This window comes from Burkholderia sp. ABCPW 11 (assembly GCF_001523445.1).
Classification (GTDB): domain Bacteria; phylum Pseudomonadota; class Gammaproteobacteria; order Burkholderiales; family Burkholderiaceae; genus Burkholderia.
Map to the genome: position 1 here is coordinate 1 of NZ_LOVM01000021.1, position 57,671 is coordinate 57,671.

At 68.6% G+C, this 57,671-nt stretch carries 43 protein-coding genes and 1 pseudogene; 19 read left to right on the forward strand and 25 right to left on the reverse strand.

The window, feature by feature from the left end; all coding sequences use genetic code 11:
* A pseudogene (locus tag WS61_RS32885) lies at positions 1 to 662 on the reverse strand (hypothetical protein); the annotation flags it as partial.
* Between the two features lie 297 nt (positions 663 to 959).
* Positions 960 to 13,685: an autotransporter-associated beta strand repeat-containing protein gene (locus WS61_RS08195; RefSeq protein ID WP_059500014.1), complete on the reverse strand. Its 12,726-nt coding sequence runs from the start codon at positions 13,683 to 13,685 to the stop codon at positions 960 to 962.
* Positions 13,686 to 14,421: 736 nt separating this feature from the next.
* On the opposite strand from WS61_RS08195, the gene WS61_RS08200 reads away from it, so the two are divergent.
* Both WS61_RS08200 and WS61_RS08205 read left to right on the forward strand, forming a co-directional pair.
* Positions 14,422 to 14,880, forward strand: coding sequence for a (2Fe-2S)-binding protein (locus tag WS61_RS08200; protein ID WP_059500015.1), 459 nt, complete (start codon positions 14,422 to 14,424; stop codon positions 14,878 to 14,880).
* 21 nt (positions 14,881 to 14,901) lie between these two features.
* On the forward strand, positions 14,902 to 17,394 hold the full coding sequence (locus WS61_RS08205; RefSeq protein ID WP_059500016.1) for a xanthine dehydrogenase family protein molybdopterin-binding subunit: 2,493 nt from the start codon (positions 14,902 to 14,904) through the stop codon (positions 17,392 to 17,394).
* A 314-nt stretch (positions 17,395 to 17,708) separates the two neighbouring features.
* Here WS61_RS08205 and WS61_RS08210 read toward each other — a convergent pair whose 3' ends face one another.
* The 15 genes from WS61_RS08210 to WS61_RS08280 all read right to left on the reverse strand — a co-directional run bounded on the left by WS61_RS08210 (position 17,709) and on the right by WS61_RS08280 (position 30,699).
* Positions 17,709 to 18,683, reverse strand: a complete 975-nt coding sequence (locus WS61_RS08210; RefSeq protein WP_059500017.1) for a type II secretion system F family protein — start codon at positions 18,681 to 18,683, stop codon at positions 17,709 to 17,711.
* Between the two features lie 36 nt (positions 18,684 to 18,719).
* The gene (locus WS61_RS08215; protein WP_059500018.1) at positions 18,720 to 19,697 is read right to left on the reverse strand and encodes a type II secretion system F family protein; all 978 of its coding nucleotides are present in this window, start codon (positions 19,695 to 19,697) and stop codon (positions 18,720 to 18,722) included.
* A gap of 33 nt (positions 19,698 to 19,730) precedes the next feature.
* Positions 19,731 to 21,098: a CpaF family protein gene (locus WS61_RS08220; RefSeq protein WP_059500019.1), complete on the reverse strand. Its 1,368-nt coding sequence runs from the start codon at positions 21,096 to 21,098 to the stop codon at positions 19,731 to 19,733.
* Between the two features lie 18 nt (positions 21,099 to 21,116).
* A complete protein-coding gene (locus WS61_RS08225; RefSeq protein ID WP_059500020.1) occupies positions 21,117 to 22,325 on the reverse strand; it encodes an AAA family ATPase in 1,209 nt (402 codons plus the stop codon).
* A gap of 22 nt (positions 22,326 to 22,347) precedes the next feature.
* The gene (locus tag WS61_RS08230; protein ID WP_059500021.1) at positions 22,348 to 22,791 is read right to left on the reverse strand and encodes a TadE/TadG family type IV pilus assembly protein; all 444 of its coding nucleotides are present in this window, start codon (positions 22,789 to 22,791) and stop codon (positions 22,348 to 22,350) included.
* Complete coding sequence (locus WS61_RS08235) at positions 22,788 to 23,324, reverse strand: TadE/TadG family type IV pilus assembly protein (RefSeq protein ID WP_059500022.1); 537 nt, start codon at positions 23,322 to 23,324, stop codon at positions 22,788 to 22,790. Before WS61_RS08235 ends, WS61_RS08230 begins: the two co-directional genes overlap by 4 nt.
* Positions 23,325 to 23,337: 13 nt before the next feature.
* Positions 23,338 to 24,609, reverse strand: a complete 1,272-nt coding sequence (locus WS61_RS08240) for a pilus assembly protein TadG-related protein (RefSeq protein WP_059500023.1) — start codon at positions 24,607 to 24,609, stop codon at positions 23,338 to 23,340.
* A gap of 25 nt (positions 24,610 to 24,634) precedes the next feature.
* On the reverse strand, positions 24,635 to 24,931 hold the full coding sequence (locus WS61_RS08245) for a hypothetical protein (protein WP_059500024.1): 297 nt from the start codon (positions 24,929 to 24,931) through the stop codon (positions 24,635 to 24,637).
* Between the two features lie 20 nt (positions 24,932 to 24,951).
* Positions 24,952 to 26,886, reverse strand: a complete 1,935-nt coding sequence (locus WS61_RS08250; protein ID WP_059500025.1) for a type II and III secretion system protein family protein — start codon at positions 26,884 to 26,886, stop codon at positions 24,952 to 24,954.
* Positions 26,887 to 26,989: 103 nt separating this feature from the next.
* On the reverse strand, positions 26,990 to 27,829 hold the full coding sequence (gene cpaB, locus WS61_RS08255; protein WP_059500026.1) for a Flp pilus assembly protein CpaB: 840 nt from the start codon (positions 27,827 to 27,829) through the stop codon (positions 26,990 to 26,992).
* A 35-nt stretch (positions 27,830 to 27,864) separates the two neighbouring features.
* On the reverse strand, positions 27,865 to 29,265 hold the full coding sequence (locus tag WS61_RS08260) for an ATP-binding protein (RefSeq protein ID WP_059500027.1): 1,401 nt from the start codon (positions 29,263 to 29,265) through the stop codon (positions 27,865 to 27,867).
* Positions 29,266 to 29,297: 32 nt separating this feature from the next.
* Positions 29,298 to 29,837, reverse strand: coding sequence for a prepilin peptidase (locus WS61_RS08265; RefSeq protein WP_059500028.1), 540 nt, complete (start codon positions 29,835 to 29,837; stop codon positions 29,298 to 29,300).
* Positions 29,838 to 29,865: 28 nt separating this feature from the next.
* Positions 29,866 to 30,084: a Flp family type IVb pilin gene (locus tag WS61_RS08270; protein ID WP_059500029.1), complete on the reverse strand. Its 219-nt coding sequence runs from the start codon at positions 30,082 to 30,084 to the stop codon at positions 29,866 to 29,868.
* An 82-nt stretch (positions 30,085 to 30,166) separates the two neighbouring features.
* A complete protein-coding gene (locus WS61_RS08275) occupies positions 30,167 to 30,358 on the reverse strand; it encodes a Flp family type IVb pilin (protein WP_059500030.1) in 192 nt (63 codons plus the stop codon).
* A 149-nt stretch (positions 30,359 to 30,507) separates the two neighbouring features.
* Positions 30,508 to 30,699, reverse strand: a complete 192-nt coding sequence (locus tag WS61_RS08280) for a Flp family type IVb pilin (RefSeq protein WP_059500031.1) — start codon at positions 30,697 to 30,699, stop codon at positions 30,508 to 30,510.
* Positions 30,700 to 31,748: 1,049 nt separating this feature from the next.
* Between WS61_RS08280 and WS61_RS08285 the strand changes: the two genes are divergently transcribed.
* Genes WS61_RS08285 through WS61_RS08300 form a run of 4 tightly spaced genes read left to right on the forward strand, consistent with a single transcriptional unit; the run spans position 31,749 to position 35,827 of the window.
* Positions 31,749 to 32,984, forward strand: a complete 1,236-nt coding sequence (locus tag WS61_RS08285) for a glycosyltransferase family 87 protein (RefSeq protein ID WP_059500032.1) — start codon at positions 31,749 to 31,751, stop codon at positions 32,982 to 32,984.
* The gene (locus WS61_RS08290; RefSeq protein ID WP_059500072.1) at positions 32,984 to 34,363 is read left to right on the forward strand and encodes a glycosyltransferase family 87 protein; all 1,380 of its coding nucleotides are present in this window, start codon (positions 32,984 to 32,986) and stop codon (positions 34,361 to 34,363) included. The genes WS61_RS08285 and WS61_RS08290 overlap by 1 nt, the downstream gene beginning before the upstream one ends.
* 24 nt (positions 34,364 to 34,387) lie before the next feature.
* Complete coding sequence (locus WS61_RS08295) at positions 34,388 to 35,431, forward strand: glycosyltransferase family 2 protein (RefSeq protein ID WP_059500033.1); 1,044 nt, start codon at positions 34,388 to 34,390, stop codon at positions 35,429 to 35,431.
* Positions 35,432 to 35,443: 12 nt separating this feature from the next.
* Positions 35,444 to 35,827 carry a GtrA family protein gene (locus WS61_RS08300; protein WP_059500034.1) on the forward strand — a complete coding sequence of 128 codons (384 nt, stop codon included), beginning with the start codon at positions 35,444 to 35,446 and terminating at the stop codon, positions 35,825 to 35,827.
* A gap of 121 nt (positions 35,828 to 35,948) precedes the next feature.
* Here the strand turns inward: WS61_RS08300 and WS61_RS08305 are convergent, their stop codons facing one another.
* Together WS61_RS08305 and WS61_RS08310 are read right to left on the reverse strand one after the other, a co-directional pair.
* On the reverse strand, positions 35,949 to 36,890 hold the full coding sequence (locus WS61_RS08305; RefSeq protein ID WP_059500035.1) for an ABC transporter substrate-binding protein: 942 nt from the start codon (positions 36,888 to 36,890) through the stop codon (positions 35,949 to 35,951).
* A 99-nt stretch (positions 36,891 to 36,989) separates the two neighbouring features.
* On the reverse strand, positions 36,990 to 38,111 hold the full coding sequence (locus WS61_RS08310; RefSeq protein WP_059500036.1) for a TauD/TfdA family dioxygenase: 1,122 nt from the start codon (positions 38,109 to 38,111) through the stop codon (positions 36,990 to 36,992).
* Positions 38,112 to 38,525: 414 nt separating this feature from the next.
* Between WS61_RS08310 and WS61_RS08315 the strand changes: the two genes are divergently transcribed.
* Positions 38,526 to 39,968 carry an MFS transporter gene (locus tag WS61_RS08315; protein WP_059500037.1) on the forward strand — a complete coding sequence of 481 codons (1,443 nt, stop codon included), beginning with the start codon at positions 38,526 to 38,528 and terminating at the stop codon, positions 39,966 to 39,968.
* Positions 39,969 to 40,021: 53 nt separating this feature from the next.
* Complete coding sequence (locus WS61_RS08320) at positions 40,022 to 41,290, forward strand: ATP-grasp domain-containing protein (protein ID WP_059500038.1); 1,269 nt, start codon at positions 40,022 to 40,024, stop codon at positions 41,288 to 41,290.
* 33 nt (positions 41,291 to 41,323) lie between these two features.
* Here the strand turns inward: WS61_RS08320 and WS61_RS08325 are convergent, their stop codons facing one another.
* Positions 41,324 to 42,199 carry a LysR substrate-binding domain-containing protein gene (locus tag WS61_RS08325; RefSeq protein ID WP_059500039.1) on the reverse strand — a complete coding sequence of 292 codons (876 nt, stop codon included), beginning with the start codon at positions 42,197 to 42,199 and terminating at the stop codon, positions 41,324 to 41,326.
* A 150-nt stretch (positions 42,200 to 42,349) separates the two neighbouring features.
* Here WS61_RS08325 and WS61_RS08330 point away from each other — a divergent pair, with 150 nt between their 5' ends.
* A complete protein-coding gene (locus tag WS61_RS08330) occupies positions 42,350 to 43,294 on the forward strand; it encodes a hypothetical protein (RefSeq protein WP_059500040.1) in 945 nt (314 codons plus the stop codon).
* Between the two features lie 36 nt (positions 43,295 to 43,330).
* Positions 43,331 to 44,593 carry an acetyl-CoA carboxylase biotin carboxylase subunit family protein gene (locus tag WS61_RS08335; protein ID WP_257127201.1) on the forward strand — a complete coding sequence of 421 codons (1,263 nt, stop codon included), beginning with the start codon at positions 43,331 to 43,333 and terminating at the stop codon, positions 44,591 to 44,593.
* On the opposite strand, the gene WS61_RS32895 is transcribed toward WS61_RS08335, so the two are convergent.
* Positions 44,494 to 45,108: an NIPSNAP family protein gene (locus WS61_RS32895; RefSeq protein ID WP_095211637.1), complete on the reverse strand. Its 615-nt coding sequence runs from the start codon at positions 45,106 to 45,108 to the stop codon at positions 44,494 to 44,496. The two genes, WS61_RS08335 and WS61_RS32895, sit on opposite strands and share 100 nt — an antisense overlap.
* 96 nt (positions 45,109 to 45,204) lie before the next feature.
* On the opposite strand from WS61_RS32895, the gene WS61_RS08340 reads away from it, so the two are divergent.
* On the forward strand, positions 45,205 to 46,125 hold the full coding sequence (locus WS61_RS08340) for a LysR family transcriptional regulator (RefSeq protein ID WP_059500041.1): 921 nt from the start codon (positions 45,205 to 45,207) through the stop codon (positions 46,123 to 46,125).
* Between the two features lie 186 nt (positions 46,126 to 46,311).
* On the opposite strand, the gene WS61_RS08345 is transcribed toward WS61_RS08340, so the two are convergent.
* Positions 46,312 to 47,232: a LysR family transcriptional regulator gene (locus WS61_RS08345; RefSeq protein WP_059500042.1), complete on the reverse strand. Its 921-nt coding sequence runs from the start codon at positions 47,230 to 47,232 to the stop codon at positions 46,312 to 46,314.
* Between the two features lie 81 nt (positions 47,233 to 47,313).
* On the opposite strand from WS61_RS08345, the gene WS61_RS08350 reads away from it, so the two are divergent.
* From WS61_RS08350 to WS61_RS08375, 6 genes are all read left to right on the forward strand, one after another.
* Positions 47,314 to 48,264: a ketopantoate reductase family protein gene (locus WS61_RS08350; protein ID WP_059500043.1), complete on the forward strand. Its 951-nt coding sequence runs from the start codon at positions 47,314 to 47,316 to the stop codon at positions 48,262 to 48,264.
* Positions 48,261 to 48,653: a VOC family protein gene (locus WS61_RS08355; protein ID WP_027786521.1), complete on the forward strand. Its 393-nt coding sequence runs from the start codon at positions 48,261 to 48,263 to the stop codon at positions 48,651 to 48,653. The genes WS61_RS08350 and WS61_RS08355 overlap by 4 nt, the downstream gene beginning before the upstream one ends.
* Before the next feature lie 2 nt (positions 48,654 to 48,655).
* The gene (locus WS61_RS08360) at positions 48,656 to 49,114 is read left to right on the forward strand and encodes a MaoC family dehydratase (RefSeq protein ID WP_059500044.1); all 459 of its coding nucleotides are present in this window, start codon (positions 48,656 to 48,658) and stop codon (positions 49,112 to 49,114) included.
* The gene (locus WS61_RS08365; protein ID WP_059500045.1) at positions 49,114 to 50,337 is read left to right on the forward strand and encodes a CaiB/BaiF CoA-transferase family protein; all 1,224 of its coding nucleotides are present in this window, start codon (positions 49,114 to 49,116) and stop codon (positions 50,335 to 50,337) included. The genes WS61_RS08360 and WS61_RS08365 overlap by 1 nt, the downstream gene beginning before the upstream one ends.
* Complete coding sequence (gene aroE, locus WS61_RS08370) at positions 50,334 to 51,167, forward strand: shikimate dehydrogenase (RefSeq protein ID WP_059500046.1); 834 nt, start codon at positions 50,334 to 50,336, stop codon at positions 51,165 to 51,167. Before WS61_RS08365 ends, aroE begins: the two co-directional genes overlap by 4 nt.
* 172 nt (positions 51,168 to 51,339) lie before the next feature.
* Positions 51,340 to 52,572 carry an MFS transporter gene (locus tag WS61_RS08375; RefSeq protein WP_059500047.1) on the forward strand — a complete coding sequence of 411 codons (1,233 nt, stop codon included), beginning with the start codon at positions 51,340 to 51,342 and terminating at the stop codon, positions 52,570 to 52,572.
* Between the two features lie 307 nt (positions 52,573 to 52,879).
* Here WS61_RS08375 and WS61_RS08380 read toward each other — a convergent pair whose 3' ends face one another.
* Complete coding sequence (locus tag WS61_RS08380; RefSeq protein WP_059500048.1) at positions 52,880 to 53,818, reverse strand: PLP-dependent cysteine synthase family protein; 939 nt, start codon at positions 53,816 to 53,818, stop codon at positions 52,880 to 52,882.
* A gap of 242 nt (positions 53,819 to 54,060) precedes the next feature.
* Complete coding sequence (locus tag WS61_RS08385) at positions 54,061 to 54,927, reverse strand: NmrA family NAD(P)-binding protein (protein ID WP_059500049.1); 867 nt, start codon at positions 54,925 to 54,927, stop codon at positions 54,061 to 54,063.
* 210 nt (positions 54,928 to 55,137) lie between these two features.
* On the opposite strand from WS61_RS08385, the gene WS61_RS08390 reads away from it, so the two are divergent.
* Positions 55,138 to 56,070 (forward strand): LysR family transcriptional regulator, encoded by a 933-nt coding sequence (locus tag WS61_RS08390; protein WP_059500073.1) that lies wholly within the window; start codon positions 55,138 to 55,140, stop codon positions 56,068 to 56,070.
* A 132-nt stretch (positions 56,071 to 56,202) separates the two neighbouring features.
* Here WS61_RS08390 and WS61_RS08395 read toward each other — a convergent pair whose 3' ends face one another.
* Positions 56,203 to 57,165 carry a GlxA family transcriptional regulator gene (locus WS61_RS08395; protein WP_059500050.1) on the reverse strand — a complete coding sequence of 321 codons (963 nt, stop codon included), beginning with the start codon at positions 57,163 to 57,165 and terminating at the stop codon, positions 56,203 to 56,205.
* Positions 57,166 to 57,317: 152 nt separating this feature from the next.
* On the opposite strand from WS61_RS08395, the gene WS61_RS08400 reads away from it, so the two are divergent.
* Positions 57,318 to 57,665, forward strand: coding sequence for an SDR family NAD(P)-dependent oxidoreductase (locus tag WS61_RS08400; protein ID WP_257127202.1), 348 nt, complete (start codon positions 57,318 to 57,320; stop codon positions 57,663 to 57,665).
* Positions 57,666 to 57,671 lie beyond the last annotated feature (6 nt).

The window sequence follows — 57,671 nt, forward strand, 5'->3', positions numbered from 1 at the left end:
CCAGTCAGCGTTCCGACCGCACCCGTCGCCGTGTTCGCTACCGTGCCGACAACACCACCGAGGCCGCCAGTCCCGCCACCGATACCACCCAGTGCACCGGTTACCGTACCGACCACACCACCAAGCCCGCCAGTCGGATTGCCGACACCACCCAACGCCCCCGTCACCGTACCGACTGCACCGCTTGCCGCATTGCCCACCGTTCCAACGACGCCACCGAGACCACCAGTCCCGCCACCCCCGATGCCGCCCAGCGCACCCGTCACCGTTCCAACCACACCACCGAGACCACCGGTCCCGCCGCCACCGCCGACACCACCCAAAGCCCCCGTCACCGTACCGGCCACGCCTGCGACCGGCTCGAGTAATCCGCTACCGATATCGATGGTCGCGCTTCCCGTCCCCGTCCCTGCCAGCCCGATCGAGATACCGCCTGCATTCGGGCTGCCGACCGTCACCGCCCCGTTCCCCCATCCCGTCACGGTGCCGACGAGTTCCCCGGGCGCGGGGGATCCGCCTGCGACGATGAGGCCGTCGGATTTGCTGACACTTCCCTGCGGGGAAGCCAGCACCCCCGCCTGAGACGCCGTGGCGGCCAGGCTGAACAAAACCCCGACCGACAAGGCGATGCCTGTCAATTTCGCGTTCATTTTCGTTTTCATGAATAACCTCATTTCGATTGGACAACCGCGGAGCAACTCGAGCGATGACGCTTGGACCCCATCGCCCGAAGGCGGCGCGAATCGTTCGCGGATTGCCCGATACGGTAAAGCGTTGAAACAGGTTTAAACAGGCCGATGCAACGGGACACCAGACATCAAGCGACGCACTTCATGAAAATTGATTCGCATCACGAAACTTATGCAATGCGAATCCGAAAAACGACCATCATCCAACCCTCGATCGACGATTGACCGCTCACGACGATACCTTCCGTCGCGAGCGGCCCCCGCCTCCCTTTAGAACTTCCACAACAGATTGCCGTACAGCGCGTGGTCGCTGATGCTGCCGCCGATCTGGCCGCTGTAGGACAACCCGAGCGACAGGTTCTTCGTGACGGCCGCGTCGACACCGACCTCGAGCACCGCGGCGTCACGCGCGACCGGCACACCGACCACGCTGAACGGCGAACCGCCGCTCGCGAACGACAGCTTCGACGCCGGCTGCGTATTGCCGAACGCGTGCCGCCAGCCGACCGTGCCGAACGCCGTGACCTTGCCCTTCGTCGTGACCGCGACGTCGGTCGAGGCCCGCACGCCGAGGGTCGAGAAGCCGAGGCCGGTCGTGTCGGAATCGCCCTGCAAGGCAGCCGCGCCACCGTTCTCCTTGAAGCCGCCGGTGTGCAGGCTCGCGAACGCGAGCCCGACGAACGGCTCGAGCGCGACGTTGCGAATGGCCGTCGAGTAGCCGATCTCCGTGAACACCTGCGTCGCGTTCGCGTCGTAGCTCGCGGTGTCGTGATCGGAGAAGCTGCCGAACGACGGATTGCGCTCGCTATGCACGCGGTACCACGACTGCGACACGCCACCGCGCACGTTCCACGCGTTGTATCGGCCGCTGGCGTACAGCGCGATCGTCTCGCCGTTGACCTTCGCCGACTCGTTCTGGTCGGTATTGAGCTGGCTGCGCGATGCGCCGCCCGCGATACCGACGCGCCAGTGGCTGCTGACTTCCACATCCGTGCCGACGACGAAGCCGTACAGGTTGCGATCGATCGAAGCGACGCCGTCGCCGTCGAACCGGCTATGCGAACCGTACAGCCGGCCCCACACCGCGGGCTTGAACGACTTGGCCGGCGTGCAGCCGTTCTCCGCGGCCATGCGCCGGTCGAGCGCGGCCGAGTGATCGTCCGCCGACACCGGCGCCTCGCATCCGCAGAGCGCCCCGCCCGGCTGCGAACCGAGCCGCGCACGATCGAGCACCGCGTCGCGCACGTAGCGGCTATCCGACAGCAGCACGCTGCGCGTGCTCGGATACAGGTCGCCGGCCAGTTGCGTGAACGCACGGTTGGCGGTCGGCGCATCCGTCGTCAGCACCGTATCGAACAGCGGGTTGCCGGCGCCGAGCGTGCCGACCGCACCCGCCACCGCTTGCCCGTCGGGCGTTGTCGCAACCGACGAGAACGGCGTGCCGTTCGGCGCCAGCGACATCAGCACCTGCGCCGGGTTGTACGTGAGCGTCGGCGTGAGGAACGCATACGTCGAGTTCACCGCGCTGAACTGCCCTTGCACGCCCGCGCCGGCATTCACGATCGTGTAGAGCTTGCCCGGCTGGTATTGGCCGGTCGCTGCGACGACCTGCACCGACCCGCCGTTGAGCGTGGCGGAGCCGGTCACGTCGAGGCCGCCGCTCTGTTGCGGCGTGGCGCCGACCTGCAGCGTCGAGCCCGGCTGGAAGGTCGCGTTGCCCGCGACCTTCAGCGGCTGCCCGAGCTGGAGGACCGATGCGGTACCGCCGCCCGACACGACCAGGCCGCCGATCGTGCCCGTCCCGGTGACGGTCGCGCCGTTGCCGACGGTCACCGGCGAGTTGGCCAGCGAACCGGTGACCGCGAGCGTGCCGCCCGCCACGGTGGTCGGCCCGGACAGCGTGTTGGTCCCGCTCAGCACCTGCGCACCCGTGCCGGCCAGCGTCAGCGGGCCGGTACCCGACAGCGTGCCCGCGAACGAGCTGGTGCCGGCGGTATTGACCGTCAGCGGCGTCGCGCCGAGGTTCACGTTCGAACCCGTCGTGCCGGACAGCGTGCCGATCGACTGCGGTGCGGCCGAACCCGTGAGGTCCAGCGTCGCGCCGCTGCCGGCGAGAGTCACCGGGCTCGTCGGCGCAAGGCTGCCTGCGCCGGCAAGCGCGAGCATGCTGCCGCTGCCGATCGTCGTGCCGCCGGTGTACGTGTTGGCGCCGGTCAGCGTCTGCGTGCCGCCGCCCTGCACCGCGAAGCCGCCGGTACCCGCGATCGTGCCGCCGAACGAACCGCCCGTCGGGCCGGCCACGGTCAGCGTGTTGCCGCCGAGATTCACGGTCGAACCCGCCGCGCCCGACAGCGCGCTGGCCGTCTGCGGTGTCGTCGTGCCGCTGACGTCGAGCGTCGCGCCGTTGCCGGCCAGCGTCAGTGCGCTGCCGGCCGACAGGCCGCCGTTGCCGCCGTTGCCGCCGACCGCCAGCGTGCTGCCGCTGCCGATCGTCGTGCCGCCCGTGTACGAGTTCGCGCCGCTCAGCGTCGTCGTCGACGGGCCGCTCACCGCCAGATTGCCGCCGCCCGAGATCGGGCCGCTCAGGCCGAGGTTGTTGGCGCCGCCCACCGTCAGCGTCGAACCCGTGCCGAGATTCACGGCGTTGCCGAGCGTCGTGCCGGGCACGCTGGTCCCGAGCGTGCCGCCGTTGCCGCCGACACTCAGCGTGCCGCTGCCGAGTGCGGTCGGCGTGCCGGCGACCAGCGTGCCGCCGCCCGTGACGCTGGTGCCGCCGGTGTACGTATTGGCGCCGGAAAGCGTCGTCGTCGCCGGGCCGCTGAGCGCGAGCGTGCCGCTGCCGGAGATCGGGCCGCTCAGACCGAGGCTGTTCGCACCGCCCACCGTCAGCGTCGAGCCCGTACCGAGGTTCACCGCGTTGGTCAGCGTCGTACCCGGCGTGCCCGCGGCCAGCGTGCCGCCTGCGCCGCCGGTGTTCAGCGCGCCGGTGCCGAGCGCCGTGTTGCTGCCCGCGACCAGCGTGCCGCCGCCCGTCAGGCTCGTACCGCCCGTGTACGTGTTGTTGCCGGTCAGCGTTTCGGTGCCCGGGCCGGCCAGCGTGAGGCTGCCGCCCGTACCGGCGATCGTGCCGCCATACGTGCTGCTGCCTGTACCGCCGAGCGTCAGGTTGTTGCCGCCGAGGTTCACCGTCGAACCCGCGACGCCCGACAGCGCGTTCGTCGTTTGCGGCGTCGTCGCCGCGCTCACGTCGAACGTTGCGCCCGCACCGGCCAGATTGACCGGGCTGCTGCCGGACAGGCTGCCGCCCGCGCCGATCGCCAGCGTGCCGCTGTTGATCGTCGTCGCGCCGGTGTACGTGTTGGTGCCCGTCAGCGTTTCGGTGCCGGTGCCCGACAACGTCAACCCGCCCGTGCCGCCGACCGTCCCGCCGAACGTGCCGCTGCCCGACCCGCCGAGCGTCAACGTATTGCCGCCGAGGTTCACCGCCGAACCCGCTGCGCCGGACAGCGCGCCCGTGGTCTGCGGCGTCGTCGCGGCACTCAGGTCGAGCGTGGCCCCTGTACCCGACAGATCGACCGCACTGCCCGCCGACAGGCTGCCGCCCGCGCCGACTGCGAGCGTGCTGCCGCCGCCGATCGTCGTGTTGCCGGTGTACGTGCCGATGCCGCTGAGGGTCGTCGTCGACGGGCCGCTCACCGCGAGGTTGCCGCTGCCCGAGATCGCACCGCCGAGGCCCAGGTTGTTCGCGCCGCCGACCGTCAGCGTCGAGCCCGAACCCAGGTTGATCGCGTTGGTCAGCGTCGTGCCGGCCGTGCTCGTGCCGAGCGTACCGCCTGCGCCGCTGGTGTTCAGCGCGCCCGTGCCGAGCGCCGAGCCGTTGCCGGCGAGCAGCGTTCCGCCACCGCTCAACGTCGTGCCGCCCGTGTACGTGTTGTTGCCGGTGAGCGTTTCGGTGCCCGTGCCCGACAGCGTGAGGCTGCCACCGGCCCCCGCGATCGTGCCGTCGTACGTGCCGCTGCCCGACCCGCCGAGCGTCAGGCTGTTGCCGCCGAGGTTCACCATCGAACCCGATACGCCCGACAACGCGCCCGTCGACTGCGGCGAGGTGGCCGCGCTCAGATCGAGCGTGGCCCCGGCGCCTGCCAAATCGACCGCACTGCCTGACGACAGGCTGCCGCCCGCGCCGACTGCCAGCGTGCTGCCGTTGCCGATCGTCGTGCCGCCGGTGTACGAGCTGGCGCCGGTGAGCGTCGTCGTCGACGGGCCGCTCACCGCGAGGTTGCCGCTGCCCGAGATCGCACCGCCGAGGCCCAGGTTGTTTGCGCCGCCGACCGTCAGCGTCGAGCCTGCACCGAGGTTCACCGCGTTGCCGAGCGTCGTGCCGGCCACGCTCGTGCCGAGCGTGCCGCCTGCGCCGCTGGTGTTCAGCGCGCCCGTGCCCAGCGCCGAACCGTTGCCCGCGATCAACGTGCCGCCACCGGTCAGGCTCGTGCCGCCCGTGTACGTGTTCGTGCCGTTCAACGTTTCGGTGCCCGTGCCGCCCAGCGTCAGGCTGCCGCCTGCACCGGCAATCGTGCCGTCATACGTGCCGCTGCCCGTGCCGCCGAGCGTCAGGTTGTTGCCGCCGAGATTCACCGTCGAACCGGCCACGCCGGACAGCGTACCCGTCGTCTGCGGCGTGGTCGCGCCGCTCAGGTCGAAGGTTGCGCCCGCACCCGTCAGGCTCACCGGCGTCGTCCCCGACAGGCTGCCGCCCGCGCCGATCGCCAGCGTGCCGCTGTTGATCGTCGTCGCGCCGGTGTACGTGTTGGTGCCGGTCAGCGTTTCCGTGCCGGTGCCCGACATCGTCACGCCGCCCGTGCCGGCGATGTTGCCCGCGTAGGTGCCGCTGGCCGAGCCGCCGAGCGTCAGGTTGTTGTTGCCCAGGTTCACGGTCGAGCCCGCCACACCCGAGATCGCGCCCGTCGATTGCGGCGACGACGCGCCGCTCAGGTCGAGCGTCGCGCCGGACGCCGTCAGGCTGACCGGGCTGCTCGACGAGAGGCTGCCGTTGCCGCTGATCGCGAGCGTGCCGCTGTTGATCGTCGTCGCGCCGGTGTACGTGTTGGTGCCCGTCAGCGTTTCGGTGCCGGTGCCCGACAGCGTCAACCCGCCCGTGCCGCCGATCACACCCGCGTACGTGCCGCTGCCCGAACCGCCGAGCGTGAGCGTATTGCCGCCCAGGTTGACGTTCGTGCCCGTGCTGCCGGACAGCGCGCCGCTCGTCTGCGGCGACGTGGCCGCGCTCAGGTCGAGCGTGGCGCCGGTGCCGGACAGGTCGATCGCGCTGCCCGACGACAGGCTGCCGCCCGCGCCGACCGCGAGCGTGCTGCCGCCGCCGATCGTCGTGCTGCCGGTGTAGGTGTTCGCGCCCGACAGCGTCGTCGTCGACGGACCGTTCACTGCGAGGTTACCGCTGCCCGAGATCGCGCCGCCAAGGCCAAGATCGTTCGTACCCCCGACCGTCAGCGTCGAGCCGCTGCCGAGATTCACCGCGTTGCCGAGCGTCGTGCCCGGCGTGCTCGCGGCCAGCGTGCCGCCTGCGCCGCTCGTATTCAGCGCACCCGTGCCGAGCGCCGAGCCGCTGCCCGCGATCAACGTGCCGCCGCCGCTCAGGGTCGTGCCGCCCGTGTACGTGTTGTTGCCGGTCAGCGTTTCGGTACCCGTGCCCGACAGCGTCAGGCTGCCGCCCGCGCCGGCGATCGTGCCGCCGTACGTGCCGTTGCCCGTGCCGCCGAGCGTCAGGTTGTTACCGCCCAGGTTCACCGTCGAACCGGCCACGCCCGACAGCGTGCCCGTCGTCTGCGGCGTGGTCGCGCCGCTGACGTCGAAGGTCGCGCCCGCACCGGCCAGGTTCACCGGGCTGCTCGCCGACAGGCTGCCGCCCGCGCCGATCGCCAGCGTGCCGCTATTGATCGTCGTCGCGCCGGTGTACGTGTTGTTGCCCGTCAGCGTTTCCGTACCGGTACCCGACAGCGTCAACCCGCCCGTGCCGCCAACCGTACCGCCGAACGTGCCGCTGCCCGACCCGCCGAGCGTCAGCGTGTTGCCGCCGAGGTTCACAGCCGAACCCGCTGCGCCCGACAACACGCCCGTCGTCTGCGGCGTCGTCGCGGCACTCACGTCCAGCGTCGAGCCCGCACCGGCCAGATCGATCGCACTGCCCGACGACAGGCTGCCGCCCGCGCCGACCGCCAGCGTGCTGCCGCCGCCGATCGTCGTGTTGCCGGTGTACGTGCCGGCGCCGGTAAGCGTCGTCGTCGACGGGCCGGTCACCGCCAGGTTGCCGCTGCCCGAGATCGCGCCGCCGAGGCCGAGATTGTTCGCACCGCCAACCGTCAGCGTCGAGCCCGAACCGAGATTGATCGCATTGGTCAGCGTCGTGCCTGCAACGCTCGTGCCGAGCGTGCCGCCTGCGCCGCTCGTGTTCAGCGCGCCCGTGCCGAGCGCCGAGCCGCTACCCGCGATCAACGTGCCGCCTCCCGTCAGGTTCGTGCCGCCCGTGTACGTGTTGTTGCCGGTCAGCGTTTCGGTGCCCGTGCCCGACAGCGTGAGGCTGCCGCCGGCCCCCGCGATCGTGCCGTCGTACGTGCCGCTGCCCGACCCGCCGAGCGTCAGGTTGTTGCCGCCGAGGTTCACCGTCGAACCGGCCACGCCCGAGAGCGTGCCCGTCGTCTGCGGCGTGGTCGCGCCGCTGACGTCGAAGGTCGCGCCCGCGCCGGCGAGATTCACCGGGCTGCTCGCGGACAGGCTGCCGCCCGCGCCGATCGCCAGCGTGCCGCTGTTGATCGTCGTCGCCCCCGTGTACGTGTTGGTGCCGGTCAGCGTTTCCGTCCCCGTGCCGGCCATCGTCAGCCCGCCGGTGCCGCCGATCGTCCCCGCATAGCTGCTGTTGCCGGTACCGGCCAGCGTCAACGTGTTGCCGCCGAGGTTCACGTTCGTGCCCGCGACGCCGGACAGCATCCCGCTCGTCTGCGGCGTGGTTGCCGCGCTGATGTCGAGCGTCGCGCCCGTGCCGGCGAGATCGAGCGCGCTGACCGACGACAGGCTGCCGCCCGCGCCGACCGCCAGCGTGCTGCCGCCGCCGATCGTCGTGTTGCCGGTATAGGTGTTCACGCCCGTGAGCGTGGTCGTCGACGGGCCGCTGACCGACAGACCGCCGCTGCCCGAGATCCCGCCGCCCAGCCCGAGATCGTTCGCACCGCCAACCGTCAGCGTCGACCCTGCGCCGAGATTGACCGCATTGCCGAGCGTGGTGCCGCCGACGCTCGTGCCGAGCGAGCCGCCCGCACCCGTCACGTTCAGCGCGCCGGAACCCAGTGCGCTGCCGTTGCCGGCAATGAGCCCGCCGCCACTCAGCGTGGTGCCGCCCGTGTACGTGTTCGTGCCGGTGAGCGTCGTGGTGCCTGCGCCGGTCTGCGCAAGGCCGCCGCTGCCGGAAATCGTGCCGCTCAGGCCGAGATCGTTCGCGCCGTTCAGGCCGAGCGTCGCGCCCGAGCCGAGCGTGACCGCGTTGCCGAGCGTCGTGCCGCTCACGCTCGCGTTCAGCGTGCCGTTGCCGGTCACGTTCAATGCGCCGGAACCGAGCGCCGTGTTGCTGCCCACGCTCAGTCCGCCGCTGCTCAACGTCGTCCCGCCGCTGTAGGTGTTCGCGCCGCCGAGCGTGGTCGTGCCCGAGCCGGACTGCACCACGCCACCCGCGCCGGAAATCATGCCGTTCAGGCCGAAGTCGAACGCACCGCCGAGATTCAGCGTCGAACCGGCGCCCAGATCGACGGCGTTCGCCAGCAGCAGGTTCGCCGTGCTCGCGCTGAGCGTGCCGCCGCTGCCGGTGACGCCGAGTGCGCCCGTGCCGAGCGCCGTGTCGTTGCCGACCGACAGGCCGCCGGCGCTCAGCGTCGTGCCGCCCGTATAGGTGTTCGCGCCGGACAGCGTCGTCGTGCCGCTGCCGGTTTGCGCGAGACTGCCGCCGCCCGACACGATCCCGGCCAGGCCGAGGTCGTTCGTGCCGCCCAGCGTGAGCGCCGAACCCGTGCCGAGGTTCACCGCGTTGGCGAGCGTCGTCCCCGCGACGCTCGCGGCCAGCGTGCCGCCCGCGCCGCTCGTGTTCAATGCGCCGGTGCCGAGCGCCGAGCCGTTGCCCGCGATCAGCGTGCCGCCGCCGATCAGGCTCGTGCCGCCCGTGTACGTGTTCGTGCCGTTCAACGTTTCGGTGCCCGTGCCGCCCAGCGTCAGGCTACCGCCCGTGCCGCCGATCGTGCCGTCATACGTGCCGCTGCCCGTCCCGCCCAACGTCAGGTTGTTGCCGCCCAGGTTCACCGTCGAACCGGCCACGCCCGACAGCGTGCCGGTCGTCTGCGGCGTCGTCGCGCCGCTGAGGTCGAACGTCGCGCCGGCCCCGCCCAGATTCACGGCGCCGCCCGCCGACAAGCTGCCGCCCGCGCCGATCGCCAGCGTGCCGCTGTTGATCGTCGTGCCGCCCGTGTACGTGTTCGCGCCGGTCAGCGTCTCGGTCCCGGTGCCGGACAGCGTCAGCCCGCCAGCGCCGCCGATCGTGCCGCCGAAGGTGTTGTTGCCGGCTCCGCCGAGCGTCAGCGTGTTGCCGCCGAGGTTCACCGTCGCACCCGCGACGCCGGCCAACCCGCCCGTCGCCTGCGGCGACGTGGCCGCGCTCAGGTCGAGCGTCGCGCCCGCGCCGGCCAGGTCGAACAAACTGCCACCGGACAGGCTGCCGCCCGCGCCGACCGCGAGCGTGCTGCCGTTGCCGATCGTCGTGTTGCCGGTGTAGCTGCCCGTCCCCGTGAGCGTCGTGATCGACGGGCCGTTCACCGCGAGGTTGCCGCCGCCCGAAATCGCGCCGCCCAGGCCCAGGTTGTTCGCGCCGCCGACCGTCAGCGTCGCGCCCGCACCCAGATTCACCGCATTGCCGAGTACCGTGCCGCCGACGCTCGTGCCGAGCGTGCCGCCCGTGCCCGTCACGTTCAGCGCGCCGGTGCCGAGTGCGCTGCCGTTGCCCGCGATCAGGCCGCCGCCGCTCAGCGTCGTGCCGCCCGTGAACGTGTTCGCACCGAGCAGCGTCGTCGTGCCGGTGCCGGTTTGCGCAAGACTGCCGTCGCCGGCAATCACGCCGCCGAGGCTCAGATCGGCCGCGCCGTTCAGGCCGAGCGTCGCGCCCGCGCCCAGGTTCACCGCGTTGCCGAGCACGGTGCCGGCGACGTTCGTCGCGAGCGTGCCGCCCGCACCGCTGACATTCAGCACACCGGTGCCGAGCGCCGCGCCGTTGCCGGCGATCAGCCCGCCGCCGCTCAACGTCGTGCCGCCCGAGAACGTGTTCGCGCCGAGCAGCGTCGTCGTGCCGGTACCGGTTTGCGCGAGGCTGCCGTTGCCCGCGATCGTGCCGCTCAGGCCGAGATCGTTCGCGCCGTTCAGCCCCAGCGTGACGCCGGTACCGAGATTGACCGCGTTGCCGAGCGTCACGCCCGGCACGCTTGCGCCGAGCGACGCCGAGCCGTTGACGTCGAGCGCGCCGACGCCGAGCGCCGCGCCGCTGCCGACGATCAGGCTGCCGCCCGTCAGCGCCGTGCCGCCCGCGTACGTGTTGTTGCCGGTCAGCGCCTGCGACCCGGTGCCGGCAAGCGTCAGCCCGCCCGCACCGCCGATGTTGCCGGCGAAGACGCCGCTGCCGCTGCCTGCCAGCGTCAGGTTGTTCGAACCGAGATCGATCGTCGAACCCGCGACACCCGACAGCGTGCCGATCGACTGCGGCGTGGTCGCACCGGCGATGTTGAACTGCGCGCCGGCGCCCGTCAGGTTGACGGGGCTCGATGCGGCGAGGCTGCCGCCCGCGCCGATCGCGAGCGTGCCGCTGCCGATCGTGGTGCCGCCGGTAAACGTCTCGGCCGCGGTGAGCGTCGTCGTGCCCGGGCCGCTCACGGTCAGGCCGCCCGCGCCGGAAATGATCCCGCCCAGCCCGAGATCGTTCGCACCGCCAACCGTCAGTGCCGCGCCCGCGCCGAGCTGGATCGCATTGCCGAGCACCGTGCCGCCGACGGTCGTGCCGAGCGAGCCGCCCGCGCCGGTCACGTTCAGCGCCCCCGTGCCCAGCGCGGCGGCGTTGCCGGCGAGGATTCCGCCGCCGGCGAGCGTCGTGCCGCCGGTGAACGTGTTCGCGCCGGTCAGCGTCGTGATGCCCGAACCGATTTGCGCGAGACCGCCGGTACCGGCGATCACGCCGTTCAGGCCGAGATCGTTCGCGCCGGTCAACGAGAGCGTCGCGCCCGCGCCGAGGTTCACCGCATTGCCCAGCGTCGTGCCGCTCACGCTCGCGCCGAGCGCGCCGCCCGTGCCGGCGACGTTCAGCGCGCCGCTGCCCAGCGCCGTATTGCTGCCGGCGAGCAGCGTGCCGGCGCTCAGCGTCGTGCCGCCGCCGAAGGTGTTCGCGCCGGACAGCGTCGTCGTCCCCGTGCCGCTCAGCACGAGACCGCCGGTACCGCCGATCGCGCCGCTCAGGCCGAGGTCGTTCGCGCCGTTCAGCGTCAGCGATGCGCCGTTCAGGTTGATGCCGTTCGCGAGCGCCGCGCCGGCGGCCAGATCGGCGCTCAGCGAACCGCCGAGACCGCTCACGTTCAACGCGCCGCCCACGCCGAGCGCCGAGTTGCCGCCGACGATCAGGCTGCCGCCGCCCGTCAGGCTCGCGCCGCCCGTGAACGTGTTCGCACCGGACAGCGTCGTGGCGCCGGTGCCGCCGAGCGCCAGGCCGCCCGCGCCCGAGATCGCGCCGCTCAGGCCGAGATCGGCCGCGCCGTTCAGGCCGAGCGTGGCGCCCGCGCCCAGGTTGACCGCATTGCCGAGCACCGTGCCGCCGACGTTCGTCGCGAGCGTGCCGCCCGTGCCGGATACGTTCAGCGCCCCCGTGCCCAATGCCGCGCCGTTGCCGGCGATCAGCCCGCCGCCGCTCAGCGTGGTGCCGCCCGAGAACGTGTTCGCGCCGAGCAGCGTCGTCGTGCCGGCACCGGATTGCGCCAGGCTGCCGCTCCCGCCGATCGCCCCGCCCAGGCTCAGGTCGGCCGCGCCGTTCAGGCCCAGCGTGGCGCCCGCGCCCAGGTTGACCGCATTGCCGAGCACAGTGCCGCCGACGTTCGTCGCCAGCGTGCCGCCCGCGCCGGATACGTTCAGCGCCCCCGTGCCGAGCGCCGCGCCGTTGCCGGCGATCAGCCCGCCGCCGCTCAGCGTGGTGCCGCCCGAGAACGTGTTCGCGCCGAGCAGCGTCGTCGTGCCGGCACCGGATTGCGCCAGGCTGCCGCTCCCGCCGATCGCTCCGCCCAAGCTCAGGTCGGCCGCGCCGTTCAGGCCCAGCGTGGCCCCTGCATCGAGATTCACCGCATTGCCGAGCAGCGTGCCGCCCACGTTCGTCGCCAGCGAGCCGCCCGTGCCGCTCACGTGCAGCGCCCCCGTCCCGAGTGCCGCGCCCGTGCCGGCGACGAGCCCGCCGCCGCTCAACGTCGTGCCGCCCGTAAACGTGTTCAGGCCGAGCAGCGTGGTCGTGCCCGAGCCGGTTTGCGCCAGCCCACCGTTGCCGGCGATCACGCCGCCCAGCCCGAGATTGGCCGAGCCGTTCAGACCCAGGGTGACGCCGGTGTCGATGTTCACCGCGTTGCCGAGCACCGTGCCGCCGACGCTCGTGCCGAGCGTGCCGCCCGTGCCCGTCACGTTCAGCGCGCCGCCGCCGAGCGCCGTCGCGGTGCCGACGAGGAGCCCGCCGCCGCCCGTCAGATTCGTTCCGCCCGTGAATGAATTGGCGCCGTTCAGCGCCAGCGTGCCGGTGCCGCTCACGTTCAGCGCACCGGCGCCGCCGATCGCACCCGACAAACCGAGCCCGTTCGCGCCGTCCACCGTCAGGCCGCCCGTCAGCGTCACGTTGTTGAGCAGGTTCACGCCGGCCGCGCCGGCCTCGAGCGTGCCGCCACCGCCGATGATCGTGCCGGTGCCCAGCGCGCCGGCGCCGTGGACGATCGCGGTGCCGCCGGTCAGCGACGCGTTCGTCGCGGTCGATGCGCCGGTGACGTCCCACGTGCCGCCCTGCACGGCGAGGTTGTTGAAATTGCCGTACGTATCGACCGCGATGGCGCCGTTCGTCGCGCCGCCGGCGGCCGTGTTCAGCTGCAGGTTGAGCGTGTTGTTGCCGCCCAGCCCGGCGTCGACGCCGAGCCCGACCGACGATCCGGTCAGCGCGTTGAACGTGTTCGACGTGCCGAGGGCCGCACCCAGCGACACGTTGCCCGTGACGGTGCCGGCGTTCGTGAACGTGTTCCCTGCACCCGGCGTGCCGCTGGGCGCGAGCGCCACCGCCCCGCTGATCGTGCCGCTGCTCGTGTTGGTGAAGTTGGTCTGCGCGCCGCCCGACGTGGTCACGACCTGCGCGGTCGGCCCCGCGCCGAAGCCGAGCAGGCCGGTCGTACCGATCATGCCGGCGTTCGTGATGTTCGTCGTGCCGCCGATGCCGTTGTTGACCGTCAAAGCCGGCCCGTTGACCAGCGAGCTCGTCGACCCCATCATCACGCCCGTGCTGGTGTTCGTGACGTTGACGGTGCTCGCCGACCCGCTATTGCCGACCACCGTGCCGTTCGACACGACGCTCAGCCCGGACAACGCGGGGTCGATCCGGCCGTTGTTGGTCAGCGTGACGCCGCTGCCCGTCAGCGACAGCGCGGTGCCGCCGAACAACGGCACCACGGAAATGGTGGCGCCGGACTGGACGGTCAGGTTCAGATTGTTCGTGCCGTTCGAATAGGACGTGCTGGCTCCGGTACAACTGACGGTCGTCGTTCCGGTGCAGGCAGCCAGGGCGTCGGCGGGGACGATCCCGGCGCCGACCAGCGCGACCAGCATGCCGGTCGGGACGAGGAGTTTCGGACGTGCTTCCGCGCGCTTTTTGTTCGAGCCCATGCGCATACGCATAATCACACCTTCCCATAAGAGAATCGACGACACCGGGCATTCATTCGGCGCATTCAAAATGCCGGGGATAAATACCGGAATGCGTTATTCGATGTTTTTTTGGAAAAACACCGCCCCTTCACCAATCCGAATTGGTTGAATGGATTAAAAACAAACAAGAACGAATCGACGAGAATTATTGAATCGGCATATTTTACTTTTAACCCCCTTCGTCACCCGGTAAATTTTCCGCTAATCAATAACAGTTGTTTTCACGACCCTGGAAACGTTGCTTCGACGAGCACAGCTCGTCGAACGTCCGTCCATACAGGCCAACAACGCATCCATGCCGAACTCCTGCCCGTACGGGGCTTCCCGCCCCACAATCAAACGCTCCCCGCTCCCGTCGGATAACCGCGCGCCTGTTGCCCCGCATACCGGTTCGTCAGTGCCTGCCGCCCGATCCGCCTGTCTCCCGGCGTGATCGCGAGTCAAATATAGGCCCGAGCAGCAAACGTTTTCCATCAAACGGGTATTTTTTTGGCAAAACTCAATATTCTTTCATTTGCATTAATTCATCGGCGCGCGAGATGAAAACGATTCTCTTTAAATAAACCAGGGAAATCATTAAGAAAGGCAAAAAACTGGAATTCCCCGGTGCAGACTTTTTAGCAAATCTGCTTTAATTGGTTCAGATCCGCCGCATTGCTTTCCTGTTTCGCGGACGACAACGAGGTGTCCAAGGGAGAACTTCACGATGGTGACGTTGAACATCAACAACCGGCCGGCCGAGATCGACGCCGATCCGTCGACGCCGGTGCTCTGGGTGCTGCGCGACAACCTCGGGCTGACCGGCACCAAGTTCGGATGCGGCACCGGCGACTGCGGCGCCTGCACCGTTCACGTCGACGGCAGGCCGGCCCGAAGCTGCACGCTGGCGCTGTCGGCAGTCGGCAGCGCGCGCATCACGACGTCCGAACATCTCGCCGACGATGCGGTCGGCAAGGCCGTCCTCGACGCATGGATCCGGCACGACGTCGCGCAATGCGGCTACTGCCAGAGCGGCCAGATGATGAGTGCGGCCGGCCTGCTGCGCAGCAACAAGGCGCCGACCGATGCCGACATCGATCGCGCGATGGCCGGCAACCTGTGCCGTTGCGCGACCTATCAGCGCATCCGCGCCGCGATTCACGATGCGGCTCACGCGCTTGCCTGAGCCTGCCCGGAGACTGTGACCATGCGTATCCGCACTTTCGGGCGCCCGGCAAGCGCCGACGCCTCCCGCCGCGACGCGCCGCCCGCCACCGGAGCCGATGCCCCGATGCTCGGCCGGCGCGGCTTCCTGAAGCTGACGATGGCGGCGAGCGGCTGCCTCGCGCTCGGCATCGCGCCGACGCGCGCCGCGGCGCAAGCGGGCAAGACCTCGCCGGCTTCACCGCCGCAAGCATTCCTGATCATCGCGCCGGACAACACCGTGACCGTCGCCGTCAACCGGACGGAATCCGGCCAGGGCGTCAGCACCGCGCTGCCGATGGCGCTGGCCGACGAGCTCGACGCCGACTGGCGCAACGTGCGCACCGTGCTCGCGCCGGCCGGCGAGCCGTACAAGGATCCGGTGACGGGCATCCAGATGACGGCCGGCTCGACGTCGGTCAATCACTCGTTCGCGCAATACCGCGAACTCGGCGCGTCTGCCCGCGCGATGCTCGTCGCCGCGGCCGCGCAGCGCTGGAACGTCGATTCCTCCACATGCCGGACCGCGAATGGCGTCGTGACGTCGGGCAATTACCGCGCGACCTATGGCGAGCTCGCACCGGCCGCGATGGCGATGCCGGTCCCGCAGCGGGTGCCGTTGAAGTCGCCGGATCAGTTCCGCCTGATCGGCAAGCCGACACCGCGCATCGACGCGCGCGCGATGCTCGACGGCACGCTCAAGTACGGAATGGACTGGAGCCTGCCGGACACGATGGTGGCCGTGGTCGCGCGCCCGCCGCGCTTCGGCGGCAAGGTCGCGAGCTACGACGCGGCGGCAGCCCGGGCCGTCAAGGGCGTGGTCGAGGTCGTCGAGATCCCGACCGATCGCGGCGGCACCGGCGTGGCCGTGATCGCGAACGGCTACTGGCCGGCCAAGCTCGGCCGCGATGCGCTGAAGATCACGTGGAAGGATGCCGGCTCGACCGTCACGTCCGCCGAACAAATGCAGGCGTACAAGCAGCTCGCCGGCACGCCGGGGACCGTGGTGCGCACGGCCGACGCCGGCAGCGCGCCGCCGGCGGCGACGCGGATCCAGAAGGACTACGAATTTCCGTATCTCGCGCACGCGGCGATGGAGCCGCTCAGCTGCACGGTCGACGTCGGGCCGGCAAGCTGCGCGTGCGGGATCAAGATCTGGGGCGGCTCGTCGCTGCAGACCGCCGACCGCGCGGCCGTCGCGAAGGCGCTCGGCGTCGCGCCGGAGAAAGTCCAGATATTCACGCTGACGACGGGCGGCGACTACGGCCGCCGCTCGACGCCCACGTCGGACTACGTGGTCGAAGCCGCCCGCGTGTCGTCCGCGTACCTCGCCGCCGGCCATCTCGGCCCGGTCAAGACGATCTGGTCGCGGGAGGACGATCTGCGCGGCGGCTATTACCGCCCGATGGTGCTGCATCGCGTCGACATCGGCGTCGACGGCAGCGGCGCCGTGCGCGACTGGCAGCACGTCGTCGTCGGCCAGTCGGTGCTGAAGGGCTCGCCGCTCGAGCGCACGGCGATGCTCAGGCGCGGCACCGATCCCAGCCTGACCGACGGCGTCGCGAACAGCCCGTACGGCTTCCCGATGCAGGTGTCGGTCCATCAGACCGACGCCGACGTGCCGGTCCAGTCGTGGCGTTCGGGCGGCCATACGCATACGGCGTTCGTAATGGAAACGCTGGTCGACGAGCTCGCGCACTCGGCGCGCCAGGACCCGGTCGCGTACCGGATGGCGCGGCTGACCGGCCCCGAGCACGCGCCGCATCGCCAGGCGCTCGCGCTGGCCGTCGACAAGTCCGGCTACGGCACGCGCACGCTGCCGGCCGGGCACGCATGGGGCGTCGCGATGCACGAAACCGCCGGCTCGGTCGTCGCGTACGTGACGGAGGTGTCGATCGAGGCGCAGCAGCCGCGCGTGCATCGCGTGACGGCAGGCGTGTATGCGGGCCGCATCGTCAACCCGACCGGTGCGGAAGCGCAGATCCAGGGCGGCGCGCTGTTCGGCCTCTCGACGACGAAGCCGGGCTTCGCGATCGACGTCGACCATGGCGCGGTGCGCAACGCCGGTTTCGCCGACTATCCGCCCGTGCGCATGCAGGAAGCGCCGCCGGTGGACGTCTTCTTCGTGCCGTCGGACGCGCAGCCGACCGGGTTGAGCGATGCCGGCGTGCCGCCGATCGCGCCGGCGGTGGCCAACGGTGCGTTCGTGCTGACCGGCGAACGGATGCGTGCGTTGCCGTTCGCGCCGATGCTGGTCGCATCGGCCGCCCCCGCGATGCCGGAGGCCCCTGCTGCGGCCGTCGAAGAGGATCCGTACGGCGACCTGCCGGCCGGCGGCTGCCGGATGCCGCACAAGGCCAAGCGGGCCGCGTTGAAGCCCAAGGTCGACCAAAGCCATGCAGGCGTCGGCCAGGCACCCGCCGTGCCGAAATTCCTGCGGCCGAAACGGCGCGCCGGGATTCCGTGCATCGAGGATCTGAAGAAAGGCACGGTGTGACGTAGACGATCCGGTGCGCGGTCGATCCCGGCAGTGGTTTTCAGTGATGCACCGTGCGCCGGCCGCCCCGATACGGGGCGCCGCCGCTTCAACCGGTTAGCAGTAGGGGGCAGCCGCGAAGGCGGTGGACTACGGCTTGTTCCATGGCCGACCATGGGTCCGGGATGCATCGACGCCGCTATGGTCGACCTGTCTCGCGGCGCCGCCCGGGGAGGAAGCCTCCATGAAGCCTGTTGCCGTGCCGGCCGCCGGATCGCCCGGGGCCGGCACGCACGATCGCGATCGATGCAGGTGAAGCCGTCGCGCCCCGGCCCTCACTGCGCGATGCCGACGAACGTCGGCAGCAGCACGCGATAGACGTGAATCATCGCCGGGCCGAGCAGCACCACCATCAGCGCGGGGAAAATGCAGAAGATCAGCGGGAACAGCAGCTTCAGCGCGATCTTCGCCGCGCGTTCCTCCGCGCGCATCCGGCGCCGCGTGCGCAGCATGTCCGACAGCACGCGCAGCGATTCGCCGATGCTCGTGCCGAACCGGTCGGCCTGGATCAGCATCGCGCAGAACGATTCGATATCCTCCACGCCGGTGCGCAGTGCGAGATTGCGCAGCGCCGTCTCCTTCGTGAAGCCGGAGCGCATCTCGAGCAGCAGCAGGTCGAGCTCGCTCGCGACCGCCTCGCTGCGAAACCGCAGCTCCCCGCTCACCTTCATCAGCGCCGCGTCGAGCCCGAGCCCCGCCTCGACGCACACCGTCAGCAGGTCGAGCGCGTCCGGGAAATCCTCGAAGATCTTCTGCTGACGCACCTTGACCCGTTGCGACAGCACGACGTTCGGGATGTAGTAGCCGATGCCGGCGAGCGCCACGAGGATCACCGACAGCAGCGCACGCTCGTCGCCGAGCGGCGTCGTGATCAGCACCAGCAGCGCCGCGCACGGCAGGCCGAGCGCGAGCATCGTCTTCGCGGTGAAATACAGCGCGGCCGCGCTCTGGTTGCGCCAGCCGGCGTTCATCAGCCGGATGCGCAGCGGCGAATTCTCCCAGCCCTCCTTCGGCACCGACAGTTTCGAGATCGGGGTGGACAGCTCGACCAGCTTCGCGACCCAGCGCGACGCCATGTCGTCGCCGTCGCCCGGGCCGGCGACGGCGCCCGCCCCGGCCCCGCCGGCCTGCTGGATCCGGCGCTGGATGCCGCGCGGCGCGAACAGCAGCATCGCGACGAGCACGCCGCCGGCCACGAAGATGAACAAGCCGCCCAGCATCACGGCCTGGACCACGCTCAGGTTTTGCATGACAGCCTCGCAACGGTTCGTTATTCGGCTCGCGCGTCAGACGCGAATGCGCACGATTCGGCGGATCCAGAACAGGCCGAACAGCATCGACACCAGCATCGTGCCGACCATCCGGATCCCGGCCGGATCCTCCCAGAGCACCGACAGGAACTCGCGGTTCAGCAGTGCCATCACCGCAGCGGTGCCGAACGGCAAGAGCCCGAGAATCCACGCCGACAGCCGCCCTTCCGCCGACAGCACGCGCACCTTGTCGAACAGCTTGAAGCGCTCGCGGATCAGCCCGGCGATGCTGTCGAGCAGCTCGGCCAGGTTGCCGCCCGTCTCGCGCTGGATCAGCACCGCGATCACGAAGTAGCGCAGGTCCTGCACCGGTACGCGCGTCGCGAGATTCATCAGCGCGTCGTGCAGCGACACGCCGTAGTTGACCTCGTCGAACGTGACGCGGAATTCGCCGCCCATCGGCTCGGAAAACTCGTCGCCGACCATCCCGAGCGTGCTCGTGAAGGAATGACCGGAACGCAGCGCGCGCGCGATCATGTCGCAGATGTCCGGCAACTGCCGCTCGAGCTTGCGCATCCGGCGGGCGCGACAGCGCAGCACGTACATCATCGGCACCCACCCGGCGAACAGCGCGATCGGCACTGCGGCGAGTTGCGGCAACCGCGCGAAGCTCGCCGCGAACCACGTGAGCGCCGCGAACGTTGCGCCGAGCGCGATCAGCTTCGGCAGCGTCCAGTCGAGGCCCGACTGCTGGATCACGAGATCGAGCGCGTGCACGCGCGGCAGGCGCAGCAGCAGCCGGTCGAACGGTTTCGACTCGTCGAGCATCCGCTTCTTCAGGATCGACAGCCGCTCCTGCTGGACGTTGCCGCCGGCCGACATCGCGCGGATGCGCGATTCGATCAGGCGCGCAGCGGCGCCGTGCCGCGCGTTCCACCATTGATAGATGCCTTCGATCGACAGCACGACCGCGACGAAGGTGAGAATCACGAAACCGTAAAAGATCGCATTCATGAGGCCTCCCCGGCAGCACACGGCGCCCTGGCGTCAGTCCGTCTCGTAACGCACGGACGGGTCGTACAGTGAATCCGGCAGGTCGATGCCGAACGCCAGCAGCCGTTCGACGAACTTCGGCCGCACGCCGGTCGCGCAGAAGTGGCCGCGCACCGACCCGTCGCGGTCCACGCCCGTGCGCTTGAACGTGAAGATCTCCTGCATGTTGATGATGTCGCCTTCCATCCCGGTCAGTTCCTGGATGCTGACGATCTTGCGCTTGCCGTCCGTGAGCCGCGCCGCCTGCACGACCACCGAGATCGCCGATGCGATCTGCTGGCGCATCGTCTTCGGCGGCAGCGTCAGGCCGGATACGCTGACCATGTTCTCGAGCCGCGTCAGCGCATCGCGCGGCGTGTTCGCGTGGATCGTCGCGAGCGAGCCTTCGTGGCCGGTGTTCATCGCGTTGAGCATGTCGAGCGCTTCGGCGCCGCGCACTTCGCCGAGGATAATCCGGTCCGGGCGCATCCGCAGCGCGTTGCGCACCAGCGTGCGCTGCGTGATCTCGCCCTTGCCTTCGATGTTCGGCGGCCGTGTTTCGAGCCGCAGCACGTGCGGCTGCTGCAGTTGCAGCTCGGCGGCGTCCTCGATCGTCACGATCCGCTCGTTGCGCGGAATGAAGCCGGACAGGATGTTGAGCAGCGTCGTCTTGCCGCTGCCGGTGCCGCCCGACACCAGCACGTTCACCTTCGCACGCGCCAGCGCGTCGAGCAGTTCGGCCATCGGCGGCGTCAGGCTGTGGAAGCGCACCAGGTCGTCCATCTTCAGCGGGTTGACCGCGAAGCGCCGGATCGACATCAGCGGCCCGTCGATCGCGGACGGCGGGATGATCGCGTTCACGCGCGAACCGTCCGGCAGCCGCGCGTCGACCATCGGGCTCGATTCGTCGATACGGCGGCCGACGCGAGACACGATCTTCTCGATCACCTTCATCAGGTGCGCGTCGTCGTAGAACGTCACGTCGGTCAGTTCGAGCTGCCCGCAGCGCTCGACGTAGACCTGCCGGCAGGTGTTCACGAGGATGTCGGAAATGCCGGGGTCGCGCAGCAGCGCTTCGAGCGGGCCGAAGCCGAACATCTCGTCGTACACGTCGATCGCGAGCTGCCGCCGCTCGATGTCGTTCGCGGGCAGCCGTTCCTCGTCGAGGATGCGCGCGATCAGCGCGCCGATTTCCATGCGGACCTGGTCCTGATGCAGCCGCGACAGGCGCTCGAGCTCCACGCGCTCGAGCACGGCCAGGTGAATTTGGCGGCGCAGCTTCTGGTATGCGTCGCGCACCGACGAATGGGCCGGGCCGGCCGGTTCGCTGCCCGCCGCCATCGGCTGGGCCCGGTGCAAGGACATCTGTTCGCGCAATGACATGGCGGTTCCCCGAAAGAATTACATCGACTTGAGCTTCGGCGTGGCCTTGCGGCCGAACAGCCGGGACATCAACGGTTCGGTGTGCGTCGCGCTGCGTCCCGCGCGCACTTCTCCGTCGACGAGTTGCTTCGCGCACCCCTGCAACGCACGCGTGACCGCCGAGCCGCGCGCGAGCCGCGACACCGGATGGCCCTGATTGATCGCTTCGAGCACGGTGTCGGCGTCGTCGGGAATCGTGCAGGCCGCCTGCAGGCCGAGCACTTCCTCGAGCGCGGTGCGGGTCCGCTCGCTCGCGCGCGTCGCGCGGTTCACGATCAGCCGCAACCGGTCGGTCGAATAGCCGAGCGACACGAGCATCTCCAGCAGCCGGCGGCCGGCGCGCACGTGCGGCATCGCGGGCTGCAGCACGATCTGGATCTGGTCGCTGCGATCGAGCGCGACCATCGACAGCGGGTTGATGCCGACGCCGACGTCGAAGATCACGAAGTCGTAGCGCGGCGCGGCGACGCCGAGTATCCATTCGAGCGCGTCCTCGCGCACCTCGGCGGCCTTGAACGGGTCGCCGGCGCCGGCCAGCACGTGGAAATTCTCGGTCACGTGCGCGACGCTCGCGTCGAGAAACGCGCTGTCGAGCCGCTCGATCTGCGCGCACAGCTGCGGCAGCGTCGATGGCGGGGTTTCGTCGCTGACGAGGAATGCCGCGTCGGCAAACTGCTGGTTCACGTCGATCAGCAGCACGCGGCGCTTGAAGCCCTCGGCGATCTCGAACGCGACGTTGCCGGCCGCGAAGCTCGTACCGGCCCCGCCCTTGCACGACATGAACGACACGATCCGCGTGTCGTCGGTATCGCGCCGCGTGCTTTGCGCGGCCGCCCGTTCGAGCGCGTTGCCGAGCGCCTGCAAATCGAGCGGCCACTGCAGCACGTCGCGCGCGCCGGCGCGCATCGCGTCGAGCAGTACGTGCGGCGATGCGTCGGCCGTCACGAGGATGCAGGTCAGGCTCGCGTGCGCGCGGCAGATGCGCTCGATCGCCGACAGCTCGAACGGATCGAGCGACGTGCCGTCGATCAGCAGGACGTCGAACGCGTCGAGCCCGTCGGTGCGATGTTCGATCTGCGACGGGCGGCCGGTGGCGCGCGTCGTGCGATAGCGTCCGCTGTCGGCCACGAGACGCGCGAGCTGCGAAAGCCGCGCGGTATCGTCGGAAGCTACGAGGATATTGATCATGTCGTGTGCCTCGTGTGTTCGATCAGTTGCAGGCGGAGCCGCCCGTCGCGGAGCTCAGGCTTTCGCGCGGCAGCGTCGTCGTGAACGGCGGCATCCTGACCGTGACGTTCACGAACGGAATCATGGTCTTGACGGTGACGTTCGTGACGCTCACCGTGACGAACGAGCACGTGTTGATGTCGCAACTCGAAGGCGTGTAGTTGACCGACACGTTCGCGTCCGACAGCAGCGGCAGCAGCGATCGCACGCGCTTCACGATGCCCGCGGCGTTCACGTCGCAGACCACCGCCGTGCGTGCGCCGAGGCGCACGGCTTCGCTCGCGGTGTTCCAGTAGAACAGCACGCGGCCGAATTCGAAGATGCCGATCAGCAGCATGATCAGCACCATCGCGATGAGGGCGAATTCGACGATCGCCGCGCCGCGCTGCGCGCGCCGGCGTGACCGCGGAAACCGGCGCGCGTTCATGACACTTGCCTCATCACGGTAACGATGTTGCCGAAGGTGATCGACGGCAGCGCCGGATACGCGGGAATCGGCTGATACTTGTAGCCGCTGATCTTCACTTCGACGACGTTGATCGCGCCCGCCGCCGCGCCGCTCGACGAATTGTTGTTGTCCGCGTCGTAGGTCGGCAGGTTCGCGAACTGCGACGGGTCGGACCCGTCGCTGCAGCCGGTCGTGCGCTGGGCGTCGCAGATCGTGACCATCGACGTCGTGAGCCCCGGCACCAGCTCGGTGCCCGACGAGCCGCACGTCGTGCTGCCGTACACGACCAGGCACTGCGCCTGCGACACCGGATACGCGCTGTCGGTCGGCAACCAGACCGACAGGTAGCGCGCCGCGTCGCGGGTCGCCTTGGTCAGCGTCTCGTACTGGTAGATCGCCCGGCCGAACTCGGCCACGCCGGTCGCCAGCAGGATCATCGGCATCAGCACGAGCGCGAACTCGACGGCGACGGCGCCGCGGGTGCGCGAACGACGAATCGGCAGCTTCTTCATGATCGTCTCTCCGCTATTGAACGAGCATCGGCACCTGGGTGCCCGACGCGCTGCCGCTGCCCGGCAAGCCGTGCGTCGCGCACGGGTTGTTGCCGGAGACCGACGAGCCGAGGTATTCAAGATGCGCGACGACCGGGCCGCTGCCGGCGCTGAACGGGAGCGGATCGAGCATCAGCACGCAATCCCATTGCGTGACGTGGACCTTGCCGCTGCTGCCCTTCAGCGTCGAACAGTCGCCTTCCGGTGCGAGCGCGAGGCGCCGGTCGCTGCCGTACGTCGTGTAGTTGCTCGCCGTCGCCGTGCCGTTGGTCGCGATGCCGCTGCCCGACGGCGGTGCACCGTCGCCCTGGTAAGGCTTGAAGCTCGCGCGGTCGGCCACGAACTGCGTGTACGCGTCACCCTTGATGCCTGCCGTTCCGGGCGGCCCATAGTTCGGCCCGACATACGCGTAGCCGGTAAAGTCGGGCTGGCCGCTCGAGCCGTTCGCACCGTTCGTATAGATGCCGAAGCGCGTATTCCACGCACGCTGCGCCGCCGACTTCAGGCCGGTGGTGCTCAGGTCCGGCGGGCTCGTGATGTTGCAGGTATTGCCCGACAGCTCGCTCGCGAGCGTCGTCTCGTTCGTCGAACCGTCGAGCGCCGCCCAGCCGAAATTGCCGGGCCCGTAGGTCGACGACGACCCGGACGGCGACGAGATCCAGTCGCCGACCTTGTAGGCCGGATCGGACGGGCCACGGCAGACGAACACGGGAATCGCACAGGTCGTCTGCCCGCCGCCGACGGTCGCGATCGCGCTCGCCGACACTTCCGCCGCATTCGCGAGCTTCGTGCCCGGCAACACGTTCAGCACTTCGATGAACCAGTGCGCGATGTTGCTCAGCGTCGCGGTGCACTTCACATACTTGATGTTCGACGGCGTCGTGACCGCATTCTTGGCCAGGAACGGGTTGCTCAGCGTATCGCTGAACGTGACGTTCGCGTTCGTCGACATCTGCACCGGCTTCTTCTGGAAAAACACGAAATTCAGGTGGCCGGCTGCGATGCCGTCGGCTTCGGCCACTGACAGGCTGATCGCCGAAGTCAGGTCGCGCGCAGCCGACAGCGCGCACGCATCGGCGCTGTTCTGCAGTTCGCTGCGCGTGACGTACAGCTTGCCGAGATCCAGCGCGAGCCCGACGAATCCGATCATCACCGCCAGCGAAAGGCCGACGATGATCGCGACGGCACCGCGCTGGCGGTGCAGGCTGCGACGCGTGACTTTCGGATGGCGGGCTGCGCTGTTCATGGCGTTCTCCCTGAGCGTGCCGTCGTTACTGGGTGGCCTTGCCGATGCCGATCACGAACGCATTGGCGGGCGGCACGGTCTGCTTGAAAGACTTGTCGTAGTTGTCGAGCGCGGCCGCGGCGGCGCGGCCGTCGACCCCCGACGCCGACGCCGGATGTTCGCCGGCATGCGGATCGATGATCTGGGCCTGCATCACGGTGCGGACCGAGTCGCCGAAGCGGCTATCCCACACCGGGGTCGACGACATGCAGCCGGCAAGCGCGAACGCGAGCGGGACGGCAAGCGCCGCACGGCGCGCGAATACGAGGTAGGCGGATTTCATGAGCTTCCCCTTGGATGGCTTCAACGATCGGTGGACTGGGGTTCCGCGGCCGCACGCGCAATCTGCGCGTTGGGCGCCGCCGCGATCCGACGCTTCGAGCGAGCCGCCGGCTGAGCCGACGGCTCGGGGCCGGCGGCCGCGAGGCGCGCGGCGGCGGCTTCGATGCGCGCGACACGCGCCGCGGTGGCCGGGTCGGACTGCGGGGCGGCGGCCGCGACCGGCGCCGGCGCCTTCGGCGGCTCGGCCGGTACCGGCGGCTGCACGTCGGCGTCTTGCGGCACGCGCGGCGCGGGCAGCGCGGCCGGTGCGACTGGCGCTTCCGATTGCGGCGCCGGAGCGGGCGCCGGCGCCTGGGCCGGCGTCTGCGGGGCGGCGGCCGCGCCGTTCGCGGGTTGCTTCGGCTGCGCGCCCGCCTTGCGCACGCCGCCGCGGCCTTCCATGTTGCCGGTCGCATACACGTCGGCTTCGTTCGGCTTCGAGAAGCTGTCGGTCGGCAGCGCGACATCCGCGGTCTGCAGCGGCTTCACCAGGTGCGGCGTGATCAGAAAGATCAGCTCGGTGCGATCCTGCTGGAACGACGTGCTGCGGAACAGCGCGCCGAGCACCGGCACTTCGCCGACGCCCGGGATCGCCTTCAGCGCGCCGGTCGCGTTGTCCTTGATCAGCCCGCCGATCGCGAACGATTCCCCGTCGCTCATCTGCACCGTCGTCGACGCGCGCCGCGTCGTGATCAGCGGCAGGATCGACGTGCCGCCGATGTTGGACGCGCTCAGCGTGACGCCCGTCTGCGACAGCTCCGACACTTCCGGCGCGACCTTCAGGCTGATCCGGCCGTTGGCCAGCACCGTCGGCGTGAACTTCAGCGCCACGCCGAATTCCTCTTCCTGCAGCGTGATCGACGACGTGCCGTTGCCGCTGCTCTGCGGGATCGGGATGAAGATCTTGCCGCCCGCGAGGAACGTCGCTTCCTGGCCGCTGATCGTCACGAGGTTCGGCTCCGCGAGGATCTTGACGAGGTTGTCGGTGTTCTGCGCGTCGGCCGCGATGCTGAACGGCTTGTTGTTCGCCTTGTTGAACACGGCGCCGCTCGCGACGCCCGCGAGCAGGTTGCTGACCAGCGCGCCGCTCCACGAACCGAACCCGCCCTGGATGTTGAACGCGCTGCCCATCTGGTTGATCAGCGTCTTCGACACCTCGGCCACCTTCACCTCGAGCATGACCTGCTGCGGCGAGGTGACGTTCAGCATGTTGAGCACGCCGCCGCCCTGCTTGCCGCCGCCCGCCGCATCGCCCGCGCTGTCGCCGTACGCGTGGGCGATCTGCACGGCCTGCTGCGCGGCCTGCGAGCTCGACACCGTGCCGGCGAGCACGATCGTGCCGGCCGCGGTCGACACATGAATGTCGCGCTCGTTCGGCATCAGTTGCAGCAGCGACGCCTGCAGGCCGCCGGCGTCCGCGCCGACCGCGACGTCGATCACGCGACATGCGCCGCTCCTGCCCTGCACGATCATGTTGGTCGTGCCGACCGCGAGCCCGAGGATGTACAGCGTCTGCGGCGACACCATCGTCGCCTGCGCGACGGCCGGATTGCCGATCGTCCGGTTGCGGACCGGCTCGGGCATCGGCACCAGCAGCGACTTGCCGAGCGGCACGGCGACGCTGGTCGATTCGCGCACCGCGCCGACGCAGTTCGGCCCGCGCAGCGGCCCCGTCGACGCGGCGGGCGCGGCGGCCGGCATCGGCGCCATGCTGATCGTCATCTGCATCGGCCCCTTGCCGGCCGCGGCCGGCGCGCTGGCGCCGCCCTTCGTCAGCACCGCCGATTCGACGCCTTCCTGCGCGAGTGCGCCATACACGGTCAGCCATCCCGAACAAAGGATCGCGGCCATCGTCGTACCCCGTGCGACGCGTGTGCGTAGCGGGCCGGTACCTGTGCGTTGCGGTTTGATCTTCATTTCGTCTGATCCCCCGAGAGACCGGCGCCGTGCCGGTTATCGACTTCCAAGGCCGCCGCGCGTTGCCGGCGGCCGATCTGTTGGTCTGTCTATATGGATGACTTCAGAAACATTCGACACTGCCTTTCACGCCGGTCAGCACGCCGACGCAATCGCGCCGCGCTTCCGGCGCCGCATGCGACGCGACGTGCACGCGGACCGGCCGCGCGCGAACGGGCGCCGGCTGCGCTTCGGGTGCGGGCGCCTTGCCGAGCAGCGTCAGCTTGGTCGCGCCGTCCGTGTTCAGCGTCTTCTGGTCGACCTGATTGCGCAGCACGAGCGACAGCGTGCCGACGCTGCGTGCGACGTCGAGCCGTTCGGCCTGCTCGGGCGTGACTTCCAGCGTCACCGCGTTGACCACCTTCGGCGCCGTGTCGTCGCGGCTCACCTGCTGCGCGACGGCGAGCACGAGGATGTGCTCGAGCACGATCTTGGAGATGCTCTGTCCGTCGGTCTTGCCCCGCTGTTCCTGCGTGTTGACGATCACGTCGACGTAGTTGCCCGGCAGCGCGAAGCCGGCGACGCCGACCACGTCGTTCACGCGCACCGTGATCGCGCGGCTGCCGTCGGCGATCACCGCGGACAGCCCGCCCTTCGTGCCGACCGGTGCGAGCTTCGATTCGATCACCGGCTCGCCGCGTGCGAGGCTGGTGCGCACGACGCGCCCTTCGAGCGCCTTCGTATCGGTGAACGCGCCGGTCGGCACGCTGCCCGACGGCCAGCTCACCATGTGGATCTGGTTCGGCCCGAGCGGCTCGCCCAGGTTCAGGTCGGTGCTGGCGACCGCAACGGACGTGACCGAGCTCGTGGACGTCTGTACCAGCCAGTGGGACGCGAACACGACCGCGGCAAGACCCGCGATCATCGCGACGACCAGCATCATGAGCGCTCGACTGTTTTTCATGGCAATGCTCCTCGACGAATCGTGAAAGAAACCGCTCAACCGGTGACGAACGTACGGCCTGCGCGCTCGACGGGCGGCGGATGGCTGCCGTCCCGCTCGGGCGCCGCACCGAAGTAACTCGCCCACGCGTCGTACAGCGCGTCGTGCGTCACCTCGGGCGGATCGCCGCGATAACGCGCGCCGGCGGCCACGAGGCGTAGCAGGTCCGCCGGGAAGCACGCGAGAAACGCCTTGCCGGTCGGCAGGTGCAGCCGATGCAGCAGGAAGTCGAACGCATCGCTGGCCGACACGAGCCCGAGCGATGCGCAAGCCGCGTCGTACACCGCGCGGTAGTCGTCGATCGACATCGCGCCGACGTGCAGCTTCGAGCCGAGGCGGCGCATGAATGCGTCGTCGCAGAACTGCTCCGGCGCGAGGTTGCTCGAAAACACCGGCCATACGTCGAACGGCAGCACGAAGCGGTTGCCGGATTCGAGCGTCATGAAATCGTCGCCGCGATCGAGCGGACGCAGCCAGCGATTGAGCAGGTCGCGCGGCTCGACACGCTGGCGGCCGAGATCGTCGACGACGTACATGCCCATGTTCGCCTTCATGTGCGGCGGTGCCTGGTAGAAGCCGGCCGCTTCGTCGCGACGCAGGTCGAGCTCGTCGAGCGTCAGCTCGCCGCCGGACATCACGACCGGCCGCCGGCACAGGCGCCAGCGGCGATCGACCGACTGGCCGCCGCTCGCGGTTTCCGCGTCGACATGCACGAGCGGGTCGTAGACCTGGATCACTTCACCGGCCGCACAGATCGCGTGCGGCACCGGCACGCGGCCGTGCATCAACGCGCCGAGCCGCTCGGCGAGAAAGGTCTTGCCGCTGCCGGCCGGGCCGTAGATCAGCAGCGGCCGGCCCGCGTTCAGCGCGGCGGCGGCCGCATCGAGCACCGCCGTGTCGATCACGACGCCTTCGAACGCCGCCCACACGTCGCTCTGGCCGATGTGCAGCTTGCGCACCGAATGCGCGGCCACGCTCGCGAGATACGCGTCGAGCGTCACCGGCGCGGGCCCGCTGTAGCCGCTGCGCTCCCGTTCCTCGAGCGCGAGCACGCGGCCCGCATCGGTCAGGCGGAACGTCACGTCGAGATCGGTCGCGCCGCGATGGGTCAGCTCGACGAGATGCTCGCGCACCAGGAATGCAAACACCTCGTCGAGCACCGCGAGCGGCAGGCAGTGCCGCTCGACCAGGTCGCCGTACGACGGGCGGCCGAGCACCAGCGTCGACTTCAGTACGAGGCCGGCGACGAACGCCATGCTGAGCCCCGTTTCAGCGAGCGAGCGCGGCGCCGACGGCAGCTGCGCGCCCAGCTTCGTATGGACCTCGCGCGACGGCGGCGGATCGGGCAGGCGTGCCACCTGCGCGTCGCGTCTCGGTTCGGTGTGGTTCGTGTTCATGATCGTTGCGTCCTCGTTGCGGATTCGCCGCGCTATGCGCACGACGCGAACAGCATGCCCAGCGTGCCGGCCGCGATCGCCACGCCGTACGGCAGCGTGCCGACCGATGCGATCTCGACGGGGCCGCCGTCGGCCTCGGCATGCGCCGCTTGCGAACGCCGCACGATCAGCGTGCGCACGTTCGCCCACATCCGGCGCGTCCGGCCGCACAGCAGCGCGTAGGCGACGGCGCCGATCCCGCCGGCCAGGAACGTGGCCAGCACGATGTAAAACGTCATTTCCGCGCCGACCCATGCACCGATCGCGAGCATCAGCTTCACGTCGCCCGCCGCCATCCCGCGCAACAGGTAGAACGGCAGCAGCAGGCCGAAGCCCGTTGCGGCTCCCCCGAGCCAGCCGAGCACGCCCGCCGGCGCGCCGTGCAACAGGCACTGCGCAATCAGCGCGCCGGCCAGGCCGAGCAACACGAGACGGTTCGGAATGCGACGGGTCGCGATGTCGGTGCCGGCCGCGGCGACCGCGAGCAGCGTCACGCACAACGGAACCGGATAAGGCGGCGCAACGGGAAGCATGGCGAACCTCGCGGGTCGAATCGGTGGATCAGGAAACCATGGACAACGCTGTGGTCACGGCGGTGGCCACGGCAGCCGTCACGGCCGCTGCGATCGCCTCGTACGCGTCGCCGAGCGAGCCCTTCAGCGTGACGACGCTGCCCAGTACCGCGATGGCGAACATCGATGCGAGCAATGCATATTCGATCGACGTCACACCCCGTTCGTCGGCGATCCAGCGACGTGCGACACGCGCGATGGCTTGCATGATGGTCTCCGGTTTCCGGTTGATCGGATGGCCAGGGACGGCTCGAGCGCTGCACCGGCCGAGCCGTCCGCGGCATCGTGCATCAGATGCCTGCCACCGCCGAATCGAGGTCGGCCGCGATCGTGCTGAACACGGTCTTGAGGTCCTTCCCGATGGTAGACAGCGCGAGGATGATGCCGACCGCGATCAGTGCGGCGATCAGGCCGTATTCGATGGCGGTCACGCCGTCTTCGTCGCGAATGAAACGGCCGGCTTGTTGAATGAGCTTGGACATGGTGATCTCCTTGCGTGGTGACTTTCAAAACCCTCGCGCACCGGCTGATCGGACGACCGTGCATCGATACGTCGAGGAATGTCGTTGATGCCGTATGGCGCCGACGAACGATTTGGACGATTCGCGCGAACCGTTCGTCGTACCGCCCGTCAGATGCCTGCTACCGCCGAGTCCAGATCCGCGGCGATCGTGCTGAACACGGTCTTCAGATCCGTACCGATCGTCGTCAATGCGACGACGATGCCGATCGCGATCAGCGCGGCGATCAGGCCATATTCGATGGCCGTCACGCCGTCCTGATCCCGGACGAACCACGCGATCTTTTCGATGATTCTTGACATGAGCACTCTCCTTTCGGACTGCTATGAAATACCCTTCGTCGGTCAGGACTTCGGGGGTTGGCACCACCGGCACTACTCGAAAAATCGGAACCCGACGCTCAGTCGCGGAAACGGGGAGGCACACCCCTGTCCGTGCGAACGGGTATCGGCGAGGCGGAGCATGAGAGACGCGCATCCGGTTCGGCCGGCCGGACGAACCGGGCAGGTCGATCGACCGGAACGGCACGGCGGCCGTTCGACGCATGGAATCCAGTTGAACGGGAGATGAACTCCCGGCAAAGCTGCAATGTGTCTTTGACGCGGCTTGCGATCCGCGCCGTGCTGTGGTCTTTCATTTTTATTCCCCATGTACTGCCATGCCGATTTCTTATTGCCCGGAAGCAATCGGGTCTCGTCGGTCGTTCGACGGCGGTTCCCGCGGTCGATCGATCTGGAGTTGCGTATTCCCCGACGCGCTCCGGACCACTTTTCCGCAGGCGATTCGCGGGCCGGTTCCTCTGCTTGTTGCCTGACCTGCCCGGTCGCCGCATCGTCGACTGCCGTGCCAACGCTTACGCAAAGAGCGGACCATCCCGGGCGAAATCGAGGCGCGGCAAGGGTTCCGGCGATCCGCGCGCCCCCTCGCCGAACGTCCGGCTGCCGAAATGTTTCAACTTTGATATATGCGGTTCGCGCGCATGCGGGCGGCATGAAACCCCGTCGTCGCGCTGCACAAGGATCCAAAAAATTTTCTCGGGATTTTCCCGAACGCGGCGAGTCGCTCGTGCGTCGCGGGTTCGGCGGCATGGCCAGCCGGCAAAAATCGTCGAATGTTTCAGGCCAGAAACACGAATGCCGGCGGCGACGTTTTCTCATACCAGAAATAACCGTTTTCGCCCGAATCGCTGAACACATTCAATGTCGGCCGGCCGTGCGCGGTTTGCATCGAGCGATTTTTTCTTCAACAATGAATTCACCGGACAACGCCGTTTCAGAGCGATCGATCCGCAGAGCACGACAACATCAAACGGCCGCGACAGACCACGCGGCCACACGACAGACGGGGCATCATGTACACAGCCAATCGTGGAACGCGCGATCGCGCAATACGCTGTGCTCAATGGCTGACGGCCGACCGGATCATTCCGTACAGCTGCATCATGCTGATGCTCTTCGCTGCGCTGCTGATCGTCTGGGGCGTCGTGACCGACGGCTTCACGTCGACGGCCACCGCCCGCCCCGGCACCGACTTCTCCGTCTTCTGGACTGCATCGCATCTCGTGTTGCAAGGCCATGCCGCGGCGGCCTACGACACGTCGTCATTTCTGCAGGCCGAGTTCGCGCACTTCGGTGCGTATCTGCAAAACCGGCCGCTTCCCTGGCTCTATCCGCCGACGATGCTGCTGTTCGTCGCGCCGGTTGCCCTCGTGCCTTTCCTGCCCGCTTACTTCCTCTTTTTCGCGGGCAGTCTTTTATGCTACGCGCTCGCCGTCTCGCGTTTGTCTGGGCTGCGCGCGCATCTTCCCGTGCCGCGCGCAGCGACGCTCGTCGTCGTCGCGTATTCGGCGGTGTGCATGTCCGCGCTGTTCGGCCAGAACAGCATCCTGACCGCCGGCCTCGCCGCACTCGCGCTGCATCTGCTCGGCAAGCGCCCGCTCGTGGCGGGCGTGCTGATCGGGCTGCTCGCGATCAAGCCGCAACTCGCCGTCGTGTTCCCGTTCGTGCTGATTGCGACGCGTGCGTGGCGCACCTTCGCGGCGGCGGCGCTCAGCGCGGCGCTGTTCGCGGCGGCCGGCGTTGCGCTGGCCGGCCCCGCCGCGCTGCACGGGTTGAGTCACGCATTGTCGACGGTACGCGCGCAGCACTTCATGCTCGCGTCGTACTGGCTCGCGTCGCCGACGCCGTTCGCCGCGTTGCGGCTCGCGGGCGCGCCGGTGGCGGCCGCGCTGGCCGGCCAGGCGGCGGTCGCACTCGTCGCGCTCGCCGCGGCCGTCGACGTCTGGCGCCGCACGCGCGACATGCGGCTGCGCGGCGCGGTGCTGGCGGTCGCCACGCTGCTGACGACGCCGTACCTGTGGAACTACGAGCTGACGTGGCTCGGCATCGCGCTCTTCTGCCTGATCGCGCACGGCCTCGACGAAGGCTGGCTGCCCGGCGACCAGGGCATCGTCGTGCTGGCGTGGCTGCTGCCGATCTTCGAAATGCTGAACCGGCTGATGAAGCTGCCGCAAATCGGGCCGGTCGTGCTGCTCGCGGTGCTGTTCGTCGTCGTGCGCCGCACGGCGCTCGCATCCCGGAGCGCATGATGAAAACGCCGTCGTTCGCCCGCCACGCGCACCCGGCAGCCGACGTGCATCCGGAACTCCCGATCGCCGGCCCGCGACGCTATCCGCACTGGCTCAATCGCGATCGCGTGCGCCTCTATGCGGCCGCCGTGCTGCTGACGGAGCTGCTGTTCGTCGTCATTTACCTGGTCCGTTTGCACTTGTCGCACGACGGCGCGCTGCAGCCGCTGTCGCAGGACTTCTCGCCGGTCTGGAGCGCCGCATGGCTCGCCGCGCACGGGCACGGCGCCGACGCGTGGCATTACTCCACGTTGTTCGCGGTCCAGAAGCTCGCGCTCCCGACGATGACGCTCGCGGACGGCACGCTGCCGTGGCTCTATCCGCCGACGATGCTGCTGCTCGTGCTGCCGCTCGGCTGGCTGCCGTACACGCTGGCGCTCGTACTATGGCTCGGCGTCACGATCGCGCTGTTCGCGGCGGCGATGCACGCGACCGTGCAGCGCGATGCCGCGTGGCTGTGCGCACTGGCGTTCCCCGGCGCGTTCCTCACGGTGATCGTCGGACAGACGAGCCTCTTCACCGCGACGCTCGCCGCCCTCGGGCTGCTCGTGCTGAACCGTCGCCCCATCCTCTCCGGAATCTGCTTCGGGTTGCTGACGATGAAGCCGCAGCTCGCGGTGCTGTTCCCGCTCGCGCTGCTGTGTGCCGGCCAATGGCGCGCACTGGCCGCGTGGGCCGCGACGATCGCCGTCGGCGCCCTGCTCGCGACGATTGCGTTCGGCATCGGCCCGTGGCTCGCGTTCATGCACGTGATCGCCCACGTCTACACGCTCGTCGGCACCGGTCATGCGAAGCTCGCGCGCATGCCGACCGCATTCGCGCTCGCGACGCTGGCCGGCTGGCCCGCGCCCGTCGCGCGCGGCCTGCAGTTGCTGTCGGCCGCGGCTGCCGCGATCGCCGTCGTCTACGCGTGGCGCGGCGCCTGTTCGTACGCGCTGCGCGCCGCGACCCTCGCGTGCGCATGCCTGCTCGTCAGCCCCTATCTGTACGACTACGACCTGACTTGGTACGGCATCGTGATCGCGTGGTACGCGCGCTATGCGTGGACGCACGGCTGGCGGCACTTCGATCGCGAATGGCTGATGCTGCTGTGGCCGATGCCGCTCGCGGGCCTCGCGATGGTGCCGCACCTGTCGTTCCAGTTCATGCCGCTCGTGACGCTCGCGTCGCTCGCGCTGCTCGTCGGCCGGATCGCCCGGGAAAGACGCGACGTGCCGTCGATGCCCGATGCGCGCGACACCTCGACCGAGACCGCATTCGCGCACCCGGTCCGACCGCACCACCGCTCGGCGCACGGCATGCACCGCACCGGCCGCCCGACGTTCGGCGCCCACCGGTAAAGCGACATCACAAGGGGAATCATCATGCGGGAATCCATCTACACGCCGCTCGTCTCGCTGGTCGTGCCGTTCTACAACGAAGGCGAAGCCGTCGAGCGCTTCTTCGACGTCGTGATTCCGTTGTTGAGCGCGATCGACGCGATCCGCTTCGAGATCGTCTGCGTGAACGACGGCAGTCGCGACGACACGCTGGAGCGCCTGGTGCGGATCGGCGCCGCCGAGCGGCGCGTGCGCGTCATCGATCTCACCCGCAATTTCGGCAAGGAGGCCGCGCTGACGGCCGGCCTCGACGAAGCTGCCGGCGATGCGGTGATCCCGCTCGACGCCGACCTGCAGGATCCGCCGAGCCTGATTCCGGTGCTGATCGACCACTGGCGCGACGGCGCGGAGGTCGTCGCGGCCAAGCGCAGCAATCGCGCGTGCGATTCGTTCGCGAAGCGCACCGCCGCCGCGATCTACTACCGCGTTCACAACCTGCTGTCTGACGTGAAGCTGCCGGAGAACGTCGGCGATTTCCGGTTGATGGATCGCAAGGTCGTGAACGCGCTGCGCAACCTTCCCGAGCGGCACCGCTTCATGAAAGGGCTGTTCGCGTGGGTCGGCTACAAGACCGTGATCGTCGAGTACCAGCGCGATCCGCGCAGCGCCGGGCACTCGAAATTCTCCGGCTGGAAGCTGTGGAATTTCGCGCTGGAAGGCATCACCAGCTTCAGCACCGTGCCGCTGCGAAGCTGGACCTACATCGGTGTCGGCATCGCGGCGCTCGCGTTCCTGTACGGCACGTTCATCATCCTGCGCACGCTGCTGTTCGGCAATCCGGTGCTTGGCTACGCATCGCTGATCTCGGTCACGCTGTTCATCGGCGGCATCGAGCTGATCGGGATCGGCGTCGTCGGCGAATACGTCGGACGGATCTACGACGAATCGAAGCAACGGCCCGTCTACCTGATCCGCCGCCGCTATCAGGCGCACGGCAAGGTGATCGAACTGCCGGTCGCGCGCGACGCCCGCCGCCAGCCGCCCCGCCGGCGCACGCAGCCGGCCAGGGCGCGCATCGGCGCACGCTGACGTGCAAGCGTCATGATCGGCCTGCTCCAGGCCGAGCGCACGCGGCTCGTGCGCTTCGGCGTGTCCGGTCTCTGCTCGACCGCGATCCACACGCTGGTCGCGACGGCGCTGTTCGCGCTGCTCGACGCGACGCCGGTGACCGCGAATGCGGTCGCGTTCCTCTGCGCGACCGCGTTCTCGTATCTGGCGAATACGCTGTGGAGCTTCTCGTCGACGGTGCGCGCCCGCAACGCGCTGCGCTTTCTCGCGGTCACGCTCGCCGGCTTCGTCGAAACGATGCTGCTCGCGCGCGCCGCCGAGGCGCTGGGTGCGTCGCGCGCGATGGGCGTCGTCGGGATCGCGCTGCTGATCCCGCCGACGACGTTCGTGCTGCACCGGCTCTGGACGTACCGGTAAGCGGCGCCCGCCGAATACCGACTTCGACGCGATCGAGCGGTGGGCGGCGCCGACAACGGCTATGACGACGGGATGGCGAACCTGCCGTGGCCGATCGCCCGAGCGGCGCCGCATGCCGGATTCAGGTGCGCGGCAACCCCGGCGGATTGGTCTGCGACCGGTCGATCGCCTCGGCGTCCAACCGCCATCGGTCGAGCGCCTTCCGGTAGCTGCCGTTGGCGATCAGCGCATTGATCGCGAGCGTCAGCGGCTCCGCGAGGCCGCTGCCCTTGCGGGTCGTGATCGCGATGTCCGCGGTGCGCGGCCAGCCGCCGCTGACGGTGCCGATCAGCTTCGCATCGCCACGCAGCGACGCCTGGTACGCGAGCATCGAGTTCACGCTGAAGATCGTGTCGACGCGGCCCGACTGCAGCGCGACCCAGCGCTCGGCCGCATCCGCGTAATACTGGATCTCGACCGGCGCGAGACCGCGCGCGACGTTCTGCCGGTTCCATTCGAGCAGGATCTTTTCCTGGTTCGTGCCCGAATCGGTCACGACACGCAGCCCGGCGACATCCTTCGGCTCGCGGATCGCCGCCAGCTTGCTGCCGATCTTCACGTAGAAGCCGAGCTGGTCCTTCCGGTAGGTCGAGAAATCGAATTTCTCCTTGCGCTGCTCGGTGACCGTCACGTTCGAGATCACCGCGTCGACCTTGCCGGACTGCAACGCGAGCGGCCAATCGGCCCACGCGAGCGGCACGATCTTCAGCTTGCGGCCGATACTGTCCGCGATCAGTTGCGCGAGATCGGGATCGAAGCCGACCACCGTGCGCGCGTCGGTCGCATAGGTGCTGAGCGGCGGCAGATTCGGCGCGATGCCGATCGTGAGCGTGTTCGCTTCGGCAAACCGGAAGCCGGCCGGCAGCGCCTGCTCGACCGCCGGGTTCACGGCGCCGCGCTGCCGGGCCGGCTGCTCGGGACTCAGGTCGAACGACGTCGCCTGCGCGGCGACGGCGCTCCCGGCAATCAGCGCGACGGCCAGCACACGGGCGATGCGCGCAACGGGAAAAGCGGTTCTTCTCATGTCTTGTGGAATCCTGTTTTTATTCGACGATGCAGGAAACGAGTCGCGCGGGCAGCGAGCCGGCAACGTTCGGCGCCGGTCGCTGCCACGCCGGGCCGCTCACGCAGGCGTCGCGTCGAGTTCGACCGCAGCCGCGCGCGGCGGCGCCGGTTGCACGACTGGCGACGGCTGCCTCGCCTGCGCCGATTCGCCCGCATAGAGCGCCTTCGGGTCGAACACGCGCGCCTGCAGCGGCGTGAACGCGCGGAAATTCCACAGGCTGCGCGCGACGAACACGCGCTGCACCCAGCGGAACGCGCGATCGTTCTCGTCGTACTGCGGATCGAAGCGGTCGCGCGAGTGCAGCGTGAAGTGGTTGTTGATCAGCACCAGCTTGCCCGGCGACACCTGCACGCCGAACGACACCTCGCGCACCGCGCGATACAGGTTGGCCAGCGCTTCCTGCGCGCGCGCATTGACCGCCAGCACCATGTCCGGATAGAACGCGACCGTCACGCGCGGCGCATCGAGCGGCCCCGACAGCACGGCACTCAGGTCGGTGTTGTCGCGCGGCGTCGGCGCCGCGCCGCGCCACCGGTACGGCACGCGAATGATGTAGTGCTCGCCGTAGAGTTGCGTAATATCGTCCGGCGACAGCAGTCGCAGCGCGCGGCGCGCATCGGCGAGCCGCGTGTACGGTCCGCCGCCGGCCTCGCTGCGCACGCCGAGCAGCAGCAGCGCGAATGGCGACGTGTCGCCTTCCGGCATGTGCGCCTGCGCGGCGTTCTCGATATGGAAATCGAGTTCGACCTCGGAGCCGAGGCCCGTATAGTCGCGCGCGGTCGCCTTGTGCGGCGTCAGGTTGTTCACCAGCTCGCGGCCCTCGTGCGCGATCGAGTACGGCTCGCCGGCCAGCGTGCTCAATGCGACCAGCACGTTCTCGCTCAACACGCCGGCCTTGAACGAGCGGCCGGTTTCCTCGAATCGGGGGCTGCCGTTCACGCCGTCGTCGATCGGCAGGTTGTCGATCTCGATCGAGCCGTGTGCGTCCGCGGTCGGCGCCTTCGCCCGATCGAATGCGTCGACGATCCGGTCGGGAAACGCGTTGTAGGCCAGCTTGCGGACCGCGCTGATATAGCCTGCGCCGCCGGCCGGGTCGTAATCCAGCGCGCCGAGCGTCGTGCGGATGTGAGCGGATTCCGCTGCCGTCAGAGCGATGCGTTCATCTGCGAGATAGGTCATAAGTCTCTCGTATAAAGATCTGGTTCGAAGAGCGGCGTGGCATCGCCGCCGCGCTCCGCCGTCCTCGGGGCGAAGCGCTCGACAAGACTAGGAGACCGGCATTGCATTGCGAAATGATATTAATTCGATTGCAAACAAACATTATCGATATAAGTTCAGCAATCCGGCCGGAACCGGTTCACCTCGCTCAAGCCGTCCCTTAACACGAATACTTGTTAAAAAATCGCTGCTTATTATTTGTATTCGCTAACGGGTCGATGCTATTTTTCCGTCGAATTCGACGCCGCGGCCGGCGCCCGACGGGCAGCCGGCTTTCCTCGTCCGCCTTACGGAAACCCGCCCGATGAATCGATACCGCCAGCCGTCCCACACGCTCTATACGCCCTACACACCCCATACGCGTCGGGAGTCGCGATGAGCGATCGTGCCCCGGCGCTCGACCGCGTCGAGCGCGCGCCGATCGCCGCCGAGGATGCGCCCCGCGCGTCGCTGCGCGCCATCTTCCCGACCGTCGCCGCCGCGAGCCTCGGCTTCGCGATCGTCCAGCTCGACGTGACCGTCGTCAACGTCGCGATCCCGAGCCTCGGCCACGCGTTCGGATCGAGCGTCCACGGGCTGCAGTGGATCGTCGATGCCTATACGCTGTCGTTCGCCGCGCTGCTGCTGACGTCCGGCACACTGGCCGACCGCTTCGGCAGCCGCCGACTGTTCGCGTACGGCCTTGCGCTGTTCCTGCTCGCGTCGCTCGGCTGCGCGCTCGCGCCGTCGCTGGCGGCGCTGGTTGCCGCGCGGATCGCGCAAGGCGTCGGCGCCGCGATGATCCTGCCCACGTCGCTCGCGCTCATCACGCACGCCTGCGCCAGCGATGCCGCCGCACGCGTGAAAGCCGTCGCGTGGTGGAGCGCGACGGGCGGCGCGATCAGCGCGGCCGGGCCGACGCTCGGCGGCCTGCTGATCGATTCGCTCGGCTGGCGCGCGATCTTCTTCATCAACCTGCCGATCTGCGCGCTCGGGCTGTGGCTCACGCTGCGCCACGTGCAGGATTCGGCCGCCGCTCGCACGCGGCTGTTCGATCCGGCCGGCCAGATCGTCGCGGTGCTCGTGCTCGGACTGCTGACGGGCGGCATCATCCGGGCCGGGGCGCACGGGATGGGCGACCCGTATGCGGCCGGCGCGCTGATCGCGTCGGTCGCGCTCGGCGCGTTGTTCGTCGCGATCGAGCGGCGCGCGAGCGCGCCGATGCTGCCGCTCGCGTTCTTCCGGATCGCGCGCGTGCCGGGCGTGCTCGCGATCGGCGCGGTCACGAATGCGGCGTTCTACGGGTTGATCTTCTCGCTCAGCCTCTATTTCCAGAACGCGCGCGGCTTCACGGCGACCGAATCGGGGCTCGCGCTCGCGCCGCTCACGATCATCATGCTCGCCAACATCGCGAGCGCGCGGCTCGCGGTCCGCTACGGATTTCGCGCGACCGTCATCGTCGGCCTCGCCGTATCGCTCGCCGGCTACGTGTGGCTGTGGTGGACGCTCGCCGCGCACGCGCCGTATGCGTTGCTGGCGCCGGGGCTTGCGGCGATGGCGATCGGCGGCGGCATCGCGATTCCCGCGCTGACGTCGACGATGCTCGGCAGTGTCGAGGCCGGCCGCTCGGCCACTGCGTCCGCGATCCTCAATACCGCGCGCCAGGTGGGTGCCGCGATCGGCGTCGCGACGCTCGGCGCGCTGGTCGCCGGCCAGGGCGCAGCCATCGCGACCGGCGCGGCGCGCGCGTTCGCCGTGGCGGCCGTGCTCGTCGCGGCCTGTGTCGTGCTGGCGGTGCGCTGGCCCGGCGACCCGGCCGATACCGGCACGCGGGCCTGAGCACGCCGGCGCCCCGCATCCTTCCCCCGATCCCCCATCCGAGCGAGGAATCCATGCAGCATCGCTTCATCGATACCGTCCTGATCGTCGACGGCGCGTCGACCGCCGCCTACCTGGCCCCCGCGTTTCGCGCATACGGCATCCGTTGCGTGCATGTGATCAGCGACCCCGATCTGCCGGCAATCTACCGAAACCAGTTCGTGCCGTCCGACTACATCCGGCAGGTCCAGCATCGCGGCGACATCGACGCGACGCTCGCGCAACTGAGCGACCTGCGCATCGGCGCGGTACTGCACGGCCTCGACGCGGCGCTCGAGCTGGCCGATACGCTGGCCGAGCGGCTCGACGTGCCGTTTCGCAACCCGCTCGCGACCTCCGCCGCGCGACGCGACAAGTTCGCGATGAACGAACGCATTCGTCAGGCCGGACTGCGCGCGCCCGTGCACTTTCACAGCACGTCGGTCGACGAAGCGCTCGACTGGGCGCGCGCGCACGGCACGTTGCCGCTCGTGGTGAAGCCGGCGCGCAGCGCGGGCGTGGCCGGCGTGAAGATCTGCCGGACGCTCGCGCAGGTCGAAGCCGCCGCGCGCGACGTGCTGGCCACCCGTTCGCTGTACAACCAGCCGAACGACGACATCGTGATCCAGAGCTATTCCGAGGGGCAGGAATACATCGTCGACTCGGTGTCGTTCGAGGGCCGCCATCGCGTGGTCAGCCTGTGGGAGGTGCATCGCGACCGCACGCACGCGCCGCGGCTCGACAAGATGCTGGTGCTGAACCACACCGATCCGCGCTACGCCCCGCTGCTCGACTATGCGGCCGATGTGCTCGACGCACTGGACGTGCGCTTCGGGCCGACCCATCTGGAGCTGTTCGATACGGCCGACGGCCCGACGATCGTCGAGCTGAACGCCCGGCTGCACGGCAGCCTCGATCCGCGGCTGACGAGCGCGGTCAGCGGCGAAAATCACGTGTCGGCCGCCGTCGAAGCCGTGCTGCATCCGGAGCGGCTGTTCGGCGACGTCGCCGCGCCGACGGATTTTCGCGGGTACTGCGGGCACGTGCTGTTGCTGTCGTCGCGCAACGGCGTGCTGCGGCAGGATTTCACGTGGCAGGCGATCCAGGCGCTGCCGTCGTTCGTCGGGCTCAAGCAATGGATCAAGGTTGGCGACACGCTGCGCGTGACCACCGATCTTCAGACGGCGCTCGGCACGGTCGGCCTCTACAGCCCGACCTTCGAGCGGCTGCTCGAGGATTGCCGGCGGATTCGCGAAATCGAGGCCGACTTCTTCGCGGACGAAGGCGCGGTCGCGCCGGCCTAGCCCGTGTTCACGCCAGGGCCGCGCAGTCTCGTATCAGCGCGCGAGCAGCGCACCGGCCTGCCGGCCGAGCACCGCGCGCAATGCGTCGAGTTCGGGCAGTGCAGGCGCTTCGTCGGGCGTGACGAGGTAGGTCGTCACGCTGCCGAGATCGTCGAACGCATGCGTGCGCAGCTCCTTGCGCGCCACGTGCTCGGCCGTGATCCGCTTCGGCAGGATCGCGACGCCCATTCCGGCCGCGACGCAGCCGAGGATCGCGCCGAACGTGCCGAACGACGACACCGATTCGATCGCGACGCCGCGCGCCTTCAGCCAGTGCTCCGCGACCGCGCGATACGGGCAGCCGTCGTGAAACGCGAGCAAGCGCACCGTGTTGCCGGCCAACAGTTGCCGGCGCGTGACGGTCGCCGCGCTCGCCAGCACCATGTCTTCCGCGAACGCGGGTTCGTAACGCAGCCCGGGCCGCACGACCGCGCGCGCGGTGAGCGCCGCGTCGATCCGGCCGCGCAACAGCGCGTCGGCCAGGTCCGGCTCGCTGCCGATCTGCACCGCGAGGCCGAGCGCCGGATCGCGTTCCTTCAGCGCGGCGGCCAGCGCCGGCAGCCGCGTGGCGGCCGTGCTTTCCATCGACCCCAGCCGCAAGCCGCGGGCCACCGGCGTTTCGCGCACCACCTGCGTCGCTTCGTCGACGAGACGCAGGATGCGATCGCAATACGGAATCAATCGGCGCCCGGCATCGTTCAGCACCAGCCGCTTGCCGTGTCGATCGAACAGCGGCGCGTCGAGCGACTCTTCGAGCTGGCGCAGCCGCGCCGTGACGTTCGATTGCGTGCAGCCGAGCCGTTCGGCCGCGCGCAACGCGCTGCCTTCCTGCACGACGGACCGGAAAGTTTCGAGGAGCGGGATGTTCATATCATTTTCCCTTGTTACCGATTCAGTTTATATCATTTTACTTCGCTCATCACCCGGATTAGCCTAGGCTGTCCGCTTCCAGGGAATCCGCATGCCATCCGCCGCCCGATTCGGCTTCACTCCCGCTCGCCGCCGGCCCGAGGTTCGCCCGTGCGCGCACTGATCGCCGCGCTGGTGCGGCGCGGCCCGACCGTGCTCGCGTGCGGCGTCGGCCTCGGGCTGCTGGCGCCGTCGCTGGCCGACCTCGCGCGGCCGCTGATGCCCGCGACCGTGTTCCTGTTCGTGCTCGGCACGCTGCTGCGCGTCGAGCCGAGCGCCGTGCGCGCGGTGGCGCGGCGTCCCGCCGTGTCGCTGCTGCTGCCCGCCATGACGATGATCGCGTGCCCGGTCGCGCTCGGCATCGCCGCGCGGCTCGCCGGCCTGCCGTACGACTGGGTCGTGGCGCTGGTGATCGCGTACTGCGCGCCGCCGTCGAGCGGCACGTCGACGATCGCGCGCATGCTGTCGCTCGACGCCAGCGTCGCGCTCGTCGCGACCCTCGCGTCGATGGTGTTCGTACCGCTGACCGCCCCGTTGCTGACGGCCTGGTTCAGCCACGACGCGGCGGTGTCGATCTCGCCGTCGAGCCTCGCGCTGCGGCTCGCGCTGCTGATCGGCAGCGCCGAAGGCGTCGCGTTGCTCGTGCGGCGCTTTGCCGGCGCTCGGCTCGCGCGCCACGCAACGCCGATCGACGCGATCGTCGTCGCCGCGCTGCTGATATTCGCGCTCGGCACGATGGCCGGCATGCAGCAGTCGATCATCGATGCACCGCACCGCGCACTGACCGCGATCGCCCTCGCATTCGCCGTCAACGCGGGTTTCCAGATCGTCGCGTACGGGCTCACGCCCGGCGACGTCCGCACGCGCCTGAACGTCGCGCTGATCGTCGCCAATCGCAACGTCGGGCTGATGTGGGCTGCGCTCGGGCTGGCCGCGACGCCGACCATGGCGCTCGTGTTCGCGTGCGCGCAGTTGCCGATCTATACGCTGCCGCGCGTCGTCCAGCATCTGCTGCCGCGCCTCGAAGCGCAGCGGCTGCGCAGGCGCCCACGCTAGCCGGCTCCCTCTTCCGCCCTCGATCAAGGATTCGTCATGAAGCGACTCATCGTGATCGGCGCACGCGCCACCGGCAGCAGCGTCGCGCTGGTGCGCGCCGCCCTCGCACGCCAGGCGGCCGTGACCGTCGTCACCGCGCCCGGCCATCGTCTCGACGGCGTGTTTCCCGACGGCGTCGAGACGGTCAATCTCGCGCCCGACGCCGGCCAGCTCGCCGGCTGGCTGCGCACGCGCTTCGCGGGCGAGCTCGACACGCTGCGCGTGACGACCGCGCACGACACCTATGCACGCACCGCCGCATGGGTCGCCGATGCGCTCGGGCTGCCCGGCCCCGATGCACGGCACGTCGCGCACGCAGTGTCGAAGTCGAACCAGAAGACATTGCTCGCCACGCACGGGATCCCGGCCGCGCAGTTCGTCGCGGGCACGCTGGCCGCGCCAGCGGCGCTCGTAGCCGCGGCTGCCGCGTTGCGCTTTCCGGTCGTCGTCAAGCCGTCGGAAGGCTCCGCGAGCGACGGCGTGCGCCGCTGCGAGGCCATCGCCGCCGTGCGCGCGCAGCTGGACGCGCTCGCCGCCGTGCACGCCGATGCCGCTTCGCTTGCGACCGAACGCGTCGTCATCGAGGAATTCCTGGAGGGCAGCGAATACTGCGTCGAGTATTTCGACGGCCGCTACGTCGGCGCGCTGCGCAAGCTGAAGCGGCATGGCGCCGGTTTTCTCGAGCGCGGGTATACGTCCGAACTCGATCTCGACGCCGACACGCTGCATGCGCTGATCGACGTCGGCACGCGCGCGACGGCCGCCGCCGGGCTCACGTGGGGGCCCGTGCATCTCGACTGCATCGTGCACGACGGCGTGCCGCACGTGATCGAACTGAATCCGCGCATCGCGGGCAGCTTCATCTGCGACATCGTGCGCGACGGCTATGGCTTCAACGTGGTCGAAGCGTTGCTCGACAAGCTCGATGGACGGACGGTGACGATTCCCGAGCTGTTCGAGCCGCACGCGTATGCGCGCGCCGAATTCCTGCTCGACAGCGATCCCCGTGCGTGGCGGTTCGCGCAGGCCGGCGAGATCGACGACGGGGCGGTCAGGATCAGCTACGGGCCGCAAGTGCTGCCCGATCGCGAACGGCGCGCATTTCTTTACGTGCGCGTTGCGTTGCCGGCTGCGCATGGTTCGTCGGACGACGCGGGCATTCAATGCAACGGCGACCACGCCTCCGGCAAGCCGATCGTCGACGTCGCCCTTTCGATCTGCTCCGGACCGCCCGTCGGAGGCCAAAGCCCCTCCGCATAGTGTTGCTTTCTCAACGCCATGCGTTCTTCCAGGCTCGAGAATCCCCAAATGTGCGTGATGCGTGGCGGTCCGTCGAGCGCGTACAGGTTGCAAACGAGACGCGACGTATAGGCTTGGGCCGGCCCTATCGCACGCTCCCACGCGGCAATGGTCGGCGCAATACCGCCGGCTTTCAGCCAGTAGCGGCGAATTTCGTAGAAGCCGCCCAATGCCGCCGGTTCGACGTCGGGTAGAAAAGGAAAAAGCGCATAGCTTTCCATGGCCAATCGAACGGACGTGCTTTCAATTCCGAAAGGTCGCGCGGCGCACAATGCCCGATTGCGTTCATGCTGCAATTCATCCATCGTCTCGAAGCCACGCAGCACGACCACCCGCGACAGCTCGCCAATTTCCGTGCGCCATGCGCCCAGCAGCCGCCCTCGCGCGTCGGCATCCGACACCCAGCGATGCGCACGGCGGGACACCCTGTCCTGGTCCGGAAGCGGACACGACAACGTCGTGAGTTCATACGGCATTTCAGCTCTCCTTTCGTTCGGATATCGCAATCTATTTCCAAACCGGTGGCTGATAAACGCGCGTCACCTTGAAACAGAATCCAGTACCATTGCGCAATGGATCTCCTCAAGGCGATGGCCGTATTCGTCCGTATCGTGGAAACGGGTAGCCTGACGGCAGCCGCGCAAGCGTCCAACCTGTCGCCGACCATGGTCGGCAACTACCTTCAGGCTTTGGAAAGTCGGCTAGGCGCGGTCCTCGTGCACCGCACGACCCGTAAGCAGAAAGTCAGCGCGTTCGGCCACGCTTACTACGAGCGATGCGTCGAAGTCCTCGGTCTGGTCGACGACACGGAACAGCTTGCGCTCGTTCACCTCCAGCAGCCGCGAGGGCGTTTGCGCGTGACCGCGCCCGTCGTGTTTACGAACGAGTGCCTGGTTCCCGCGCTCGCGGACTATTACCGGCGCTACCCCGAGGTCCAGCTCGATATCGTCGCAACCGACTCGCTCGCCGATCTGTTCGACGACGGTTTCGAGGCAGCCATTCGCATCGGCGCGCTCGCCAACCCGGATGTGGTGGCGCGTCCGCTGGCGCCATATCGGCTGGTGCTGTGCGCGTCGCCCGCTTACGTTCGCGAACATGGTGCGCCGACTACGCCGCACGCGCTTGCCGGGCATCAATGCCTGACGTATGCGTATCCGCCCCGATCGGAAGGGCACGCGGCGCAATCTCGATGGATGCTGGAAGGTCCGGACGGGCCGACGAGCATCGCCGTGGACGGCAGGCTGAAAATCGACAGTGCGGACGCGTTGCGCCGCGCGGCATTGAGAGGGCTGGGTATCGCGATGCTTCCGTCCATGTTGATACGCGACGACATTCGCGACGCGCGCCTCGTCGAGATCATGCCCGACTTCGCCGCGCCGGAACGGCCGATGAATCTGCTTTATCTGCAGGAGAGGCAGAAATCGCCGAAGCTTCGTAGCTTTACCGAATTCGTGATCGAACGGTTCGGCGCCGAAACGGTCTACGGGGCGTAATGCGGCTACCGTTCCTGCTCGAAGGCGGGCACTTCGGCGAAACCGCGAAACAGGAGTTGCCGCCCCTCGATCAAGCACGACCTCGCCGCGCCGATCGTCCATCGATGATCGGCTTGCGGGCGCGGCCGAACCGGAAGCGCCCGAAAGCTGCGCCCCCGCCCCCCTCGCGAACGCCGAAGCCACCGGTCAATGCGAAGCACCGAACAATCGAATCACGACACCGCGCAGCCACCGGTTGCCGGCCTCGTGGTGATAGCGCGCGTGCCAATGCTGCCGCACCGTAAACCCTTCGACCGGGATCGGGCATGCATGAACCGCCAGATCGCTGGCCTGTGCCAACGTCTCGCCGATATGACGCGGTAGCGTCGTGATCAGGTCGGTGGTCTGCACGATCGCCCCCAAGCCCAGAAAACCCGGCAATTCCAGCACCACGTCCCGCTCGATGCGCGCCTGCCGCAGCGCCTGCTCGAGGAGTTGCGCGCCGGTTCCGGCCGTAATCGCGACATGCCCTTCCGAACGATATTGCTTTACCCCGAGCCGGCCGCGAATCCTCGGGTGATGTCGATTCACCAGACAAATCCAGTCCTGGTCGTACAGCTTCTGCTGATAAATGCCGCCGCCAAGCCACGGCACGTAGCCGATCGCGAGATCGGCTTCGCCCGATTCGAGCGCCCGTTCCGTATTGCCGTCGATCCGTGCGGCTTCCAGCCGGACGCCGGGCGCCTGCGCGCGAACATGGGCCAGCAGCCGCGGCAGCAGCGTGACGTGGCTCGCATCGGTCATGCAGATGCGAAAGCGCCGCTGGGCGGTCGCGGGATCGAATGCGATTTCCCACGCAGTGAAGCGCCGCAGCGATTCGAGGATTTCCCGGCATGGCCCGATCAGCGCGTCGGCTTGCGGCGTCGGCGCCATGCCGCCGGGCGTGCGAATGAAGAGCGGATCGTGCAGGTGTTCCCGCAAGTGCCCGAGCCAGATGCTGACGGTCGGCTGGCTCTGGCCGAGCTGCTCGGCGACGCGCGTGACGCTGCGCACGTCGTACAGGAGATCGAATAACTGAAGCAGTTTCAGGTCCGGCAGATCGGCGGGCATCGGCGCATTATTGTCCATGGCAATGACGCCATTGTATCCATTGCATTGTCGATATGAGCGACGGCTTCTATCGTGAGGCCATACGTCAAGGAGACAGCATTGAAAATCGCGATTCTGGGAGCCGGCGCACTGGGTTGCGCGATCGGCGCCACCCTCACCGAAGGCGGTCACGAAACCTGGTTGATCGACCGCTCGCCCGCGCACGTCGACGCGATGCGGCGCGACGGCCTGCGGGTCGACGACGCCGGCGGCTCCCGGCACGTACGCGTTCACGCGACGACGCAGGCTGCCGAAGTCGGCGCGGCCGATCTGGTGGTGGTGCTGGTCAAGTCGTTCCACACCGACGCGGCCATCCGCGGTGCCCGGTCGCTCGTCGGGCCCGATACCGTCGTGCTGTCGCTGCAGAACGGCCTCGGACACGAGGACATCCTGAGCGACGCCGTCGGCCGCGAGCGCGTACTCGCGGGCAAGACCTACGTCGGCGGCGTGCTTCGCGGGCCGGGCCATATCGAATCCGGCGTCATCGGCAAGGCCACCTACATCGGCGAACTCGACGGCCGCATCACGCCGCGGGTGCGGGCGATCGCCGACGCGTTCGATACCGCCGGCCTCGCGACGACGATCAGCGACAACATCGTCGGCACGATGTGGGACAAGCTGCTCGTGAACGTCGCGACCGGCGCGCTGACCGGCGTCACCGGCCTCACCTACGGCCAGCTTTACGACGAGCCACTGCTGAAGGCGACGTCGCTCGCGGCTGTCGCCGAGGCGATCGCGGCGGCGCAGGCGGCCGGCGTCAAGCTGTCGATGACCGATCCCGAACAAGCATGGACGCTCGCTGCCGCGGGGCTGCCCGCGGCCTTCAAGACCTCGATGTTGCAAAGCCTGGAAAAAGGCTCGATCACCGAGATCGACTTCATCAACGGTTCGGTCGTGCGCGCCGGGCAGCGCTACGGCGTACCGACCCCGGTCAACGCCACGCTCGTCGCCTGCATCAAGGGGCTGGAGCGCGCAATGGCCGACCGCCGGCGCGAGGAGGCTGCCGCATGAATGCCACGAAAGCCTATCTCGAACACGTTGCGATCTGGGTGAAGGACATCCGCTGGCACATCCGCTTCTTCGAGGACGTGCTCGGCATGACGCTGCGCGAAGTGGACGGCACGCTCGACGCGCCGCGGCAGTACTGGACGCTCGGCGGTCTGCAGTTCATCCACGCGCCGGAACACGACGGCCCCGAAGGCAGGCTCGCGCATCTCGGCGTGATGTGCGAAGACCTGGAGGCCGCGCTGGCCGCGGCGCGGCGGTTCGACGTGACGGAGATGCCGCAGGGGCGCAACTGGCTTCGCCTGCCCGACGGGCTCGCCGTCGAACTGATTCAGGCCCGGCCGGCGTCCTGCGTCGCGCAGGCACTGGCGATCGACCCGCGCGCGGAGGCATGACCATGGCCATCGTCGAGAAATACTGGGACGACGCCCGCGAGGGCGACACATGCACGAGCCCGAGCTACGTCGTGACCAAGGAGCGCATTCTCGCGTATGCCGACCTCACCGGCGACCACACGCCCGTTCACGTGGACGAGGATTACGCGAACGCCAGCCATTTCGGCTGCCTCGTCGCGCACGGGCTGTTCGGCCTGTCCGTTGCCGACGGCCTGAAGACCCAGAGCGACTATCGCTTCCTGCCGGGCATGTCGCTCGGCTGGACCTGGGATTTCCTGCTGCCGATCAAGGTCGGCGACGTGCTGCACGTGACGTTCCGCGTCGGCTCGATGCGGGCGAGCAAGAGCCGCCCGGACTGGGGCATCGTCGTGCTGCCGTCGCAACTGATCAATCAGGACGGGCAGGTCGTTCAACGCGGCGAACATCGTCTGATGGTGCCGCGCCGCCCGGAGGCACGGTAATGCAGGCTCGTCCCCTCGAAGGCATTCGCGTCGTTGACTACAGCCATTTCCTCGCCGGCCCGTATGTCGGGCGCTGTCTCGCCGCTCTCGGCGCCGAAGTCATCAAGGTCGAGCGTCCCGGCGACGGCGACGCCGGGCGCCAGCACGCGACCGTGCTCGACGACCAGCAAAGCGGCTACTTCCTGCAGCTCAACATGGGCAAGCGCGGCGTGAGCGTGAACATGAAGGACGCGCGCGGCAAGGCGTTCATGCAGCGGCTGTGCGACTCCGCCGACGTCTTCATCGAGAACTACCGGCCGGGCGCGCTGGACAAGCTCGGGCTCGGCTATGCCGAACTGTCGGCGCGCAATCCGGGCCTCGTCTACTGCTCGATTTCGGCGTACGGTCACACCGGCCCCGACGCACATCGCGCGGGCTTCGGGCTGATCGCCGAAGCGAAGAGCGGGATCATGCAGATGGTCGGCACGCCCGGCGAGCGCCCGCCGCTGCTGCGCATTTCGCTCGGCGACATGTACACCGGCATTCATGCGGTCGCGGCGATCAACGCCGCGCTGCTGGGGCGCGTGAAGAGCGGCCGCGGGCAACACGTCGACATGGCGCTGTACGACACGCTGGTGTCGATGCACGAATACGCGGTGCAGTGCTACACGCTGAAGGGCGTGCTGCCCGAGCAGACCGGGCACGACATGCCCACCTCGACACTCTATGGCGTGTTCCGTGCCGCGGACGGCGATCTCGTGATCGCCGCGCAGGTCGACGACGCGTGGAAGCGCTTCGCACAACTGATCGCAACGCACGGCGGCCCGGCGGGTTTCGGCGCCGACCCGCGGCTTCACGACGGCACCGGGCGCAATGCGCACCGCGCGGAGATTCTGTCGGTGGTCGAACCGTGGGTGGCCGCGCGTTCCGTCGCGTCGGTACTGGACCTGCTGGACGGCATCGACGTTCCGTGCGCGAAGGTGCAGCGCATCGACGAGGTGTTGAACGATCCGCAGATCCAAGCCAGGGGCATGGTCGTCGAGCAACAGCATCCGCGCTACGGGACACTGCGGCTACCCAACCTGCCGTTCCGGCTTTCCGATTGCGATACGACGATTCGCGACGTCGCGCCCGATCTCGGGCAGCACAACGCGGAAGTCGCGCGTTCCCTTGGGTTCGATTCGGCCGAAATCGACGCGATGCAGGCCGATGGCGTCCTCTATTCGAAAGCGAGCCAACGATGACTGATCGATACGCGGTGATCGGCAATCCGATCGGGCACACGAAATCCCCGCTGATTCACGGCCTCTTCGCGCAAGAGACGCGGCAGGACCTCCGCTATACGGCGATCGAAGGCCCGATCGAGCCGGCAGGCGCTTTTGCTGCAACGGTGCGTGCGTTTTTCGATGGCGGCGGCAAGGGCATCAACGTCACCGCGCCGTTCAAGCTCGACGCGTTCGCGATGTCGGACGAACGCAGCGAGCGGGCGCGGCTCGCGGGCGCGGCCAACGCACTCAAGTTCGACGGCAGCCGCATCCTGGCGGACAACTTCGACGGCATCGGACTGGTTCGCGATATCGAAGCGAACCTCAATCTGCCGATGGCCGGCAAGCGCGTGCTGGTGCTCGGCGCGGGCGGTGCGGCGCGCGGCGCGCTGTTGCCGTTCCTCGAAGCCGGCCCGGCGGAACTCGTGATTGCGAATCGCGACGTCGACAAGGCGCGTGCACTGGCCGCGCAGGTCGCCGGGCGCGGTCCGCTCGTCGCCGGCAGCTACGCGGACCTCGCGCGGATGGGACGTTTCGACCTGGTCGTCAATGCGACGTCGGCCAGCCTCACCGGCGACCTGCCGCCCGTCCCGCCGAGCGTGTTCAGTCCGACGGGAACCGCCTACGAACTCGCCTATGGCAAGCGGCTCACGCCGTTCCTCCGGCTCGCGAAAAACGCGGGCGTGCACGGGATCGCGGACGGCGTCGGCATGCTGGTCGAGCAGGCGGCCGAGGCGTTCGCATGGTGGCGCGGCGTGCGCCCCGCGACCAGTTCGGTGATCGACCGGCTGGCCGTGCCGTTCGACTGAATACGCGATGAGGTGTCGGCATGCAGGCGATCCCGATGCGCGACGGCATCGAACGCCGCAGGAGCGGCAGGCGCGACCGGGTAGACTCGGCGCGTCCATACCAACGAGCCGCGCCGGGCAACGTTGCCTTGCCGACCCCCTTCCCCCGCCCGAGACCGTGCCGAACCCCGTCATGCCGGACACCACCCGCCCCGCTCGCCTGAACTTCGCGCTCATGTTGCCGCTGCTGCTGGCGGCCCAGCCGGTGGCGACCGACAGTTATCTGCCGGCGCTGCCTGAAATCGCCGCGACGCTCGGCTCCGCCAGCGTCAGCCTCACGGTGTTCGCATTGATATTCGGTATCGGACAGTTGCCGATGGGCAGCCTGTCCGACCGGTTCGGCCGTCGCCCCGTCTTGCTGGCCGGCCTGACGCTCTATGCGCTGACCGCATTGGCGGCGGCGCTCGCGTCGACCGCCGCGATGCTGGTGACCGCGCGTGCGATGCAGGGCTTTGCCATGGCCGCGATACTGGTATGCGCCCGCGCGACGGTGCGCGACCGGTATTCGGCGGGCGACGGCCCGTACGTGATGGCACGCGGCTTCATGGGAATGGGGATGATGGCGTTCCTCGCCCCGATCGTCGGGGCGTACGTCACGCAGCACGCCGGCTGGCGATGGGTACTCGCGGGGATGAGCCTGTATGCGTTCGGCTTGCTCGTCATGTGCGGGTACGGCTTCGAGGAAAGCGCCGCGAGAATCGCGCCGCGCCGGAACGCGACCGGGGACGTGCGCGAGATATTCGGCAATGCTCCGTTCAGGGTATGGACGCTGCTGGCCGCGTCGACGTACACCGGCATGTTCTGTTTTCTGCTGCTTTCTCCGACGATCTATATCCGGCAGTTCGGCATCTCGCCGCAGCGATACGGCTGGATCCCCGCGAGCGGGACGCTCGTCTATGTCCTGAGTACCTTTGGCTGCCGGCAGTTGCTGCGACGTCAAAGCATGCTGCGCACGGTGCGCCAGGGCGCAACGTTGAGCCTGTCAGGCGCGGCGATCCAGGCGTTGGGATGTGCGCTGCTTCCCGGCAGCATCTGGCCGCTGCTCGTCGGGCATGGCGTGTATTGCCTCGGCCACGGAATCCATCAGCCTTGCGGGCAGGCAGGAGCGGTCAGCGGCCTGCCTCATCTTGCCGGTCGCGCGGTATCGTGGTCCGGCTTCATCATGATGTTCTTCGCTTTCGGCGTGGGACAGACGGCGGCGGTTTTCATCGATCCGCGCTATCAGTCGGGCGCTTGGCCGATGGTGGTGCCGATGCTCGTCGTCGGCGTCACGCTGGTCGCGATCGCGTTTGCGTGGTTGCCGAAAATCGGCGATGCGACTTTGGTCGCGGCAACGGTTCCGGCGCGCGCGGTGGAGGGTCGCTGAGTTGCGGCGGAGAATCGGCAGGTGAAGATCGCATGGCAGCGCCAGCAGATGCCAGTCGAGCGTGAAACCCGTCGCGCGATAGTTGGCCACGATCTCGTCGCCCCACGATGCTGGAGGCAAGCTCGGTACCGCGTCGTCGCGTCCGGTGCCGCGCAGCGGATCTCGAACACGCACGGCAACCTCGAACCCGAAGCGCTGCGCCGATCGGCCAATCCGGCGCGGACGAAAACGCTCCCGGCTATCGGGAAAGCGGGAGGTACCGCGTCCGTCATCCATGCGGATCTCGCCGACGCAAGCCCCCAAACCATCAGCCCATCGTTTGCGCGAACGACTTCAGATACTTCATGCCCGTGTCGCACATGATCGTCACGATCGTGGCGTCCGGGCCGAGCCGTTCGGCGAGTCGCAATGCGCCGGTTACGTTGGCGCCGGTCGACGTACCGCAGAACAGCCCCTCCTCGGCGGCCAGCCGGAACGCCATGGCTCTCGCGTCCTCCGTCGAGACGCGCTCGAGTTCGTCCGCGATGCCGTCGCGCCAAAGCGGCACGACATAGCCCGCGCCGATTCCGTCGATCTTGTGCGCCCCGGTCGGCCCGCCCGACAGCACAGCCGATTCGGCCGGCTCGACACCGGCGATCCGGATGCGTGCGTCATGCTCGCGCAAGCGCCGCGAAATCCCGCGCAGCGACGCAGCCGTACCGACGCTCTGGACGAAACCGTCGAGACGGCCGCCGGTCTGCTCCCAGATCTCGTCGGCCATCTTCGTATAGGCGCCGAGCTGATCGGTGTTTTCCATCTGTGCGGTGAGGTATGCGCCCGTCTCGCCGGCAATCCGGTGCGCTTCGCGAATCATGTCCTTCGTCAGCTTCTCGGTTTGCTTGCCGTTGTCGCTCGGGACGAGCGTCAGCTTCGCGCCAAGCAGGCGCATGTGATCGAGCTTCTCCTTCGCGAACGCATCCGATGAAACCAGATGCAGCGGATGCCGCTTGACGGCGCACACCAGCGCGAGCGACACACCCGTGCTGCCGCCGGTGTACTCGACCACCGCGCCGCCGGGCGTCAGACGCCCGTCGCGCTCGGGCGCTTCGATCATCGCCAGCGCGATCCGGTCTTTCATGCTGCCGGTCGGATTCTGGCTTTCGAGCTTGACGAACAGACGCGCGCCGTTCTTCGGGACAACGTATCGTAACGGGACGAGCGGCGTGTTGCCGATCGTGTCGAGGATGCTGCCGGGAGTCGATTTCATGTTGATCTCTGAAGTGAGCGAGGCCGATACGAGCAGGCGGATGGCGGTCGAACAAGTCCGGGAATGCCGGAGATGCTTCGCAGTCTAGACGCGCGGCGAGGCCTTGCGCCATAGTCATAAATGACATTAATGGCGGCATTTACGACACCCCTTCGGCATATAAGCCGCTCTCCGTCTGATCGGAAATCCGATGCATGGGCGGGCGCGGCGCAAGCGCGCCACGCGTCGCCCGCCGCATTCGTTCAGACCGTACGCGACACCAGCTCGCCCAGCACCGTGTCCAGCGCGACATGGCCGCGCAAGATATCGTCAGGATTGCTGTCGAAATCGATCCAGCCTTCGTTGAAGCCGTCCAGCATGCGCATGCGCGGGAGCGGATGTTTCATGCCCTGCGCGCGAAACAGCACTTCCCACGTTCGCCTGTCGACGGCTTCCGCACGCACGTCCCGGCCCATAACGCGAGCGAAGGCCAGCGCGAGATCGTGGGGGCTCACCCGGCGCGGGCCTTCGAGCTCGACGACACGCACACCGCGCCACGTCTGCTGCAGCAGTTCCGCCGCAACACGGCCCACGTCCGCGGTGGCGACCATCGGCACGGGCTTGTCGAGCGGCTGCAGGTAACTGGCGACGACGCCCCCGTCGCGCGCGGACGCGACATCCCACGCGGCGTTCTCCATGAACCAGCCGGGCCGCAGGAACGTCACCGGCATCGGCATCTCGCGCAGCGCCTGCTCCATCAGCGTGAGTTGCGTGAGCAGATTGGTTTCGTGGGCCTGCGCGCCGATCGTCGACAGGCAAACGACCTTTTCCGGACGCGCCGTCAGAAGCGCGGCGGATACGGCTTCGATCACCTTCCGCGCCTCGGGAAACCCGGGCGCCGGATCGAACACCGGCGGCAACAGGATGAAAACGCCCGACGCGCCGGCGAACGCGGCGGCGAGCGACGAAGGGTCTTCCATGACCGCGGTTGCCATCTCGCACCCGCGCTCCGCCCATGTCCTTGCCCGCGTCGTGTCGCGTACGACCGCGCGCACCGGCCGCCCCGCGGCCAGCAGCTCGCGAGCCAGTGCGCCGCCGACCTGGCCGGTGATTCCCGTGATTGCATACATTGCTCGTTCTCCATGTGTGAATACGTGGGTCGCATTCTGGACAAACGCCGAGCGAAACAAAACGACATGGATGGCATCAGATAAGTGACAACGCGTCATCAATTCGGCATGATCGACACGGACGCCCGGCAGCACCGCACCGCGCAGCGTTCGCGCGTCGGCCTTCCGTGGGCCGCTCGCCATCCGCTCCCCGTATTCACTCGAACGACGATGAGATCCAGTAGCGAAAAACTGTCCGGCAGCATCAGCGTGTTCGCCGCCGTGGTCGATGCCGGGACATTCGCGGCTGCCGCCGACGTGATCGGCATGACGCCGCCGGGCGTCAGCCGAGCGATTGCCCGGCTGGAAAGAAGGCTGAACATCCGGCTGTTCAACCGAACGACGCGATCGGTGTCGCTCACCGAAGAGGGCCGCCGCTTTTACGAGCAGGTCATGCCCCATCTCGCCGGGCTGGAGGAAGCCGCCGCGGCGGCCGCAGGCGGCGCCTCCGCCGTGCGCGGAAAGCTGCGAATCAATCTGGATCCCGTCGTCTACCGGGCCATTCTCGGGCCACGGCTCGATGCGTTCATGGACGCACATCCCGAACTCGAAATCGAGCTCATCGCGCGAGACAGCCTGGGCGACCTCGTCATGGACGGCTTCGACCTCGCCGTGCGATTCGGCGAACCGCGCGCATCCAGCCTGATCGCGAGAAAGCTGCTCGACACCGGCGTCGTGACGGTCGCGGCGCCCTCGTACATCGCGCGCCGGGGACGGCCGGCAAAACCCCAGGACCTCGAGGACGGGAGCCACCGCTGCCTGGAATTTCGCAACCCCGAGACAGGCAAGCCGTTCGCGTGGGAATTCCATCGCAAGCGCAAACGCATCGTGGTCGACACCCGCGGACGCCTCACGGTCAACGATCCGGGCGCGCTGCTCAACGCGTGCCTCGCCGGTTCCGGCATTGCGCAGATGCTGCTGCTCGGCGCCGAGCCGCTGATCGCCGACGGCCGGTTGATCGATCTCTTTCCCGAATGGGCCGACGAGCGGTATCCGTTATACGCGTACTACCCGTCCCGGCATCACGTGCCGGCAAAGACGCGCGCGTTCCTGGATTTCATGATCGAACTGACGCGCGTTCACGCGGACGTCGGCACGCGCTAGCGCGGCTCCGGCGGAGCCCACGGGACCATGCCTCGGCATGCGCGGCGTACGACGGCGCCGCCGTCGACGCAGCGACGGCGTTCGAGCCCGGTCGCTCGCGTTGGCGAAGCAATGCCGGCCGTACCGAGGACGCTACCGATTGTCGGCACGCAGTTCCCGCACCCCACGGCCGAGCCGGCGCCGCAACAAGGCCCGCAACGTCGCCGCATCCGCATAGCCGACCTCGCTTGCGATCGTCTCCAGGTCGTAACCCATCGACACGAGGTTCTGCGCCCGTTCGATCCGGAGATCCTGGAAGAACGCCAACGGCGACTTCCCGAGTGCCGCCTCGGTACGGCGCTGCAACGTGCGCGGTCCGACGGCCAATGCCGCTGCGGCTGCCTGAAGCGAGAAACCCAGGGAAAGATTCTCGCGAGCCCAGCGCTCGAATCGCGCGACCAATGGATCGGCGTGTGCAAGGTAATCCGGAATGATGTATTCGGCTTGCGATGCGCGCTTGTCGATCAGCATCAAGCGCGCCACGAGCGTGGCCAGTTCGGGACTGGCCTGACGCAGCAACCACAGCGCCAGGTCGAGATGGCCCATGGCCGACCCTGCCGTGATCAGGCGATCCGCGGCGACGACCATGCGCGACTCGTTCAGATCCACCGCCGGATAACGTTGACGGAAAAAAGGCGAGAGCGACCAGGTGGTCGTCGCCTCGCGATGATCCAGAAGCCCGGCTTCGGCCAGCAAGAACGTACCGATACAGGCGGCGGCCACGCCGATGCCGCCAGCATGCCACGCACGAAGGTGCGCCATCGCATCGCGCACGTCTCGACGCTCCAGCGCCTGGGCCAGGCGTTCCGGCTCCCTGATACCGGGCGCGGGCACGACCACCCAGTCCGGGTGGCGCACGCCGCTTGCCGGTTCCACCGTCATCGACAATCCATGCGCGGTGCGAATGCGTTTGCGCACGCCAGCCACCGTCACGTCGAAGGGTGGCGCGGCAAAGCCTTGAGCAGCAGCCAGTTCGTTGGCCATCGCGAAGGTATCCAGCAGCACCGTGAGCCCGGTATCGAACAGACCGTCGAGGGCCAGGATGGTCAATCTCATGTCGCAAACGTCGCTGTGAATATCGTTTACGACTATAGCCCGATTTGCGGGCAAAGCCCGGCGTGCATGTCGACGCGGCACAGACGCACGTCAGGTCGCCCTCGCTTTTCCCACCCTTTGCGAAGGACACTTGCCCAGTAGCTCGACCAGCCGTGTCTCGCATCCGGAAAACGCGTACCCGCGCCGCTGAGAGAGTCACGGCGGCGCCCGTCTACTCGATGGCGAAAGCGGCCATCGACACGCTGCCCCATACGCTCGCCATCGAGCTGGGGCCGCGCGGCATCGCCGCGAACGCCGTCGCGCCGGGCTTCACGCGCACGGATGCGAACGCCGCCTTTCGCGAGAATCCCGAACGCGTCAAGGCGGCCGAGGCGCAAATCGCGCTGGGCCGCTTTGGCGAGCCTTCGGAAATCGCCGCCGTCGTCGCGTTTCTGGCTTCCGAGGACGGTCATTGGGTGACCGGCCGGACGATCGAGGCGACCGGCGACGTGCGCGAATGACCGAAC

What these genes read in the sequence shown, in the direction of transcription:
- WS61_RS08195 (WP_059500014.1), bottom strand. Translation starts at nt 13,685, where the DNA reads ATGCGTATGCGCATGGGCTCGAACAAAAAGCGCGCGGAAGCACGTCCG.
- WS61_RS08200 (WP_059500015.1), top strand. Translation starts at nt 14,422, where the DNA reads ATGGTGACGTTGAACATCAACAACCGGCCGGCCGAGATCGACGCCGAT.
- WS61_RS08205 (WP_059500016.1), top strand. Translation starts at nt 14,902, where the DNA reads ATGCGTATCCGCACTTTCGGGCGCCCGGCAAGCGCCGACGCCTCCCGC.
- WS61_RS08210 (WP_059500017.1), bottom strand. Translation starts at nt 18,683, where the DNA reads ATGCAAAACCTGAGCGTGGTCCAGGCCGTGATGCTGGGCGGCTTGTTC.
- WS61_RS08215 (WP_059500018.1), bottom strand. Translation starts at nt 19,697, where the DNA reads ATGAATGCGATCTTTTACGGTTTCGTGATTCTCACCTTCGTCGCGGTC.
- WS61_RS08220 (WP_059500019.1), bottom strand. Translation starts at nt 21,098, where the DNA reads ATGTCATTGCGCGAACAGATGTCCTTGCACCGGGCCCAGCCGATGGCG.
- WS61_RS08225 (WP_059500020.1), bottom strand. Translation starts at nt 22,325, where the DNA reads ATGATCAATATCCTCGTAGCTTCCGACGATACCGCGCGGCTTTCGCAG.
- WS61_RS08230 (WP_059500021.1), bottom strand. Translation starts at nt 22,791, where the DNA reads ATGAACGCGCGCCGGTTTCCGCGGTCACGCCGGCGCGCGCAGCGCGGC.
- WS61_RS08235 (WP_059500022.1), bottom strand. Translation starts at nt 23,324, where the DNA reads ATGAAGAAGCTGCCGATTCGTCGTTCGCGCACCCGCGGCGCCGTCGCC.
- WS61_RS08240 (WP_059500023.1), bottom strand. Translation starts at nt 24,609, where the DNA reads ATGAACAGCGCAGCCCGCCATCCGAAAGTCACGCGTCGCAGCCTGCAC.
- WS61_RS08245 (WP_059500024.1), bottom strand. Translation starts at nt 24,931, where the DNA reads ATGAAATCCGCCTACCTCGTATTCGCGCGCCGTGCGGCGCTTGCCGTC.
- WS61_RS08250 (WP_059500025.1), bottom strand. Translation starts at nt 26,886, where the DNA reads ATGAAGATCAAACCGCAACGCACAGGTACCGGCCCGCTACGCACACGC.
- cpaB (WP_059500026.1), bottom strand. Translation starts at nt 27,829, where the DNA reads ATGAAAAACAGTCGAGCGCTCATGATGCTGGTCGTCGCGATGATCGCG.
- WS61_RS08260 (WP_059500027.1), bottom strand. Translation starts at nt 29,265, where the DNA reads ATGAACACGAACCACACCGAACCGAGACGCGACGCGCAGGTGGCACGC.
- WS61_RS08265 (WP_059500028.1), bottom strand. Translation starts at nt 29,837, where the DNA reads ATGCTTCCCGTTGCGCCGCCTTATCCGGTTCCGTTGTGCGTGACGCTG.
- WS61_RS08270 (WP_059500029.1), bottom strand. Translation starts at nt 30,084, where the DNA reads ATGCAAGCCATCGCGCGTGTCGCACGTCGCTGGATCGCCGACGAACGG.
- WS61_RS08275 (WP_059500030.1), bottom strand. Translation starts at nt 30,358, where the DNA reads ATGTCCAAGCTCATTCAACAAGCCGGCCGTTTCATTCGCGACGAAGAC.
- WS61_RS08280 (WP_059500031.1), bottom strand. Translation starts at nt 30,699, where the DNA reads ATGTCAAGAATCATCGAAAAGATCGCGTGGTTCGTCCGGGATCAGGAC.
- WS61_RS08285 (WP_059500032.1), top strand. Translation starts at nt 31,749, where the DNA reads ATGTACACAGCCAATCGTGGAACGCGCGATCGCGCAATACGCTGTGCT.
- WS61_RS08290 (WP_059500072.1), top strand. Translation starts at nt 32,984, where the DNA reads ATGAAAACGCCGTCGTTCGCCCGCCACGCGCACCCGGCAGCCGACGTG.
- WS61_RS08295 (WP_059500033.1), top strand. Translation starts at nt 34,388, where the DNA reads ATGCGGGAATCCATCTACACGCCGCTCGTCTCGCTGGTCGTGCCGTTC.
- WS61_RS08300 (WP_059500034.1), top strand. Translation starts at nt 35,444, where the DNA reads ATGATCGGCCTGCTCCAGGCCGAGCGCACGCGGCTCGTGCGCTTCGGC.
- WS61_RS08305 (WP_059500035.1), bottom strand. Translation starts at nt 36,890, where the DNA reads ATGAGAAGAACCGCTTTTCCCGTTGCGCGCATCGCCCGTGTGCTGGCC.
- WS61_RS08310 (WP_059500036.1), bottom strand. Translation starts at nt 38,111, where the DNA reads ATGACCTATCTCGCAGATGAACGCATCGCTCTGACGGCAGCGGAATCC.
- WS61_RS08315 (WP_059500037.1), top strand. Translation starts at nt 38,526, where the DNA reads ATGAGCGATCGTGCCCCGGCGCTCGACCGCGTCGAGCGCGCGCCGATC.
- WS61_RS08320 (WP_059500038.1), top strand. Translation starts at nt 40,022, where the DNA reads ATGCAGCATCGCTTCATCGATACCGTCCTGATCGTCGACGGCGCGTCG.
- WS61_RS08325 (WP_059500039.1), bottom strand. Translation starts at nt 42,199, where the DNA reads ATGAACATCCCGCTCCTCGAAACTTTCCGGTCCGTCGTGCAGGAAGGC.
- WS61_RS08335 (WP_257127201.1), top strand. Translation starts at nt 43,331, where the DNA reads ATGAAGCGACTCATCGTGATCGGCGCACGCGCCACCGGCAGCAGCGTC.
- WS61_RS32895 (WP_095211637.1), bottom strand. Translation starts at nt 45,108, where the DNA reads ATGCCGTATGAACTCACGACGTTGTCGTGTCCGCTTCCGGACCAGGAC.
- WS61_RS08340 (WP_059500041.1), top strand. Translation starts at nt 45,205, where the DNA reads ATGGATCTCCTCAAGGCGATGGCCGTATTCGTCCGTATCGTGGAAACG.
- WS61_RS08345 (WP_059500042.1), bottom strand. Translation starts at nt 47,232, where the DNA reads ATGGACAATAATGCGCCGATGCCCGCCGATCTGCCGGACCTGAAACTG.
- WS61_RS08355 (WP_027786521.1), top strand. Translation starts at nt 48,261, where the DNA reads ATGAATGCCACGAAAGCCTATCTCGAACACGTTGCGATCTGGGTGAAG.
- WS61_RS08360 (WP_059500044.1), top strand. Translation starts at nt 48,656, where the DNA reads ATGGCCATCGTCGAGAAATACTGGGACGACGCCCGCGAGGGCGACACA.
- WS61_RS08365 (WP_059500045.1), top strand. Translation starts at nt 49,114, where the DNA reads ATGCAGGCTCGTCCCCTCGAAGGCATTCGCGTCGTTGACTACAGCCAT.
- aroE (WP_059500046.1), top strand. Translation starts at nt 50,334, where the DNA reads ATGACTGATCGATACGCGGTGATCGGCAATCCGATCGGGCACACGAAA.
- WS61_RS08375 (WP_059500047.1), top strand. Translation starts at nt 51,340, where the DNA reads ATGCCGGACACCACCCGCCCCGCTCGCCTGAACTTCGCGCTCATGTTG.
- WS61_RS08380 (WP_059500048.1), bottom strand. Translation starts at nt 53,818, where the DNA reads ATGAAATCGACTCCCGGCAGCATCCTCGACACGATCGGCAACACGCCG.
- WS61_RS08385 (WP_059500049.1), bottom strand. Translation starts at nt 54,927, where the DNA reads ATGTATGCAATCACGGGAATCACCGGCCAGGTCGGCGGCGCACTGGCT.
- WS61_RS08390 (WP_059500073.1), top strand. Translation starts at nt 55,138, where the DNA reads ATGAGATCCAGTAGCGAAAAACTGTCCGGCAGCATCAGCGTGTTCGCC.
- WS61_RS08395 (WP_059500050.1), bottom strand. Translation starts at nt 57,165, where the DNA reads ATGAGATTGACCATCCTGGCCCTCGACGGTCTGTTCGATACCGGGCTC.